This is a genomic window from Vibrio sp. B1ASS3 (assembly GCF_905175355.1).
Lineage (GTDB): Bacteria > Pseudomonadota > Gammaproteobacteria > Enterobacterales > Vibrionaceae > Vibrio > Vibrio owensii.
On sequence record NZ_HG992742.1, the window covers coordinates 1,095,757 to 1,153,427 of the forward strand.

Below are 57,671 nucleotides of genomic sequence, written 5' to 3' on the forward strand. Positions count from 1 at the left end.
TGACAGAAATTGCCAGGGCGGAAATACCTGATGCAAGAGACCGTCTGCAATATGTGATTGATAAAACTGAGTTAGCAGCAAATAAAACGATGGATGCGGTTGAGTGCTGCTTGCCTATCGCCGATAACCTGCATGAGTGCCTTCAACAAGTTCGCCCTCAATGGAACGAACTCATGCACGGACGCATTGAATTAAGCGATTTTAAAGCGCTTTGCCATCGTATCGACGAGCTGTTGGTTCAAGTCGAAGGTGATAGCACTGAATTGCGCGGTCAACTGACCGAAATTCTTATGGCACAAGACTTCCAAGACTTAACGGGTCAAATCATTCGCCGCGTGATCACGCTTGTCAATGAAGTGGAAGATCGCCTGGTTGAGATCTTGACCGTCTTTTCTGGCAATAAACCAGAAGAACCGACTCAAGTTTTGCCAGAACCGTCAGATAAAAAGATTAAACAATCAAGCGAAGCAGAAGGCCCAATTCTTAACCCTGAACAAAGGGAAGATGCGGTCTCGTCGCAGGACGAAGTCGACGACTTGTTGTCCAGTCTTGGATTTTAAAGGTAACGTATGAGCTACGATTTAGACGAAGATATTCTTCAGGACTTTCTAATTGAGGCTGGGGAAATCCTTGAGCTGCTGTCTGAGCAGTTAGTTGAACTGGAAAATAATCCAGAAGACAAAGATCTCCTAAACGCGATTTTCCGTGGTTTCCACACGGTGAAAGGTGGTGCTGGTTTCCTATCATTGGCAGAACTGGTTGATACCTGTCACGGCGCTGAGAACGTGTTCGACGTGTTGCGAAACGGCCAACGTTCAGTGACGCCAAGCCTAATGGACACCATGCTGAAAGCGCTTGATACGGTTAACCATCAATTCCAAGCGGTTCAAGATCGTGAGCCACTAGATGCGGCGGATCCTGCGTTGCTAGAAGAGCTTCACCGCCTATGCAAACCAGAGTCTGAAGACGAAGTGGTCGTTGCTGTTGAAGCGCCAGTCGTAACACCAGAACCTGTGATTCCTGAGCCAGTCATCGAACAACCTGCTGCGCCAGTTGAGCCTGCTCCTGCATCTTCAAGTGTTGGCTCTGTTGACGAAATCACTCAAGACGAATTTGAAAAGCTATTGGACGAGCTGCACGGTAAAGGTACTGCTCCAGGTGCGTCTGCATCAGCGCCAGTAGCTCTAGCTGCGCCTGTTCAAGCAAGTGCGCCTGCGGCAGATAGCGGCGACATTACTGATGATGAATTTGAACGTCTATTGGACGAGCTACACGGTGTAGGCAAAAGCCCATCAGCATCAGATGTTGCTCCAGTAGAACCACCAAAAGCACCAGAGCCGGTTGCACCAGCGGCATCTTCATTCTCAAACGACAGCGACTTAATGACGGATGAAGAGTTTGAGAAGTTACTTGATGAACTACACGGTGCTGGTAAAGGACCGACTCTTGAAGAGTTAGACTTTGCAACTAAACCTGCATCGGCAAACGCGGTACCAGAAGCGCCAAAAGCAGAACCTGTACCAGCGCCTCAACCAGCTCCAGTAGCGGCTGCACCTTCTCCAGCACCAGCTCCGGCTCCAAAGCCAGAAGCAAAACCGGTTGCGGTAAAAGAAGAAGCGAAAGCGCCAGCGGTTAAGAAGCCACAAGCAGAAGCGACGGTACGTGTTGATACTTCGACGCTAGACACCATCATGAACATGGTTGGTGAGCTTGTATTGGTGCGTAACCGTCTACTAAGCCTTGGTTTGAACAGCAACGACGAAGAAATGTCGAAAGCGGTAGCAAACCTAGACGTAGTGACTGCAGACCTTCAAGGTGCAGTGATGAAAACGCGCATGCAGCCAATCAAGAAAGTATTTGGCCGTTTCCCACGCGTTGTTCGCGACTTGGCGCGTAACCTAAATAAAGACATCGTGCTTGAGATGCGCGGTGAAGAGACCGACCTAGATAAAAACCTGGTAGAGGCGCTAGCGGATCCATTGATCCACTTGGTGCGCAACTCGGTTGACCACGGCATCGAAATGCCAGACGACCGCGCGAAAGCAGGTAAATCTCGTACTGGTAAAGTGATCCTGTCTGCATCACAAGAAGGTGATCATATCGAACTGGCTATCGTTGACGATGGCGGCGGTATGGACCCGAACAAACTTCGTGGCATCGCGGTGAAACGCGGCATGATGGACGAAGATGCGGCAGCACGCCTGTCAGATAAAGAGTGTTTCAACCTGATCTTTGCACCAGGCTTCTCAAGCAAAGAGAAGATTTCAGATATCTCTGGTCGTGGTGTAGGTATGGACGTGGTTAAAACCGCGATCAACACCCTAAACGGCTCTATCGATATCGACTCTGAGCTAGGCAAGGGCACTAAGATCACCATCAAAGTTCCACTAACACTGGCGATCCTTCCAACACTGATGGTTGGTGTAGGCGGTCATCCGTTTGCTCTGCCACTGGCGTCGGTGAACGAGATTTTCCACCTAGATCTAAGCCGCACTAACGTGGTCGATGGTCAGTTGACGATCATCGTGCGTGATAAATCTATCCCATTGTTCTACCTACAAAATTGGTTGGCTTCTAAGTCTCCACGTGTACAAGAGCGTACAGGCCACGGTCATGTTGTTATCGTACAGATCGGTAGCCAACGCGTTGGTTTTGTAGTGGATACATTGATCGGCCAAGAAGAAGTGGTGATCAAGCCGCTAGATAACCTATTGCAAGGCACGCCAGGTATGGCAGGTGCGACGATCACCAGTGATGGCCACATCGCATTGATTCTTGATGTGCCAGACCTACTTAAGCAATACGCTGCAGCTTCGCGCATCTAAGCGAAGCTGGAGTCGATAAAAGGAATAAAATGGCGATTAAAGTACTAGTCGTTGATGATTCGAGTTTTTTCCGTCGTCGCGTTAGCGAAATCATCAACTCAGAATCGCGCCTAGAAGTGATTGACGTTGCGGTAAACGGCAGAGAAGCGGTTGAGAAAGCCAAAACGCTCAAGCCTGACGTCATCACTATGGATATTGAAATGCCAGTCATGGATGGTATCACTGCCGTTCGTGAAATCATGGCTGCGTCTCCTACGCCAATCCTGATGTTTTCGTCCCTGACTCACGATGGGGCGAAAGCAACGCTTGACGCACTAGACGCGGGTGCGTTGGATTTCTTACCGAAAAAGTTCGAAGACATTGCCCGCAACCGTGATGAAGCGGTGTCACTGCTTCAACAGCGAGTGATTCAAATAGCGTCTAAGCGCGCGTTTATGCGTCGTCCAATTGCGCGACCAGCGACTGCAGCGACCAGTTCGACAGCACGTCCTTTGGCTTCTCGTACTGCTGCGCCGACTGCATCTGCGCCAAGCCGTCCGATGGCAGCGAAATTCCGCGCATCAGGTAAGAAGTATCAGCTAACAGCGATTGGTACGTCGACTGGCGGCCCTGTTGCGCTACAAAAAATTCTGACTCGTTTGCCAGTTAACTATCCACATCCAATCGTGCTTATCCAGCACATGCCAGCAACATTCACAGCGGCATTTGCAAGTCGTCTTAACACGCTATGCAAAATCCAAGTGAAAGAAGCGCAAGATGGTGATGTGTTGCAAGCGGGTGTGGCTTATCTTGCCCCAGGCGGCAAACAGATGATGGTTGACGGTCGTGCTGGTGCTGCTCGTCTTCGTATTATCGATGGCGGCGATCGCATGAACTACAAACCGTGTGTCGATGTAACCTTCGGTTCTGCTGCAAAAGTCTACGGCGACAAAGTGTTGTCGATGGTACTGACAGGCATGGGCGCTGATGGTCGTGAAGGTGCACGTATGCTGAAATCAGCAGGTTCCACCATTTGGGCTCAAGACGAAGAAAGTTGCGTCGTTTATGGTATGCCACAAGCGGTTGCGAAAGCGGGCATCTCTACTGAAGATTTACCACTTGAACGCATTGCAGAGCGCATGCTGGTGGAAGTGGGCTTAGCGTAGGAAAGATCATGATCGTTTGGAGTGTAGCAAACCAAAAAGGTGGAGTAGGTAAAACCACATCAACCGTGACATTAGCTGGTCTATTGAGCCAAAAAGGTCACCGAGTGTTGATGGTGGATACCGATCCGCACGCGTCGCTGACGACTTATCTTGGTTATGATCCGGATGCCGTAACAACAAGCTTGTTCGATCTTTTTCAGCTGAAGACGTTTTCACGTGAGACGGTAAAGCCGTTGATCTTAGAAACGGATCTTGAAGGTATGGACATCATTCCTGCGCACATGTCGCTTGCTACGCTAGACCGCGTAATGGGCAACCGTAGCGGAATGGGTTTGATCTTGAAGCGTGCCTTACAAGCGGTTGAGCAAGACTACGATTATGTGTTGATTGACTGTCCGCCGATTCTCGGTGTGATGATGGTTAACGCACTAGCAGCTAGTGACCGCATCTTGATTCCGGTTCAAACTGAATTCCTTGCGATGAAAGGTTTGGAGCGCATGATTCGCACTCTGACCATCATGCAAAAGTCTCGTCCGGGTGGCTTCAAAGTGACTATCGTTCCGACTATGTACGATAAGCGCACGAAAGCCTCGTTGCAGACACTGACTCAGCTAAAGAAAGACTACCCGAATCAGGTGTGGACTTCAGCGGTGCCGATTGACACCAAATTCCGTGATGCGAGCTTAAAGCATCTGCCAGCTTCGCATTTTGCTTCTGGTAGTCGTGGCGTGTTTGCTTACAAGCAACTGTTGATTTATTTGGAGAGGTTAGCGTTCGATGAGCAATAACGACGTACTTTCCAGTGAACAAGCACTCGATGATTACTTCAGTGCTTTGCTTGGCGAAGAGGTCGAAGTTATTGAGCAAGAAGAAGAGCTTGACTTGCTCGCTCAAGAACTATCATCTGCAGAGCCAGAGCCAGAGCCAGAGCCAGAGCCAGAGCCAGAGCCAGAGCCAGAGCCAGAGCCAAAATTACAGCTGCAATACGCAGAACCGGAGTCGTATCAATACAGTGATTCGTACTCGCCAGAATTAGAAGCACCTAATCTGCAAGACGTTCAGCGATTGCTTAGCCAACTTGAGTCCACCAACGTGGTGGCAGAGTTGGATATTGATGACATTCTGGAACAAAACACCATTGATATTGCGACTGAAGCAAAAGCAATGGAGACAGAAGTTGAAATCGAAACAGCGGTGGAAACCGTTGAAGAAATTCAAGAGTGGGTGATCGACGAAGAGCCGGCACCGACTGTTGAGGTTGAAAAAACTGAGCCAGTTTGGGAGCGACCAGAAATTGAAATGGTTGAACCCAAAGTTGATGTTGAAGTGGAGATTGAACAGCACACTGAGACAGAAACAGAACTGGAAACCGAAGCGGGTGCAAAGTTATCCAATACTTGGGAGAGCACGCAGCGTAGCGCGGACTTTCAAGTGCTTTACTTTGATGTAAATGGTGTGACTTTTGCGGTGCCGCTTGATGAGTTAGGTGGTATTCACCGCATCACAGAGCTGAACCACTTGATTGGTCGCCCTGCATGGTACTTGGGTTTGCAAACCAGTCGTGAGCAACAATTTGATGTCGTCGACACTGCAAAGTGGGTGATGGCGGATAAGCTTCGCGACGAAAACTACAAAGATAACTACCAATACGTCGTCATGCTTGGTGAAAGCATGTGGGGGTTGGCCAGTAACCAATTGATGGGTACTGAAACGCTCAATATCGACAAAGTCCGTTGGCGTGAACAAGCGGGCAAACGCCCTTGGCTAGCGGGCATGGTGAAAGAAAAAATGTGTGCTTTAATTCATGTCCAAGCACTTATAGACATGCTAAACGCGGGTTTAGATGTAAAATCACTGAATTAGATTTTTGGTCGGGAACGACATTAACGAGGATTAACTATGTCTCAAGCTTTTGAAGTAGAAGTGAAGAAAGATACATCGAACGACGAAGTTCTTCAGTGGGTGACGTTCCAACTAGAAGAAGAAACGTACGGCATTAACGTAATGCAAGTTCGTGAAGTTCTTCGCTACACAGAAATCGCTCCAGTTCCAGGTGCGCCAGATTACGTGCTAGGTATTATCAACCTACGTGGCAACGTTGTAACGGTTATCGATACACGTTCACGTTTTGGCCTAATGGAAGGCGAAGTAACAGACAACACGCGTATCATCGTGATTGAGTCTGAGCGTCAAGTTATCGGTATTCTAGTAGACAGCGTTGCTGAAGTGGTTTACCTACGTTCTTCTGAGATCGATACAACACCTTCTGTAGGTACTGACGAAAGCGCGAAGTTCATCCAAGGCGTAAGCAACCGTGACGGTAAGTTGCTTATCCTTGTTGATTTGAACAAGCTGCTAACTGATGACGAATGGGATGAGATGGCTCACCTATAATTGGCTGATGAATCATGGCTGAAGAAACCTTGCTATCTTTGCCGCTCATATTGGGTGGCCTAGCGTTTGTATTCTTAGTGCTGCTTTTGCTTCAACTGCGCGTGCGTGCGGGTTTGCAAAAGCAGATGGATCAGCAACGTGCACAGTCACGCCATGCTGACAAAGAAACACAAAAACTAAACAAGCAACTGTTGGAAGTGCGTTCAGTGGTGGTAGGCCTAGGTCAAAAAGTGACTGAACAACAAGATGTGATTCAACATCTTAATGAACGCATTCGTGAACTTGAACACGCAGATACAGACGGACGTTTGTACAGCCGCGCTTCGAAAATGGTTCAACTTGGTGCCGACATCAATGAGTTGATTGAAGAGTGTGAATTGCCAAAAGCAGAAGCAGAATTGATGCTTTCGCTGCAGAAAAAACTGGCAGGGAAAGAGAAAATCCCACCGCTAAGCAGTCAACCCTCTGATGACCCGACTTATCCACCCCGTGGAAGACGTCGATAAAGATAAAAAAAGAAGCTTCGGCTTCTTTTTTTATTTTTAAAATAAAAACTTATAATCACTTATGGTTATTTTTATCAAAATGTGACTATAAGTTAACAAAAACTCACGAACTTACATACATCATCGCTTTCTTATCCTGTTTTGTCACAACTAAGCTGTGCTAATATAGCGGCTCGTTCATTTTTTAGTTGAAGCCCTATGTTAGAAGTCTCTAACCTAACTGCGATCCGTGATGACAGGGTCCTGTTTGAAAACCTGCAATTCGAAATCAAGCCTGGTGAATTGGTCCAGATTGAAGGACGCAACGGCACAGGCAAAACCACATTGCTGCGTATCGTGACAGGGTTAGGGGACAGAGAAGAAGGCACCATTAAATGGAAAGGCGAAGAGGTTGAAAAATCTCGTGACGTTTTCCATCAAGACCTTCTGTTCTTAGGGCATCAAACTGGCGTTAAACGCGAACTTACCGCGTTTGAAAACCTGCGCTTTTACCAATCTATCCATAATAATCGCTCCTCCGATGAAGAAATCTTTGCTGCTTTAGCCCAAGTAGGGCTTGCGGGTCGAGAAGATGTGCCTGTAGCACAGCTTTCTGCTGGCCAACAGCGTCGTGTGGCGTTGGCAAGGCTTTGGCTAAGCAACCAAATCCTATGGATTCTGGACGAACCTTTAACTGCAATCGACAAACAAGGCGTGAAAGTGCTAGAGGCACTGTTTGTTAGCCATGCTGACAATGGCGGCATCGTCGTGCTAACCACGCACCAAGATATGTTTGCAGACAGCCCGAAACTTAGAAAAATAAAACTGGGTGATTGATATGATTTCGGCCATGACAACCATTATTCGCCGTGAGCTTCTGATCGCATTTCGTCGTCAAGCGGACATTTTGAACCCATTGTGGTTCTTCATCATTGTGATCACACTTTTCCCTCTTAGCATCGGTCCTGAGCCTAATTTGTTAGCACGTATTGCAGCTGGCATTGTTTGGGTTGCTGCTCTGCTGTCCGCCTTATTATCATTAGAGCGTCTATTCCGTGATGATTTTCAAGACGGCGCACTAGAGCAAATGATGCTAATGCCAATTCCATTGCAACTTGTTGTGATTTCTAAGGTCATAGCTCACTGGTTGTTAACGGGATTGCCTCTGATTTTAATCAGCCCATTGTTGGCAATTCTGCTTTCTCTTGATTTCAACACTTGGCTGTCTGTCGTACTGACTTTAGTGATTGGTACGCCGACGTTGAGTTTTATCGGTGCCATTGGTGTGGCACTGACGGTTGGGTTGCAAAAAGGCGGCGTTCTTTTGAGTTTGCTCATTCTTCCGCTCTACATCCCAATTCTGATTTTCGCTACGTCCGCGATTGATGCTGCAGCACTAGGTATGGCGTATAACGGACAACTGGCGATTTTAGGCGCAATGTTGATGGGGGCTGTCACCCTCACACCGTTTGCTATCAGCGCAGCACTGCGAGTTAGTGTTAACTAACTCAATAAATGCGATTTAAGCGACGTTTGATCAAAGAATTATTATTAAAGCACTGCTACGGTCTCGGCCCTCTGGACAGTGTCCCTGAAGTAAGAGTGAGAACTTAACATGTGGAAATGGCTACATCCTTATGCCAAGCCTGAAGCAGCTTATCACCTGAGTGGTAAGTTCCTACCTTGGTTTTCTGTATTGGCCCTCGTATGCCTAACAGTTGGTACTGTCTGGGGCCTTGCATTTGCGCCTTCTGATTACCAACAAGGTGACAGTTTCCGAATCATCTATATCCATGTACCTTCGGCTATTTGGTCGATGGGTGTTTACATGTCGATGGCCATTGCCGCATTTATCGGCTTGGTTTGGCAAGTGCGCCTGTCTGACATGGCAGCATTGGCTATGGCGCCGATCGGTGCAGTATTCACCTTTATTGCTCTACTAACGGGTGCCGTTTGGGGCAAACCTATGTGGGGTACTTGGTGGGTATGGGATGCACGCCTTACTTCCGAATTAATTCTTCTATTCTTGTACCTTGGTGTTATTGCACTTTACCACGCATTTGATGACCAAAAGACCGCCGCAAAAGCCGCAGGTATTTTGGCTATCGTTGGTGTGGTGAATCTACCAATTATCCACTTCTCAGTTGAGTGGTGGAACACGCTTCACCAAGGCGCGACTATCACCAAATTTGAAAAACCATCGATCTCATCCAACATGCTTTGGCCTTTGTTGCTGAACATTTTTGGTTTTGCGTTCTTCTTTGGCGCGGTAACGATGGTGCGCTTCCGTAACGAAATTATCAGCAAAGAGAGTCATCGCCCTTGGGTGCAAAAACTCGCAGCTGAAAAAACTCAGTGAGGTAATTGATTATGCATTTTGATTCTCTGAGCGAACTATTTGCCATGGGTGGCTACGCAGGTTACGTATGGAGCGCGTTTGGTATTACTTTCTTATCTATGCTCATTCTTTTGATTTCGAGTATCCGCCGTGGGGATGCGTTGTTAAAAGAAGTGAAAGCGAAAATTGATCGTCAAGCGCGTATCGACGCGGCGAAGAATATGGAGAACACGTTATGAACCCGAGACGTAAAAAGAGGCTAGGCATTGTTTTAGCGATCTTTATCGGTATTAGTGCAACCATCGGTTTGATGCTTTACGCACTGAACCAAAACATGGATCTATTCTACACGCCGACGGAATTGGTAAACGGTAAGCCAGACGGCACAAAGCCTGAGGTAGGCCAGCGTCTACGTATCGGTGGTATGGTTGTTGAAGGTTCAGTTCGTCGTGATCCTGAATCTCTAAAAGTAAGCTTTGAACTGCACGATGTCGGTCCTGAAGTGACCATCGTTTATGAAGGTATCCTTCCTGACTTATTTCGTGAAGGTCAAGGTATCGTTGCTCAAGGTGTTCTTGAAGACGCAACAACCGTAAAAGCTTTTGAAGTGTTGGCAAAACACGATGAAGAATACATGCCACCTGAGATTGCAGAAGCAATGAAGAAGACTCATGAGCCTTTGCAGTACACAACTGAACAAAAACAAGGAAGCGGCCAATGATTGCTGAAATCGGTCACTTTGCCCTCATACTCTCGCTAGCAATGGCATTGTTGCTCAGCGTATTGCCGCTATGGGGTGCATCAAACAACAACACCATGCTGATGAACACAGCACGACCGCTTTCGTGGTCGATGTTCATCATGCTGTTTTTCTCTTTCGTTATTCTGTGTTGGGGTTTCTACACCAACGACTTTACGTTGCAATACGTAGCAAGTAACTCAAACAGCCAATTGCCTTGGTACTATCGTCTGACTGCGGTTTGGGGTGCGCACGAAGGTTCATTATTGCTTTGGGTACTTATCCAAGCAGCATGGACAGTGGCGGTTGCTACTTTCAGTCGTGGCATGCCACAAGAATCGGTTGCACGTGTACTTGCGGTAATGGGCATGATCTCAGTGGGCTTCCTGCTGTTTATCATCCTGACGTCAAACCCATTCCTACGCACGTTGCCGTTCTTCCCGGTCGATGGACGTGACTTGAACCCTCTTCTTCAAGACCCGGGTTTGATCGTTCACCCACCTATGCTTTACATGGGTTACGTAGGCTTCTCGGTTGCGTTCTCGTTTGCAATTGCGTCTTTGATGACTGGTCGTCTTGATACTGCTTGGGCTCGTTGGTCTCGTCCTTGGACAACAGCAGCTTGGGTATTCCTAACACTAGGTATCGCGCTAGGCTCTTGGTGGGCTTACTACGAACTTGGCTGGGGTGGCTGGTGGTTCTGGGATCCAGTAGAAAACGCGTCATTCATGCCTTGGCTAGCGGGTACAGCGCTGATGCACTCTCTAGCGGTAACCGAAAAACGCGGTACATTTAAAGCTTGGACTGTTCTACTGGCGATCTCGGCATTCTCACTAAGTTTGTTGGGTACCTTCTTGGTTCGTTCCGGTATCTTGGTATCGGTGCACGCGTTCGCGTCTGATCCATCACGCGGTATGTTTATTCTAGGTTTCCTAGTCTTCGTAATCGGTGGCTCACTCCTGCTATTCGCAGTGAAAGGGGCAGCGGTTCGCGTACGTGGTAATTTCGATTTGGTGTCGCGTGAGAACGCGCTGCTTGCTAACAACGTGCTTCTGATTGCTGCGCTAGTCGTCGTATTGGTTGGTACATTGTTGCCATTGGTTCACAAACAAATTGGTCTTGGTTCAGTATCTATCGGTGCACCATTCTTCGACATGCTGTTCGCATGGCTGATGATGCCGTTCGCTTTCCTATTGGGTATTGGCCCTATGATTCGTTGGAAGCGCGACAATCTATCTAAGCTTATCAAGCCAATGATTGTTTCTGGTGTGCTTGCTTTCACACTAGGTGCAGTGTGCGTATTCCTGTTCGCAGACTTCTTCTCAGCGATGGCTTACATCGGTTGGGTAATGGCAATCTGGATTATTGCAATGCATGGCTTTGAGTTGTACGAGCGTGCTACTCACCGTCACAGCTTTGGCGAAGGTGTTCGTAAACTTCAACGTAGCCACTGGGCAATGATGCTTGGTCACATCGGTCTAGCTGTTACTGTGATTGGTATTGCGATGGTGCAAAACTACAGCATCGAACGTGACGTGCGTTTGGCGCCAGGTGAGCACTTCAAGATTTACGGTTACGATTTCTACTTCTCAGGTTTACGTGACAAAGACGGTCCAAACTACGATGGTTACATCGCGGACTTTGAAATCACCAATGACGGTAAGTACGTGAACACGCTACACGCTGAAAAACGTTTCTACCGCACGGCGAAGTCAATGATGACAGAAGCGGCTATCGACCGTGGTATCACTCGCGACCTATACATCGCAATGGGTGAGCGTCTAGACGATAACCGTTCTTGGGCAGTACGTATTTACTACAAACCATTCGTTCGTTGGATCTGGGCTGGTTCATTGATCATGTCTTTAGGTGGTGCGCTTGCTATTTCTGATAGACGTTACCGCTTCCGCAAAACGGCTAAGAAAGATGAAAAGTCAAAGCTAGCGGAGAAGGAGGCGTAAGAAATGAATAAGAAAGTCCTATTTATCCCGTTGGTGGCGTTCATGGTACTGGCGGGTATCTTCGCAACTCAGTTGGTTCGTAACCAAGAGGGTGACGATCCAACAAAATTGGAATCAGTACTAGTAGGTAAGCCTGTACCTGAGTTCCATCTGGAAGATTTGGCGGAGCCGGGCAAGCAATACGATCAATCGATCTTCAAAGGTGAGCCTTTGCTACTTAACGTTTGGGCGACTTGGTGTCCAACGTGTTATGCAGAGCATAAATATCTAAACGAGCTTGCTGGTAAAGGTGTGAAGATCATCGGTATGAACTACAAAGATGATCGCAACAAAGCAGTGGGTTGGCTAAACGACCTAGGCAACCCATACCTAATCAGCTTGTTTGATGGCAGCGGCATGCTAGGTCTAGACCTTGGCGTATACGGCGCTCCTGAAACATTTATCATCGATGCAAATGGCGTGATTCGTTACCGCCATGTAGGTGACGTAAACCCTCGCAACTGGGCGGAAAAACTAGAGCCGCTTTACACCAAGTTGGTTGAGGAGGCGAAGCAATGAGAAAGTTTATCTTAGCGGCATTGGCTGCAATGACATTCTCTCTTGCTGCCCACGCAGCGATTGAAGTTTATGAGTTTGATAACCTAGAGCAAGAGCAGCAGTTCAAAGAGCTAGGCCATACTCTGCGTTGTCCAAAATGTCAGAACAACACTATCTCAGATTCGAATGCGGAATTGGCTCAAGACCTACGCCACAAGGTGTACGAAATGACCAAAGAAGGTAAGTCGAAGGACGAGATCGTGGATTACATGATTGCTCGTTACGGTAACTTCGTAACTTACAATCCTCCGTTTACCTTTGCGACTGCAATTTTGTGGCTAGGCCCACTAGCAGTGGTATTAGGCGGTTTTGGTTTGATTGTGCTACGTAGCCGTAAATCCAAAGCAAAAGCAGTTCAAGCAAGCAATGAGCAATGGGACGAAGAGAAAGAAGCGCGCCTCAAATCATTACTTGATGAAGAGAACAACGGAGATAAGAAATAATGACACTATTTTGGGTTTCAACCGTTGTTCTTACGCTTGTGGCATGCGCATTGATTGCATTGCCACTGCTAAAGCAAAAAGCCAACAACGATGAAGTGTTACGTGATGAGCTAAACAAGGCGTTCTATAAAGACCGTCTATCTGAGCTTGCTGAAGAAACAGACGAAGGTCTGGTGGAAAGCGAAGACGATCTGATTTCGGATCTAAAGCAGTCGCTACTTGACGATATTCCGGGTGATAAAGCGCAAAAAGAAACAAAGGTTTCTCCTATTGCAGTCTTAATCCCATCAGTCATTCTGACAGTAGTTTTAAGCTACGGTTTGTACTACAAGTTTGGTGCATCTCAAGATGTGATCAAGTGGCAAGAAGTCAACGAGAACCTACCAGAGCTTTCTAAAAAGCTAATGTCTGCGTCATCTGAACCTTTGAGTGAAGATGAAATGGCTGACCTATCTTTAGCACTGCGTACTCGTCTGCATTACCAGCCTGAAGACTCAACGGGGTGGTTGCTACTAGGTCGTATTGCTTTGGCTAACCGTGACGTGACGACTTCTATTGATGCGATGGAAAAAGCGTACAAGCTAGAGCCAAAAGACCCAGATGTTCAACTTGGTTACGCACAAGCACTGATGCTTTCTCAAGACGAGATGGATCAAGCAACGGCTCGTTCTCTGCTTGGTAAACTGATGCAGCAGGATTACGTTGATCTACGTGTATTCTCGCTACTAGCGTTTGATGCATTTGAGCGTCAAGACTTCCCTGCGGCAATCAAATACTGGGGCATCATGCAGCAAATGATTGGTCCAGAAGACAGCCGATACGAAATGCTAGGCCGCAGTATCGAAAGCGCACGCAAGCAAATGGGCGAAGCGGTTTCTCCAGACAAGAGTGTGGCGGTGACGATTAACGTTGCGCCAGAAGCTCAGTTGGATTCAAACGCAGTATTGATCGTTTCAATCCACCGTGCAGACGGTTCTCCGATGCCAGTTGCAGCAGCTCGCTACCCATTAGGTACATTCCCTCGTACAGTGGTACTGGATGATGGTAATGCGATGATGGACGGACAGAAGCTTTCTTCTCTAGAGAAGCTGATGGTTCGTGTTCGTGTCGACTCTGATGGCAATGTGGCGACTCGTGACCAAGATTGGCACGGTGAGAGCGCCGTGGTTGATTTCGGTCAGCCAGTTGAAGTGATGATCGATAAACAGTATCAATAAGCATAATCGTCTCTGATATTTGACACTTAGTGATTGCCATCTCTGTTTTGTGGTATGACTAGCAACTATCGAGTAGAATGAAAAAGGCCAGCGATTGCTGGCCTTTATTTATATACCCAAGTGACTTTTCTTTCGGTGCTTACCGTTGTTATATCAAAAGGTTGCTTAGGTATATTAATAGTCGTTATGGAACGAAGAATGTATAACAAGGGTAAATCCATCTTCTTGTTACTGTTCGCAGTTGGACTGGTTGGCTGTTCAAGTGCGCCCGAGGAGGCAGTAACTGAAGAAAACGAAACGAATCAAACCACTTCTGATGCTTATGATCCATTAGAAGGCTTCAACCGCGCAATGTGGGACATCAACTACGATTACTTAGACCCGTATTTGGTTCGTCCGATCTCTCTTGCGTACGTTGATTACACACCAGTGCCGGTTCGTTCTGGTATTGCTAATTTCTTAGCAAACTTAGATGAGCCAGCAAGTGTGGTAAACAACCTTGTTATGGGTAATGGCACTAAAGCCGTTGATCACTTTAACCGTTTTTGGATTAACTCCACGTTCGGTATTTTCGGTTTATTCGATATTGCAACGGCCGCAGGTATTACTAAATACGACAACAAAGAATTCAGCAGCGTAGTCGGGCACTATGGCGTTGGTAACGGCCCATACTTTATGATTCCTGGTTATGGTCCATATACGCTACGTGAAGTGACAGATACTGTAGATGGTATGTATGTACCCTTGTCTTACCTTAACTTCTGGGCGGGTCTAGGTAAGTGGGCACTTGAGGGCATGGAGAAACGTGCGCTATTGGTTCCACAAGAAGCACAGCTTGAAGCATCCCCAGATCCATATGTGCTAACGCGTGATGTTTACTTACAGCGTCAAGATTTCAAAGCGGAAATCAACAATGTTGATGAAGTGGATGAAGACGAAGAAGCATACTTGGACGAGTACTTAGAAGAAGACTTCTAATCGCTTCAGCAAATAGCAAAATAAAAAGGTTCATCGCGGATAAGCGGGAACTGAAAACAAAAACGGTAGTAAGTGATAGAGTTTTATCGCCAAACAAAACCTACACAAACTACCGTTTTCATGTCGAATCATACTTTCCTATCTTCATTCTGGGAAGGCTTTCATATAGTAAAGTCTCATCAGACGCCATCATTAATAAAGCTCACTCTCAAACCTAACTCTATCGCTAGGTGTCCGTGCGGGCTTAAAGCTCAAGCCATACATGAGTATCAATGGCGTAACGTGAAGGAAGCCACACTGCTAGGAGCTCCCGTTGAACTGTCCGTTCAAACCCGACGCATCAAGTGCAGCCACTGCGGCATTAAAACAGAACAACTATCTTGGTTGGAACCCTATGCTCGTATCACTAACCGCCTACGAAGCTATATAGAACAGTTGTTGCCCCTGCTACCAATCAAACATATAGCCCAAGTGACTGGTGTTCATTGGCACACAATCAAAGAGATAGATAAACGTCGGCTTCAACAGGTAGTACCGCCAGTTAAATGGGGTGAATTAAGGCAACTCGTCATGGACGAGTTCGCCATTTTTAAAGGGCACCGTTACGCGACAGTCATTGCAGATGCGAAAAGTCATCAGGTTATCTGGATAGGGCTAGGTCGTAGCCGCAAGGATATTCGACCGTTCTTTGAACAATTAGGCGAGCACGGAAAAAATATCGAAGCAGTAGCAATGGATATGAATACGGCTTTTGACCTTGAAGTCCAAGAGCATTGCCCAAATGCCCGTGTCGTTTATGACTTGTTCCACGTTGTTGCTAAGTTCGGTCGTGAAGTGATGGATAGAGTCAGAGTCGACCAAGCCAATAAGCTAAAACAGGATAAAAAAGCAAGGCAATGGGTCAAGCGTTCGCGCTGGGTATTATTGAAAAATAAGGATAATTTAAATACACAACAGGAAAGCTACCTCACAGAAATATTGAATATGAATCAGGACTTGATGACAACCTACTTACTGGGTGCGCAATTAAAAGAGCTATGGCGTTGCGGCTCTGAACTTCAGGCTAAAAACCTGTGGCAGGTATGGTTGGGACAAGTGAATGAGAGTGGAATTAAGCCGCTCAAAGAGTTCGCTCGAAAGCTCCGTCCATACCTTCATGGGATCACTGCTTCAGCAAGCTACCCGCTGAATACCTGTACGCTTGAAGGGATAAATAACAAGATAAAGTTAATTAAGCGGATGGGATATGGCTATCGAGATACTGATTACTTCTTCTTAAAGATAAAAGCGGCTTTCCCCGGAAAGCCGCGATGAACCAATAAAAAGGCTTGGTTTTCACCAAGCCTTTCTTTTTATCGTTAACTTTCTTTTATCGATAATTCGCGTTCAGATTAGAACGTGTAGTTCGCTTGAACACCGATTAGCCATACGTTACCAGTTACTTCACCTGTAAACGCGCCACCTAGAAGAGCTGCTTCGTTATCAGACGCATCGCGAGGTTCGCTGATAGATGCATCTTTAGCAAAGATGTAAGTGAAGCCTGCGTCTAGCGTTAGGTTTTTAGACCATTCGTAACCAGCACCAACACTTAGCCATAGACGATCAGTTTCTGGAATAGTCGTTGTACGGTACTTGTCATCAACCGCTGACATGTCGTAAGCAACGCCTGAGCGCAGTGTCCATTTTTGGTCAAGCTTGTAAGTAGTACCTACAGCAAAGCGGTAGTTGTCTTCCCAGTTTTCAGATTTGATTAGATCTGATTTGTCTGGGAAATCTGCCACTAGCTCTTTAAAGCTGCTCCAATCAGTCCAGTTAATGCTCGCGTGAACTGCTAGTTGGTCACTTAATTGGTGGAAGCTTGCTAGTTCCGCTGTTGCTGGCAATGTTAAGTCCATTGAGCCTGCTTTTTTAGCGTTAGGGTTGATTGGGTTGAATGCCCAGCCCGTTGCATGACCTTCTAGTGTTAGATCTACTGCTGATTTGTAAGCAAAGCCAAGGCGGTTGTTGTCATTGATTTGCCAAGCTGCACCAACTTGCCAACCCCAAGCGGTATCGTCACCTTCCATGTATTTTAGCGTTGTTTGAGGCTTTAAGTTCTTAGAAGGAATTGCAGGGAAGTGGTTTGGTACTGATGCACCAATGCTGCCGTCTGCGATGATGTAACGAATACCACCACCAATGCTTAGTGCTTCATTCAGTTTGTATGCCGCGTTCAGGTTTGCTTCCATCGACGTTACGCTCGCTTCGTTACCAAAGTTAGCCGCCGCGAAATCTTTACCTAGATCCGTTTCCATACCGTAGTTAGTACCAAACGCCAGACCAATAGCAAACTTGTCGTTGTACTGATGAGATAGGTAGAAGTTAGGGATAACAGCGTCGTGTGCAAAGTCATGTGAGCTTGCTGGAAGAGTAGCACCACCACCAACATGCATTTGACCGTCAACATCTACATTTGGGTTTACGTAAATAGCGCCAACAGACACTTGTGTGCCTTCTAGGTAAGTTAGCATTGCTGGGTTACGCCATTGTGCACTTGCGTTATCAGCCATTGCTGCTTCACCAGCGTATGCACGACCTAGACCTGTCGCAGAGTATTCTGCAAGTTGGAAACCTGCTGCGTTTGCAACGCCTGAAGTACTAAGTAGGCCGAATGCCACTGCTGTTGATAGGAGAGTCTTGTTGGTTTTCATTGTAATGTTCGCTGAGTTATTTATAACGTGGAGCGAAAGTTTACGACTAGAGTTATTACTTTAAAAATGAAAAGCCAATAAAACAGTGTTTTCAGTCCTATAATCTATTTATATAGAGATATGTAGATGATCTATCTAACTGTAACGGCTGTGTGAAAAAATTTCAGCGAACACCTGTGAGTCATAATTATGGCTTTTGATTACACGTGTGCGCCCAATCTCGGTGAATGGAAAACAATAGATAAGAAAAAAGGCTGGAATTCCAGCCTTTTATATAGAGAGTACTTATATTAGCTTGTCGCGTAATGCTTAGAAGCTGCGGCTGTACTGTAAGCCGAATAGAATCGCGTCCGCACGTGTTGTACCAGATACTTGCGATAGAGTTACATCACCAATGCCAGGGACTGTTGAACCAGTAACTTCGTTTACATCTACGTCTTTACCAACTAGGTAAGTGAAGCCAACATCAATGTTAGATTCTTTGTCGATGTGGTAAGTGGTACCCACAGAGAACCATTGACGATCTGAATCCGGTACAGAGATAGAAGTTGTCTTATCTTGTGCACTTGTATCGTACATGTAGCCAGCGCGTAGCGTCCAATCAGAGTTCATGTAGTACGTACCACCAATAGAGTAGTGCCAACCGTCTTGCCAGTTGTACTCGTTCAGAGTTTGAGTCGTACCATTGATTGTTGCATCCAGTTTATCAAATGCCTTCCAACCGATGTATTGAACGCTGTAGTGTACCGCAAACTTAGTATCTGTAATTTTGTGGTAACCAGAGAACTCAGCAATGTCTGGCAAAGGCATGTGTAGCTTACCGTTGCTGTCTGAATTTGTTAGATATTGAACGTCGCCTTCAGCTTCGATCTCTGGGCTGTAACGGTAAGAAAGACCGAAACGGTTGTTCTCGTCTAGTTCAAAGACAGTACCCACGTTAAAGCCAACGCCAAAACCTGTTGCATCAGCATTTAGCAAAGACGTACCTTGTGGAATTTCACCAGCAGCACAACCCATAGGGGTAGGGAAAGCACACAGTCCTGTACCTGCACTACGTTTCAATTTACCCGCACCGTAAATTAGGTCTAGACCAGCACCAAAGCTCCACTGTTCGTTTAGACGGTAAGAACCTGCCACACCAACGTTTACACTCTTAACATCAGTAAGGCCGCCGTATTCAGACCAAGATAGGCTGTTCGAGAATTCAGTTTTAGTACCGAAGTTAGAGTATGCGTTTACACCCCAAGCAAACTTTTCATTAACAGGAACAATGAGGTGGATGTTAGGTGCTACCGATGTACCGCCTGCATCATCGTAAGATTCAGCAGCTGAGCCGTTGTAGCTCATATTTTTTGCAGTGATATCAGTAGTGATAGTTTCAAAACCTAGCGACAGTTCCATTTTGTCAAATAGAGCCATTGCTGCTGGGTTACGAGCCATTACAGATGCGTTATCTGCAATTACTGCATCACCTGCGAATGCACGACCGATACCAGTCGCTGATTGTGCGTTTAGCTGGAAACCAGCTGCCATTGCTTGACCAGATGCCATTGCAACCGTCACTGCTAGGAGAGTCTTTTTAAACAGACGCGTATTCTGAGTCATTATTTATTCCTTATTAGTTTCGTCTCTTTGGACGATAAGTTGAGCTTTTGCTCAGTGGCGCAGATAGTAGTATTAAGAGTGGACCATACAAATCCGACCATTGGATAAATTTGAATAAAAATTGCAGAAATGATGTCTAAATGTCGGGAAATTGCACCTAAAGTGCATAATTTAGAGTTTTGACTCTAAACCCAATAGGTGGGGTGAATGTTTTGCTTTGAATTTATAAACAAAAAGCCGCTAAATTTCGAAATTTAGCGGCTTTTTACTGTTTAGTATTGTGGTTTCGATGAAGTTCTTACATCGGTTCCATCATAGGAGCGAGTTTCGCTGCGATGGCTTCAACGTCCTCACCGCTGTTACCAACAAGAATCATGCTTGCTTTACCTACGGGCTTCACAACGCCGCTCATACCATCTTTATCAAAGTCGACTTTCTGATCACTCTTCACGTCAGTAACAAACATGGTTACTTTGCCTTCTTTTCCTTGGAAGACCATATGAAGGGCATTGTTCGACTCACCAAAGCCACAATGATTCAGGTAGTAGACGTGGTAAGGGAAGTCGCCATTGATTTGATAATGGAAAGGCATCATCTTGGCGTTTACTTGCCTATTAGAAACATTCTCGTCTAATTGGTTAACGAACTCTTTCTCAGCCACGACGTGCTTCATTGCGGTGTCAGCTAGGCTTGCTTGCGCTGGAGAAACAATGACATTGCCCCAGTTGATTTGACCTACAAGTAGACCAGCAGTAAACGCAACCGATGCAGCCAGTGCCATCGCTTTACGAGCAAAATTCGGTCTTACCACTTTGTCGTCATCTAGCGCGTTTGACGTTTGGCTAAACAGAATTTTGTCGGCAAGGTCTTCAGGCACATCCACATTCATGGCTTGCTTGATTTTAAGGTCGAGATCCAAAACGTCATCAACAAACTTGCTGTTAGCGTCGTTCTCAGCTAAAGCTTGCAGAATCTCTTCATCCTTCTGTTTTGGATCCGACAAAATACGACGACGAAATTCTAAATCATCCATTTTTTTGTCCTCTCTGAGTATCTTGAGAATCCAACATCTCTTTTAATTGATTACGGGCACGGAATAGGCGCGTCATTACTGTGTTCTTGTTTAAATCAAGAATGTCACCGATTTCTTCTCCACTGAAACCGCCTACAACTTGAAGAAATAAAGGTTCACGGTATTCGACGTCGAGCTTCATGATCTGAGCTTGCAGCCATTCCTGTTGATGATGTGGGTCATCGCTGACTTTAGCATCATTGCCGTAGTCATCGATATCAACCAAATCAAATTGTTTACGCTCGAAGCGGCGTGCGTTTTCTCGTCTTAATATGGTAATAAGCCAAGATTTTGCAGCCTTTTCATCTTGAAGACTATCCAGCGACTTCCATGCACGCAGACAGGTCTCTTGAACCAAATCTTCTGCAACCGCCTTATCCTTGCACAACCAGTAAGCGTAGCGATACAAGTCTCTGTGATAGCCCCGAACAAGAGCTTCGTATTTTCTTTGTCTGTCCATATCAGAGTTGACCGGACTGTTGGAATTTTTCTTTCCAAACATTTTAAATATTGCCACAGGAGCCTCCGTCTTGCTCTGTGAGGTCATAGTTCGATTTGACTACATCTGTATGTAGTTTAGCAGCAGCACAATATACTTCTTCTACGATCAAGCACTTATTTGAAGTGATGATAATTTATTCTATATCGTTTTAATGGGGTACTTTCCTACACCTTTTTTGGGGCGATTTGAAGTTATTCGAACTTTGATACGGTGGGAACCCGTAAAATCGCCATAAAATTGATCTATTTCAAAATCTCGCGCAGTGAAGGGGCTATAGTACATCTTGTCATCTAGTTAGTCATTGACGACTAACATGTTGAGCAAGATGACACTTCCTTTTGAAGGCTGACTTTACTTTCTCCTAATCAGGAAACTGATTAATTTTACAATTGGCGTATGTTAATTGTTTTATAGATATTCCGACCACACAGTTTTTTGTGGTTGTTTTTTTGCTTTAATTTTACCTTCCGCACACTTCTCCTCTGTTTTACTCACTATAGTTAATCATTCTTAATCGCCTAAGAATCAATGAACTAGAGCAATAGATCTACTCGCTTCACGTTTATTTAAACGCATGTTTGATAAATTTAACAAACTGATTACAATGCATCAGGTCAGACCTCTTGTATTTAAGGAGAAACAATGGGCAAGCAGGAAGTGAAAACACGCCACGGTGAACGTGTTGCTATTGTCGCAGGGCTACGAACCCCCTTTGCTCGTCAAAGCACTGAGTTCAGCCAGGTGCCAGCGGTCGATTTAGGCAAAATGGTAGTGAGCGAAATGCTTGCTCGCACAGACATCGATCCGAAACTCATCGAACAAGTGGTATTTGGACAAGTAGTTCAAATGCCAGAAGCGCCAAACATTGCACGTGAAATTGTGCTTGGTACAGGAATGCACATCCACACTGACGCTTACAGCGTTACTCGCGCGTGTGCGACCAGCTTCCAAGCTGCAGTCAACGTTGCTGAGAGCATTATGGCGGGCAGCATTGATGTTGGTATCGCGGGTGGTGCGGACTCTTCATCTGTCCTACCTATTGGTGTTTCTAAGAAACTTGCCGCGAACTTGCTTGCGCTAAGCAAAACCAAAACGCTGGGTCAAAAGCTCAACACTCTCAAAAAACTCAGCTTTAAAGATTTAATGCCAGTGCCGCCAGCGGTAGCTGAGTACTCGACGGGTCTTTCAATGGGGCAAACTGCCGAGCAAATGGCGAAGTCGCACGGCATTACTCGTGCAGAGCAAGATGCTTTGGCACACCGTTCTCATTCTCTAGCTTCGCAAGCTTGGAAAGATGGCAAAATTCAAGACGAAGTGATGACTGCTTTCCCAGAACCTTACAAAAAGTGGATCTCTGAAGATAACAACATTCGTCATGACTCGACATTAGAAGGCTACGCGAAACTGCGTCCGGCTTTCGACCGTCAATATGGCAGTGTAACAGCCGCGAACAGTACGCCACTAACCGATGGTGGTGCGGCAGTGATGTTAATGCGTGAAGGCAAAGCGAAAGAGCTTGGTATGGAAATACTTGGCTACATCCGCGGTTATGCATTCTCAGCCATTGGTGTGGAAATGGACATGCTAATGGGACCAACATACGCGACGGCAAAAGTGTTGGAGAACACTGGTCTCGAGCTTTCAGATCTAACGCTTATCGATATGCACGAAGCTTTTGCTGCTCAAGCATTGGCGAACGTTAAGATGTTTGCTTCTGATAAATTTGCCCAAGAAAACCTAGGTCGCTCGAAAGCGATAGGTGAAATCGACATGGATAAGTTCAACGTCCTTGGCGGTTCCATTGCCTACGGTCACCCATTTGCCGCAACTGGCGCACGTATGATGACGCAAACGCTGCGTGAGCTTAAACGTCGTGGCGGTGGTCTTGCGTTGAATACCGCATGTGCCGCAGGTGGCCTTGGTGCAGCAATGATTTTGGAGGTTGAGTAATGAGCGAGCAAAAAGCATTTAGTCTAAAGATTGATGAGCAGAACATTGCTTGGCTAGCCATCGATGTGCCAAACGAGAAAATGAACACGTTGCAAGCGGCGTTTGCAGATGAGATGAAAGAAATTTTCGCTCAACTGAAAGACACCAGCGGCGTGAAAGGGATGATTATTCACTCCCTAAAACCAGACAACTTTGTCGCGGGTGCTGACGTTCGTATGCTTGAAGCGTGCACAACGGCGAGTGAAGCGGAAGCATTGGCTAAGCAAGGTCAAGAGTTATTCCAGCAGCTGTCTGATCAGCCTTATCCAGTTGTTGCTGCGATTCACGGCCCATGTCTAGGTGGCGGTTTAGAGCTTGCTCTAGCGTGTGATTACCGTGTGTGTACCGATTCCGATAAAACGCGTCTTGGTTTGCCAGAAGTGCAACTTGGTTTGTTGCCTGGTTCTGGTGGTACTCAGCGCCTTCCTCGTTTGATTGGTTTGTTGCCTTCGCTAGACCTCATCCTTACTGGCAAACAACTGCGTGCCAAGAAAGCGAAAAAACTTGGCGTTGTTGATGCGTGTGTACCGGAGACGATTCTTCTAGATGTAGCGAAGCAGCTTATCGAAAAAGGGAAGAACAAAGGTAATAAGAAGCAATCGACAAAAGAGAAGTTGATGTCGGGCAGCGGCTTAGGTCGTAAGTTTGTATTCGAGCAAGCCGCGAAAAAAACCAATGAAAAGACCCGCGGTAACTACCCAGCAACGGTTGCGATTCTCGAAGTCATTCAGCACGGTCTTGAAAAAGGCTTTGTTCAAGGTCAAGAGCTTGAAGCGAAGCGCTTTGGCGAATTGGTGATGAGCTCAGAATCAAAAGCACTGCGCTCTATTTTCTTTGCTACTACTGAAATGAAGAAAGAAAACGGTGCGGAAGCCGAGCCAGCAGCTGTCAACAGAGTTGGCGTGTTGGGTGGTGGTCTAATGGGTGCAGGCATCAGCCATGTTTCTGTTGCGAAAGCGAAAGTGCCAGTATGTATTAAAGACGTCAGCAATGATGGCGTGCTTAACGCGTTGAACTACAACTACAAGTTGTTCGAAAAACAGCGCAAGCGTCGCATTATCTCTAAAGCGGGCCTGCAATCGAAGATGCTGCAACTGTCTGGTGGCACTGAGTTCACAAGCTTCAATCATATTGATGTGGTTATTGAAGCGGTGTTTGAAGATCTTGACCTTAAACAGACGTTGGTTGCGGATATTGAAGCGAACGCAAAACCAGAAACCATCTTTGCGACCAACACGTCTTCGCTGCCAATTCACAAAATTGCGGAAAAAGCGGAGCGTCCAGAAAACATCGTAGGTCTGCATTACTTCAGTCCGGTAGAAAAAATGCCCCTAGTGGAAGTGATTCCTCACGAAACTACGTCAGAAGAGACCATTTCTACCGTTGTTGCACTGGCGAAGAAGCAGGGCAAGACACCAATCGTCGTGAAAGATAAAGCGGGCTTCTATGTAAACCGTATTCTTGCACCTTACATGAACGAAGCTGCGCACATCTTGCTGGCAAATGAGCCAATCGAACAACTTGATGGTGCACTGCTTGATTTTGGTTTCCCTGTTGGGCCTATCACATTGTTGGATGAAGTCGGTGTGGATATCGGTGCTAAGATCATGCCGATCTTGGTTAACGAATTGGGCGAACGATTTAAAGGTCCAGACGTATTCGACACACTACTGAATGACGGTCGTAAAGGTCGTAAGAGTGGTAAAGGTTTCTACACCTACAAAGGTAAGAAGAAAGAAGTCGATAAGTCAGTGTACAAGCTATTGAACCTGACGCCAGAATCCAAGCTGAGCGACAATGACATTGCATTGCGTTGTGTACTGCCGATGCTCAACGAAGCCGTTCGCTGTTTGGACGACGGTATTATCCGTTCTCCACGCGATGGTGATATCGGTGCGATCTTTGGCATTGGTTTCCCACCATTCCTAGGTGGTCCATTCCGTTACATGGATCAATTCGGTTTGAAAGAACTGGTTGAGAAAATGAACGAGTTTGCATCGAAATACGGCGATCGTTACGCGCCATGTGATGGCTTACTCACTCGCGCGGGTGAAGGTCGTAACTTCTATGATTAATGGCTAGCGCTAAAAAGAGAAAGGCTTGCGTGATGCAAGCCTTTTTTGTATTTGAGGTTATGAGACATTATTTCTTTTTGTCTTTTTTACCCTTGTCGTGGCCTTTGCCTGGGTTGTCGTCACCATGAACGCTTGCGTTACCTTTGTGGTCTTTGTCATGCTTGCCTGATGAACAGTCATCAGACTTAATTGATACATTGTCACCATCAAGGCGCAAACAGTCGTCACTTAGCTCAAAATCATCACCTTTAATCGTGATATCAGCGTAAGCAGCAGGTGCAAGTGGCATTAGTACAGCAGCAATTAAAAGTAGCTTTTTCATGTATTCCTCGTGTTTGCGAATTTATTGAACAAGGTAATTACAGCATAAACTAAATTACTACTTTTACCATTTTATGCCATTTCTACCATTCTTTCTCTCATCCGAGACCGAAGTCTTTCGGGCGTAGCTGAAACTCTTCTATCGAGCCAATTTCTAAACCAAGATTGATACGCGGTGCGTCCTCATGGGCGATGCCTTGTGAATGCATTACCAAACGATTAGCAGTACGAGGTTTAAGCTCATTGACTACGAAGCGAATCATGTCAGTGCGAGTTAACTCTTTAAGCTCTTCCAACACTTTTTCGCGCTGATTAAAGTCGGTGTCTTTGTTGCCAATTGCTACCCATAGGCGCTGCGCTCGCCCACGTAATGTAGTATCAGGTGTTGCAATTTGGTTCCACAATCCGCGTTTACTGCTATGCCACTGGTATTCGTTGAGCTCTAACAACACCATGTAGAACGCATTTAAAAACTCATCGATTGAGGTAACCAGTTCGGCTGGTGCAGCATTCGGTGACTGTACATAAAGCACAATCCCCGGATGGCGGTTAAGTGGCATGTTCCCTGTACCAACCATGTAGCCTAACTGTTGTTTAGTTCGGATCTCGTGGAAGAAGGTTGCCGACATTAAGTGGTTTGCCAAGGAATAAAGTGCAATGTTACGAGGCGAGATGTCTTCGCATTGGTGATAAATCACTACAGCTGAGTCTTGCTGGTTACAGTTCACTTCGCGTTGGAAACTGCCGTTTTCACCCAGCATGACGAGTGGGCGAAGCGCTTCTTCGTAACGTTGTTCTTTTACACGAAGTGCGTCTTTCAATGTGTTTGCCATGTCATGAGCTTGCTGACGCTGCCAATCGCCATAAACAAACATTTCAACATGCAACTCGGCAAGAATCGATTCAACAAACACTGACAGCTCATCCACTTCAATCTCTTCCAATGCTTCAACCAATGTTGCGAATGGTGGATTGTTCGGTTGGAGTAGGCCTGTTAGTGCATTAAAAAGCTGTGAAATAGGACGATCTTGCGATGAATTTCGCCAATTACGTAACAGTTGCTGCTTAATGGTCTCGAAGCGGGCTGGGCTGAACTCACGTGCAGCAAAGCGATGCAGAATCATTTCTAGCAGTTGAGGTAGCTTTTGGCTAAAGCCTGATAATGTCAGCGTAACACCGCCTTGGTGGGCATACATGTTGTAACCCATACCTGCGATTTCAGCTTGATACGTCTCTTTGGCTAGAGAATCGAGGAACATCTCAACACATAGACGCGTTTTCACGATATTTTTCGGTGATGCTACCGCGTGTGAACTATCGATAGCGACGTAAACGACGCCTTTTGGTACTCGGAATTCATCGTCTTGCAAGTGCCATAAACGGAAGCCTTCTACATCCTCCACCAATTCCGGCAATGAGCCTCCGTTTTCAAACGGTTTTGGATCGAGTTCGTAGCAAATGTATGGGTTCTTTTCTGGGAGAACGAATTGCCAACTTGGGTCGATTTGTTGATAGAAACGGCGCTGCTCTTCGCTGAACGGCGTTACTGAGTAAGGCGTGAAGTACCACTCTGCGGTTTGGTTGTATTCCAAGCCTTTCGCTATCAAGGTGACGCGAACATTTTCAACCGAAAGATATTGGAGTAATGAGCGTTGAAGCGCTTCATCATAGCCTGCCATTTTGTAGTCACCATAAACCGTGTCTTCCGGTTGATAGTGCTGCATATTGATCACCAAATGGCTGACCAAGTCCATTGGGCGCGATGGCTCTTGGAAGCGAAAAGCGGATTCCAACACCGCTTGTTTTTCCAAATAGCGCCACTCATCCATGCCATCTTGTTTGATCATGGAGAGATATTGGAATACCGCTTGAACGATGTCATCGATATGGTCCAAGCCGTTTGGCGTCAGGGTGCAACTTACGGTGAAATCGCGGTAGTTACTACCGCTCGCACCACCACCTGCTGAGAGGGAAGTAATCCAGCCTTTCTCTTTGAGTTGAAGCATCAGACTGCCTTCGCCTTCGTAACCCAACAGGTGAGCAAAGTAGGAGAGAGGCTTCACGCTATAGTGCGCATCCATTCCCGGCATTGGGAACGTGAGAATCAGTTTACGGAACTCTTTGATTGGCTCGACTTGAACCAAGATGCCCGTGCTTTCTTCAGTACCAATAGGCACATCGATCGACTTGCCGCGTAGTTGGTGATTTGGAACGTCGGCAAACATGCTTTCTACCCATGCTTGCTGCTCATCAAGAGATTGCGGACCAAACAAAGTCAGCGTCATCAAATCAGCGGAATACTGTGAGTGGTGAAATTCAACTATCTCGTCGCGGATGGATTTGCCATCGCGATCGCCAAGTGTATCTAAGTTGCCGACAGAAAATTTTGAAAACGGGTGCTCTGGGTTGATGACTTCTTTGTTGACTTGATACAGACGGCGAGAATCGTCGTTCAGTTTGAGCTTGTATTCGGAGTCGACCGCTTGGCGTTCTTTGTCTAACGCTTCTTCGTTAAACAGTGGTGCGGTAAAGAATTGGCTGAAGCGATCAAGTGCAGTTTCAAAAGCAGTTGGTGTGACATCGAAGAAGAAACAGGTGTGCTCGGTGCCCGTCCAAGCGTTGTTGGTGCCACCATGTTGACTAATATAACTTTGAAACTCGCCCACTTTAGGGTATTTTTCCGTACCCAAAAAAAGCATGTGTTCTAGATAGTGTGCCAGACCTTGGCGATCCATAGGATCATCGAAGTGTCCAACGTTTACTGCTAGGGCTGCTGCCGACTGTTGAGCCGTGTCGGAATGAATCAGCAACACGCGCAGGGCATTACTCAATGTAATGTAGCGGTATTGATTTGAATCGTTTGGACTTAGGTGCACGATGCGTCTCCAGATTTCGCATTACAGTAATTATGATCCCCGAGCGGGGAGGCGCAAAGTTTGCGCTTCGACAAATACTGCTTGCCGCATTTTTGTTATTCGTAAGAGTACTGCATAAGCCCATCAGCAAATTGCTATGGGGTTCGAGCTATTTGAAGGAATGCACTGAGTTCATAACTTCATCGTAGAATGTGATGAACTGAGTATATTCTTTTTAATAGATTGTTAAGAAAGTCGCTATCTTTAGCAAGCGAATTGGTATAATGAACCGATAATTATATCAGTATTTTTGTTTCGACATTATTAAAGTTAGCCCGCTATCCGTATAAAGATAGCAGTCAACCTTTTGGTAGCGTTAGCTATCCCTAGGAAATAACATGAAAATATTTATCTTGCGTCACGGTGAAGCAGAGCATTTTGCGAACACCGACGCAGAAAGACAACTGATCCCAAGAGGCAGAACTGAATCGGAAGCAGTTGCCCGAGCATGTAAAGAGCAAGGTTTTGCTCAATTCGACAAAGTACTGGTTAGCCCGTACATTCGAGCGCAGCAAACTTGGCAAGAAATCAGCGCACACTTTTCGGCTAAGAGCATCGAAACGTGTGAAGATATCACGCCTTACGGTCAATCCGACCAAGTGTTTGATTTCGCTAATGCGTTGATTGAAGTTGAGAAGCTTGAATCTCTTTTGTTTGTGTCGCACTTGCCGCTGGTGGGCTACCTTACCTCGGAATTTGTGAAAGACATGACGCCACCAATGTTTCCAACATCTGGCTTGGTGTGCATTGAATTTGATCCGCAAACACAACGCGGTGAAGTGCTTTGGCATATCACGCCATAGAACACTAGCTCTCGGGACAATGGTTCGAGAAAAACAAAAAGGCAGGGTTAACCTGCCTTTGTCGTTCTTGCTCGTCCAAGAAGTACTTCTCGAAGTCGGTGAGTTATTTTTCTGGTATGGACAGCAGCACCAGTAGGGCACCATCGCCGCCAAACTCCAGAGGCGCTTGGTGGAATGCCATTACGTCTGGGTGTTGAGCTAACCAAAGCGGCGCTTTCTGCTTCAGAATGTGCTTACCGATGCCGTGTTGTACACACGCACAGTGGATTTCGTTTTTCACGCAGTACGCGATCATCGCACCGAGTTCTCGCTTGGCTTCTTGTTGTGTCATGCCGTGCATGTCTAGGAAGACGTCAGGCACGTACACGCCACGACGAAGACGTTTCACTTCATAAGTGGAGACATCGTCACGCGCATAACGAGTTGGTCCCTCTTCATTAAGAAGCGGAACAAACTCATCAGAAAAGTAAAACTCAGAATCACTCGCTTCACGGTTTGAGCGTGTGATTTCTTTTTGCTTAGTATTTTTTTTTGGTTGCTGGATTATGGTATCCTGTCGCAACTTTTTTACGCCCTGTACTGCATCCTTAAACAAGGCGAAATCGTCATCGTGTTCGGTGTCTTTTTTGCTCATTAGGTAAACAATTTCATTTTTACAATTTATGGCAGTATTGTAGCGCTTTTCGGAGGCAATTTTGGATAAGATTTTTGTAGAAGAGGCGGTATCGGAGCTCCATACCCTTCAAGATATGATTCGTTGGACGGTAAGCCGCTTTAACGCCGCTAACCTGTTTTACGGTCATGGCACTGATAATGCGTGGGATGAAGCGGTTCAGCTTATCCTGCCAACATTATACTTGCCGATTGATGTGCCTCCGCACGTATTGAACTCTCGCCTTACGACAAGCGAGCGTCTGCGTATCGTTGAGCGCGTAGTAAAACGCATCAACGAGCGTACACCAACTGCATACCTAACGAACAAAGCATGGTTCTGCGGTCTTGAGTTCTTCGTTGATGAGCGTGTTCTTGTGCCACGTTCTCCAATCGGCGAATTGATTCAAGCGGAATTCCAACCTTGGTTGGTGGAAGAGCCTACGCGCATCATGGACCTATGTACGGGTTCTGGTTGTATCGCGATTGCTTGTGCGCACGCTTTCCCTGAAGCAGAAGTTGACGCGATCGACATCTCTACAGACGCTCTACAAGTGGCTGAGCAAAACGTACAAGATCACGGCATGGAGCAACAAGTGTTCCCAATCCGCTCTGACTTATTCCGCGATCTTCCAAAAGAGAAGTACAACCTGATCGTGTCTAACCCACCTTACGTGGACGAAGAAGACATGAACAGCCTGCCTGATGAGTTCACGCACGAGCCTGAGCTAGGTCTAGCTGCTGGTACTGACGGTCTAAAACTGGTTCGTCGTATTCTTGCTAACGCACCAGACTACCTAACAGACGACGGTATTCTTGTGTGTGAAGTCGGTAACTCAATGGTTCACATGATGGAACAGTACCCACAAATTCCATTCACTTGGATTGAGTTCGAGAACGGCGGTCATGGTGTATTCATGCTAACGCGTGACCAATTGGTTGAGTGTGCAGAAGAGTTCAAACTGTACAAAGACTAAGTCTTTCGAAATAAACCATTCGAATAAACAATGAAAACACCGAGCCCAGTGCTCGGTGTTTTTTTATCCGCTTCGCACTGAGCTTGGAAAATTTCGGCTGTTTTGTTTTTTCCGCCAAATCGGGCTTTACATCAAAACGTAATACCGCCACTATGATTCCACGAAGAATTGAAAAGCAGTTGCGCTCATGGAGAGCGTGGCGACAAGAACTTGAGGAAGTAATGGCAGGAAACAGTATCGGACAACATTTCCGAGTAACGACATTCGGAGAAAGTCACGGTATCGCACTAGGATGTATCGTAGACGGATGCCCTCCAGGTTTGGAAATCACTGAGGCAGATCTGCAAACGGATCTCGACCGTCGCCGTCCTGGCACATCACGTTACACTACCCAACGTCGTGAACCGGACGAAGTAAAAATTCTTTCTGGCGTTTTTGAAGGTAAAACCACCGGTACTTCAATTGGTCTGATGATCGAGAACACAGACCAACGTTCTAAAGACTACTCAGACATCAAAGACAAGTTCCGTCCAGGACACGCTGATTACACTTACCACCAAAAATACGGTGTGCGCGATTATCGAGGTGGCGGCCGTTCGTCTGCTCGTGAAACGGCAATGCGTGTGGCGGCTGGTGCAATCGCTAAGAAATACCTAAAAGACGAGTTCGGTGTCGAAATCCGCGCTTACTTGTCGCAAATGGGTAACGTTTCAATCGATAAAGTGGATTGGAATGAAATCGAAAACAACGCGTTCTTCTGCCCAGATGCAGACAAAGTCGAAGCGTTCGACCAACTTATCCGTGACCTGAAAAAAGAAGGCGACTCTATTGGCGCAAAAATTCAGGTTGTGGCAACCAACGTGCCTGTTGGTCTTGGTGAGCCTGTATTTGACCGTCTGGATGCAGACATTGCGCACGCACTAATGAGCATCAATGCGGTGAAAGGTGTGGAAATCGGCGACGGTTTTGACGTGGTAAGCCAAAAAGGCAGTGAGCATCGTGATACGCTTTCGCCAGAAGGCTTCGGTAGCAACCACGCAGGCGGCATTCTTGGCGGTATCTCTACTGGTCAAGAGATTGTTGCAAACATCGCGCTTAAACCAACCTCAAGCATTACGGTTCCAGGTGAGACTATCACTAAAGAAGGTGAACCAACTCAGTTGATCACTAAAGGTCGTCATGACCCATGTGTGGGTATCCGCGCCGTGCCTATCGCAGAAGCGATGCTGGCTATTGTCGTTATGGATCACTTGCTACGTCATCGTGGTCAAAACCATGGCGTACAAACCGAGACTCCAAAGATTTAAGTTTGAAACTTAACTCGATAGAAACACAAAAGGCTGCTCAGTGAGCAGCCTTTTTTCATGTATTTTCAATAGCTTTCGATTTGAATCAGTGAATCGAACCTTCGGTTTCCAAGTGGAATGAAGGCAAGCGCCATTTGAATCGTACTGCCGCCATTCGCAGCATGTAACCAGTAATCAGAGTCACAATCGTCGCGGTTACGTCTGGTACGTTGAACTCAAGTAGCGCTAGGTACAAACCTGATGCGATAAGTGCTACCGATGCGTAAAGCTCTTCATGCAACACAAGCGGTGTTTGACGACAAATCAAATCACGTAGTAGACCACCAAATACGCCTGTTACGAGCGCAGACACCATACAAATGCCAGGGTGTAAGCCCATACCAATCGCTACCTTGGTACCGATGATGCTAAATACGATCAAGCCCAGCGCATCCAAACGAATGAACAGACCTTTGAATTTAATCACCCATTTCGCTAAGCCAGTCGTCAGAACACCTGCTACACAAGTGATTGCCAAAAACTCTGGATTCTTTACCCAACCTAGTGGGTAGTGGCCAAGAAGAATGTCGCGCACCGTACCGCCGCCAATAGCTGTTGCACTGGCTACCAACATAACACCAAACCAATCCATTTTTCTTCGGCCGGCACTCAATGCACCAGTCATGGCTTCAGCCGTGATACCAATGATGTACAACACACTTAGCAGCATAAGGGGACACTCAAATAAAAGGGCTCTGTCATGGTCCTTGAGATTAAGGAAAACAGCAGCAAAACTTACCAACAAGATTTAAACCTTGGGGAGAGGCTTAAACCCAAAAAGAATCTCGCTTCAAGTGGCGTTGAAGTCGCCATCGTTAAGCGTAAAAATAAGGCGTGAGTGTAGTGGGAAATGTGATCTGTGACGAATGAGAAATTGTATGGAGAAAGCGACTTTCAGATTAACTCAGCTAATAACCAAACATGTTGTGTGGCTTTACCTGTGTAAGAAAAACAGCGACAATGCGCACCGCATATCAATTTGACGTACAGAATCGATGATGAACCACGAATATCAAGACCTTATCGCTATTTTCAATGACACATTTCTTGAGCCTTTTAACACTGAGTTAGAGCTAGGCGGCGATGAGCCAATTTACTTACCAGCAGATGAAGAACATCCGCATCATCGGATTATTTTTGCTCGTGGCTTTTATGCGTCAGCGCTACACGAGATTGCCCATTGGTGCGTAGCTGGACCAGAGCGTCGTTTGTTGGAAGATTTTGGTTACTGGTACGAACCAGATGGTCGTACAGCACAGGTTCAAGCTGAGTTCGAAAAAGTTGAAATTCGCCCTCAAGCTTACGAGTGGATTCTAGCGAAAAGTGCTGACTTCCCTTTTAACGTCAGTTGTGACAATCTACACGGCGATTTTGAACCAGATCGTCTTGGTTTTATGCACAAAGTGCACAATGAAGTAATGGGTATTCTAGAAAACGGTCTTCCGCCTCGCGTGAAAATGCTATCGGATGCGTTGCGTGCCTTTTACCAAACCAAGCCGCTGGAACCATCTGACTTTATCGTTAAATAACCTCAGAGAAACGCCATGATTATTGAATTTGAAGAAAAACTACTAGAACTGATTGATGCTCGCATTGAAACAGCATCGGATGATGAACTGTTTGCTGGTGGTTATTTACGTGGTCACATTTCTCTGTCTGCTGCAGCGTGTGAAGAAGAAGGCATTAACGATGTGACTGAGCTTAAATCTCGCATCGAAAACAGTCTTGAAGAAGCACGTTCAGAACTAACGCCAGCCGATCGCGTGATCGTGAGTGATCTATGGCAAGAGCTTCAAGCGCAAGCTTAAGTCTCATTCAGTTATATATGCTTCGATTGGCAGCGCTAAGCTTCTGGTTGAAGCAAAAAGAGTTGAAATAAACTCCTTCGAAATTTTCGAATCTCTCCTTAAAATTTTTGTGGTTGTAGCACACTCGTTCACCTTTTACTCTTGTTAGTACAAAACGTGAACAAAGGACTACAACCATGAAAATTATCGCATTCGGCGCTTCTACTAGCTCTACCTCTATCAATAAAACCCTTGCAACTTACGCTGCTAACCTTGTCGAAGGTGCAGAAGTTCAAGTGTTAGACCTCAATAGTTACGATGTTCCTTTGTTCAGTGAAGACAAAGAGAAAGAAATCGGTCAGGCGGAAGGCGCAAAAGCGTTTCTTGCTGACATCGCAACCGCGGACGCTTTGGTGATTTCTTTTGCCGAGCATAACGGCTCTTACCCAGCAGCGTATAAGAATCTATTTGATTGGGCGACACGCATCGAGCGCAACGTATTCCAAAATAAACCGGCGGTGTACTTAGCGACTTCACCTGGCCCTGGTGGTGCACAAACGGTACTCGCTGCGGCAACAGGGTCTGCGCCTTACTTTGGTGCTGAAGTGAAAGCATCGCAATCTATTCCAAGCTTCTACGATAACTTTGATTTGGAAGCGGGTGAGTTTCGTAATGCGGAAATTGCAGAGCAGGTGAAAGCGGCCGTGGCGGCGTTGAACTAAACACTTGTAACCCCCTCTAACTCCCCCTTGGAAAGGGGGAGGACCAATGCGGGGTTAAGAACTTGTTCCTCCCCTTTTTAAGGGGAGGCTAGGAGGGGTTCTTTGCACAATCGAAAAACGTTACAACTCAGTAATCGTCTTACCTTTACGTAGCTTTCTTACCCACATACGGCTTGGGTGCAGCTCAGTCAGCACATCAACAGGCAGTGGTAACGGGTCGCCACAGATTTGTGATGCCAACACCTCGGCCATTAAAGGCGCAGAGCTCAAACCACGAGAACCTAAACCTAAGAAACAGAATAGGTTAGGGAACTGGTGAATCGCGTCAACGTCTTGCTCTTGTTGATTTTGCAGATCCGCATATTGCGCTTTGATGGTTTCAAAGTCGCCTACGTTACCGACAAATGGAAGGTGGTCACGGCTAACACAGCGAATGCCTTGGCGTGATAAATTCCCAGAGGTATCCACTTCTTTCGTCCAAGCTTGATTCGGCAGGCACTTCACCAATTTCTCTGCATTGTCTTTTTGTGCTTCTTCGTCAAACTCGTAATCTAGGTGGCTGCGGTCGTAGCTTGCACCGATGCATAAGTGCTGATTATTCGGGTTAACAGGTGTCATGTAACCGTCGTAACACAATACTGTTTTCAGCTTAGACAGCGTTTCAGTTGCAGGTGCATGGCTAACTTGACCTTTTACCTGCCCCATTGGTAGATCGGCAGTTTGGCTTAGTGTTTGGAATTCACTGCCGTTAGCAACCACTACAGTTGAATGTTCAAAGCTTTGGCCGTTAGCCTTCAATATCCAAACCTTTCGCGCTTCATCCCAATCTAGCGACTCGACTTGATGCTCGAACTTCGCTTCGAAAAGCTCGGTGTTTTCTAGTTGAGCAATCAAACCACGAGTCAGTTCAGCAGGGCATAACCAACCGCCAAGAGGGTAGTGGACCGATGCCATATCAATCGGCAAGCCTATTTTTTCCGCCGTCTCTTCAGCAGATAGCTTGTGAATCAACTCTGGCGTGAAATTGCCAGCGAGCATCTTCTCTAACTTGTCTGCGGATTTGCCATCCCACATCAGCTGAGTAATGCCACACCAATCGTGATCAAATTGGATATCTTGCGCTGTTTGGTCAACAAACTGACGGGCAAACAAAAAGCCCGGAGCGAACACGCGTGAAACGCCTTTGTGTGGACCATTTAGTAATGGGTACACAGCACCTTGGCGGTTGCCTGATGCGCCTTCTGCAGGTTGAGCGTTTTTGCAGTAAAGCGTGACATTTTGACCACGGCGAACCAGCGTTTTAGCCAGAGCGGCACTAGCAATACCACCACCAATAATCGCGATGGAATCATGATTGGTCGACGCAGTGCGGTTGAACCAAGGTAGGTGGTTTGAATGCGCTTCACGTTGCTCCATCGAACCTGCGATCATTTCACGCTTGGTGCCGAAGCCTTTGACTTTTTTCATTGCAAAGCCCGCTTCGTTTAAGCCGCGACGCACAAAGCCCGCTGCTGTAAAGGTTGCGACAGTACAATCCTGTTTCGCCAATTTTGCCATGCCGTTGAATAGGTTTTGGTTCCACATCTCTGGGTTTTTGCTTGGTGCAAAACCGTCTAAGAACCAAGCATCAATCAAGCCTTGTTCAGCATAAGGAACAAGCGGCATGCAGTCTTTGATATCACCAAACCATAGGTCGAGCGTGATAGCGCCGTCTTCTAAAACAATGCGATGACACTCAGGCACAGCCGCTGGGTAGTGCTGTTGCAGCTTTTTCGCAAATTCTGCCAACTCTGGCCAAGATTGATGCGCTTTTTCTAGATCAGCTTTGCTCAGTGGGTACTTCTCAAAGCTAACGAAATGCAATTCTTTTAGCGTTGCCTCTGGATATTCGCGACGAAATTCGGTAAACCATTGCCACACGGCTAAGAAGTTCAACCCTGTGCCAAATCCGGTTTCACCAATAACAAAACGTCTTTGGTCAAATTCCTGCCATCTTTCTGGTAGATGATTTTGTTTGAGGAACACGTAACGCGTCTCTTCGAGACCGTTTACGTTGGAGAAATAAACATCATCAAATTGGTCAGAAACCGGTGTACCAGCTTCGTTCCAACCAAGTTCTGCGTTTTTAATCGAAGTCATAATGGTGCAAATATGTGATTTGGCGCGGTTAGAATTCGGCGATTGTACGAATTTCTGGGAAAGCTGACCACTTTTGTTGACTATCTTAGTTATTATCTAGCGGATTTTTGAATTATAGGAATGTCATAATGAAACGAGTCGTAATCACCGGTATGGGTATTGTTTCAAGTATCGGTAACAACGTCGAAGAAGTTCTAGCGTCTCTTAAAGCGGGCAAATCTGGCATCACTGCGTCTGAGCAGTTTAAAGAAAACGGTCTGCGTTCGCAGGTGTGGGGTGATCTGAAAATCAACCCTGCAGAGTTTATTGACCGTAAGCAGATGCGCTTTATGGGTGATGCGGCTGCTTATGCATACCTATCAATGCAGCAGGCAATTGAAGACGCTGGTCTATCTGAAGAACAAGTTTCAAACGATCGTACAGGTATCGTTGCTGGTTCTGGTGGTGCTTCTGCATTAAACCAAACAGTAGCAACTGACACGATGCGTGCGAAAGGCGTAAAACGCGTAGGTCCTTACATGGTGCCACGTACTATGTCTTCAACAGTATCTGCGTGTCTTGCAACACCATTTAAAATTCGTGGTGTGAACTACTCAATGAGCTCAGCTTGTGCAACGTCTGCACACTGTATCGGTCACGCGATGGAGCTTATCCAACTTGGTAAACAAGACATCGTATTTGCAGGTGGTGGTGAAGAGCTAGATTGGTCTCAAACTATGATGTTTGATGCAATGGGCGCACTATCTACTAAGTACAACGAAACGCCAGAAAAAGCTTCTCGTACTTACGATGCAGACCGTGACGGTTTCGTTATCTCTGGTGGCGGCGGCATGCTAGTTATCGAAGAACTAGAGCACGCACTAGCACGTGGCGCGAAAATCTACGGTGAAATCGTAGGTTACGGCGCGACTTCTGATGGCTACGACATGGTAGCACCATCAGGTGAAGGCGCAGTTCGTTGTATGAAGATGGCAATGCAAGATGTTGACGCTATCGACTACATCAACACACACGGTACTTCTACTCCTGTAGGTGACGTGAAAGAGCTAGGCGCTATTCAAGAGCTATTCGGCGACAACAGCCCTGCGATTTCTGCAACAAAAGCAATGACAGGTCACGCACTAGGTGCAGCTGGCGTTCACGAAGCGATTTACTCAACGCTAATGCTAGACAACAATTTCATTGCGCCAAGTGTGAATATCTCTAACTTGGATGAAGCAGCACAAGGTCTAGACATCGTAACGGAAGCTCGCGACGCTGAGCTAACGACTGTTATGTCAAACAGCTTTGGTTTTGGTGGTACAAACGCAACATTGGTAATCAAAAAGTACCAAGCGTAAGCGACCCAAAGCTAACTGAATTTGTTGGTCGGAATATCACTGTGATTTCCCATACGGCGTAAACGGACCAACAAACCAGTTTCCAGAGCTTGATCAGTCAAACTGATCGAACAGACGCAGACTCTATCCCAAGGAGAGCGGGATAGGATCCTTTTGTTCTGGAACTTTGCCCGGCTAATTTAGCCGGGCTTTTTCTTTTCTGAAACCTGTTTTTGCTCGCTCTAGTTGTTGAGATTTTTCAAGAAAAGGGCACAATCGCTTTAGCTTCGCATCTTGCGAATAAACGAACTCATACAAATGGATGTTAAACGCTGGCGCTATGAAAATTATTGTTGATGAAAATATGCCGTACGCTGAAGAGCTATTCAGCCAACTCGGTGAAGTGATTCTAAAACCCGGTCGTACACTGACAGCCGATGATTTAGTGGATGTAGATGCGCTAATGATTCGCTCAGTTACCAAAGTAAACGCAGAACTGATCAGCAAAGCAAACAAGTTGAAGTTCGTTGGTACGGCGACGGCGGGCATGGATCATGTTGACCAAGCACTTTTAAAAGAGAAAGGCATTTTCTTCACCGCTGCACCAGGATGTAACAAAGTTGGTGTTGCTGAGTATGCGTTCAGCGTCATGATGGTGCTAGCACAACAGCAAGGCTTCTCTGTTTTCGATAAAACCGTTGGCATCATCGGTGCGGGCCAAGTGGGCAGTTACCTTGAGAAATGTTTGAAAGGCATGGATATCAAGGTGCTCATCAATGACCCATTTAAGCAAGAAGAGGGCGATTCTCGCAGTTTCACTCCGTTAGCAGAGCTCATCGAACGTTCTGACATCATCACGCTTCACACACCTATCACTAAAGATGGCCCACACCCAACCCATCATTTGATTGATGAGAAGGTGTTAAATGGTCTTCGTAGCGATCAAATTCTTATCAATGCGGCACGCGGTCCAGTTGTCGACAACCAAGCACTGAAGCAACGTTTACTGAAAAACGACGGCTTTACAGCGGCACTCGACGTATTTGAATTTGAACCAGAGGTTGATATGGAGCTTCTGCCTCTGCTAGCATTCGCAACCCCTCACGTTGCAGGCTATGGTCTGGAAGGGAAAGCTCGCGGTACGACGATGATTTTCAACAGCTACTGTGAGTTCTTAAATAACGAATTACGTGCGCATGCCAGCGATTTACTGCCGACCGCGCCTGTCCCGACTATGGTATTGGACAGAGCATGGGATGAAGCAACGCTGCACAACATCACGCAGTTAATCTATGATGTGCGTAAAGATGACGCTCTTTTCCGCCGCGAAATCAGTAAGCCAGGCTCTTTTGACCTGATGCGTAAAAACTACTGGGATCGCCGCGAGTACAGCGCTGTCACGCTAGTGGGTAACGAAACAAGCAATCTTGCACCATTAGCAGAACTAGGTTTTCAGGTTGAGGTAAGTCAATGAGCCAGCAATACAATGTTGCCGTATTAGGTGCGACCGGTGCGGTCGGTGAAACAATTTTGGAAGTGCTTCAAGAGCGCAAATTCCCAGTAGGCGAAATCTTCCTGTTGGCAAGTGAACGCAGTGAAGGCAAGACTTACCGTTTCAATGGTAAAACAATTCGCGTACAAAACGTGGAAGAGTTTGATTGGTCACAAGCGCACATCGCTCTGTTCTCTGCTGGTGGTGAACTGTCAGCAAAATGGGCTCCAATCGCAGCAGATGAAGGCGTGATTGTTATCGACAACACATCACACTTCCGTTACGAGTACGATATTCCTCTTGTTGTGCCTGAAGTAAACCCAGAAGCGATTGCAGAGTTCCGTAACCGTAACATCATTGCGAACCCGAACTGTTCAACCATTCAAATGCTGGTGGCACTAAAGCCTATTCACGATGCAGTGGGTATTGAGCGTATTAACGTATCAACGTACCAATCGGTTTCTGGTGCAGGTAAGGCGGGTATTGATGAGCTAGCAGGTCAAACAGCGAAGTTGCTAAACGGTCTGCCAGCAGACAAGAAGCAATTCTCTCAACAGATCGCATTTAACTGTATTCCACAAATCGATCAGATGATGGAAAACGGCTACACCAAAGAAGAAATGAAAATGGTGTGGGAAACGCAAAAGATCTTTAACGACCCATCAATCACCGTAAACCCAACTTGTGTGCGCGTGCCAGTATTCTACGGCCACGCAGAAGCACTTCACGTTGAAACGCGCTCACCAATCGATGCACAAGAAGTCGTTAACTTGCTTGAGCAAACTGACGGTATCGAAGTATTCCACGGCGAAGACTTTCCAACACAAGTTCGCGATGCGGGCGGTAAAGACCACGTAATGGTAGGTCGTATCCGTAACGATATCAGCCATCACAGCGGCGTAAACCTATGGGTTGTTGCAGATAATGTTCGTAAAGGCGCAGCAACTAACGCGGTTCAAATCGCAGAAGTTCTGATCCGCGACTACTACTAAGTCGACCTCGCTAAGAACCTTTAAGCCTCGCACTATGCGAGGCTTTTTTGTTCGAACGGCGTAAAATTGTGTGAGATTAGTACGAATATGGTGAGAGCCACACATTTTTTACCCTCAACGCTATAGTTTTGCGTGCTTTATCCGATATATTTAACCGATCACCATTTCAAATTGTTACTAGCACCTAACTGAGCCTTCTATGCGTCAAAATTATAAGCGTTTGTTAGCAGCCCTTGTGCTGATGAGCGCGACTCAGACATCATCAGTGGTTCAAGCCGAAGGTATTCGTCTTGTAGGACCCTCTGGTGAAGTGCAAGCATCTCCGAGCTACGCTGAGGAGATTGAACGAGCGTTACCTGCTCCACCTGAAAATGACCAACCGTCGCGTTTCTTCGGTCCGACTGGTCAAAACGAGACTCTCTGGTCGATTGCTTCTGAATTACGACCTTCTCGAAATGTTTCCGTACAACAAACGCTACTCGCCATTTATCGCATAAACCCTCAAGCGTTTGATAAGCAAAATATCCACGAGCTTATTCCAGGAAGTCGCTTGCGTGTGCCTTCTCTAGAGCAAGTGCAAAGTGCGACAACGGCACAAGCGATTGCGATCATGAAAGCGCATGAAGCTCGCCTTACTCAGCCAAAACCAACGCCTGCTCAGCCTGCGAAACCGAAAGTTGAGCCGCCGAAGCCTGTGGTTGAAGCGCCAAAGCCAGAGCCTAAACCAGAGCCAGTTAAGCCTGAAACGCCGAAACCGGAGCCAATTAAAGCGGTAGAACCAACCACTCCAGTACCTGCAGTGAGCACATCACCTGAGGGTGAAAAGCAAGTCAGTGCGTTAAAAGACAAGCTGCAAGGTTCGCAAAGTGAGTTGGAATCTTTAGAAGAGAAGAACCATCGCCTGCGTTTAATGCTTTCTGAAGTACAGAGTGAAGTCGAAACGCTAAAAACCTCGCTCAACGATGAAGAACGCATTCGCTCGGAAGTAGAAAAACTGCTGGCAGAAGAGCGCCAACGTGTCGCTGAACAACAACGCATGCAACCAAGCACCATGGACAAAATTTTGTCGAATGGTTGGCTTGTTGGTCTTGCTGCGTTAATTCCTGGTGCTCTGATTGCGTTGCTAGTCGTCATGCTGCTTGGTCGACGCTCTAAAGCGAAAGAGGAAGAAGCGGCTGCACAAGAACAGCAAAACGTTGATCCTCTTGCGGCGCCAATCGGTTTAGCTGCTGCTGATGAATTAGATGAAGAGCTAAGCCTAGATGATGACCTGTTCGGCGATGACGACGAAACAGAAAACCTATTCGAACAAGAAGAACAACAGCCTGAAGAAGAGGACGTTTTCGGTAACCTCGATGACGATGACCTCGACTTCAATCTAGAAGGCGACGATGGCGAAGACCCATTCGCGGGTATTGGCGATGATGGCGAGCTGGATGTTGGTTTCGATGAGTTTGACTCTTCTAGTAATGGCATCAAAGTCAATGGCGAAGAAAAAGCCCTTGGTCTTGAAGAGATGGAGCGCGCACTCGATGAGGTGACGCCTGAGCTTGAAGTGCTCGATGACGATGATGATGCAGGCTTCGATCTTTCTGACGAAGACGGCTCTGATGCAATGTCTGACGACGCCTTTGCTGAGTTGCTCGCTGCAGATGATCCTGCGGAAGAGTTACAAAGTAATGCGCTTGATCAAGCGATGCTCGATGATCTATTTGCTGACCTTGATGGTGACGATCTCAACTTAGACGTTGAAGATGATAAGCCAACGGTATCAGAAACCGCATTCTCTGCAGGTGAAGCGACAGATGACGACATCGACAAGTTGCTTGCACAGTACGAACAGCCAACGCCAAAAGACACTGATGATGATTTGTTTGATGAGCTAGAAACGTTATCTGGTTTATCTGAAAGCGATTCAAGTGAAGAAGAAGCATCAGCGTTACTTGATGAGTTGATCGGTGAAGACGATGGCGAACCGCTTAACGAACTTGATCCACTTGAAGAGTTGGAAGACATCGCAGGTTTAAGCGAAGAGCCTACCATCGATGAAGACAGCACAGATTTACTTGATGAGCTCATTGGTTTTGATGATGAAGACTCCTCCGATGATGACTTTGACCCGCTTGATGAGCTAGAAAAGCTGTCGGGCTTCGATGGTGACGATTCTCTAGAAGACATTGATGAAAACAGTGTTGATCTGCTGGACGAACTGCTTAGCGACGAGAGCGTAGAAGAGCAGGACGAAACAAGCAGTGAAATCGATCCATTTGATGAACTGATTCGTGAAGATGACGAGTTAGAGCAAGCAGAAAACAAGCTTAGTGACGACGATCTCCTTGCTTCGTTAGGCTTTGATGATCTAGAGCCAGAAGCTGAAGAGAGTGCTCAAAAACCTCAGCCAATGACAGATGTTGAGCCTGCTGCCGATCTGGAAGAGGAAAAAGCAGCGCTTGGTCTCGATTCTGGTTTGGATATTGATGCTCTGCTGAGTGAGAACCAACCTGAAGTTGATAACCAAACTCAGGCAGAACTTCCAAGTGAGCCGATTGAACAAGAGCAACCAGAATCAATTGATGATTTTGATAGCCAAGATTTCTTAGGCGACCTTGAGGACGTTTCCCCAGAGCATGATCCGTTAATGACGGAGCTTGATGAGCTATTCGAAAGTAACAACGAAGCGTTGCTACCAAGTGAGCAAGAGCGTTCAGACTTTGCAGCAGAACTTGATGCTTTAATTGGTGAAGAGCCAGTAGCAAGTGAGAATGCGGAGCAGCAATCAGAAGCTCCGGCTGAACCATTGGTTGAAGATAACGAACTAGCAGAAAAGACAGTTGAAGAGCATTCAGCTGAAGTTTCTGAAGCGTTAGATCCTCAAGCAGAAAGCTTAACGGAAGCGTCTCAGCCACAAGAAGAAACGATGGTAGAACCGGAAACTGAGCCGGCTCCAGCGTTCACGCCAACACCAAATACGGTTGAAAACGAATTTGGAATTCCTCAAGAGGAAGATTGGCTGGTTGATGAGATAGAACCTGAAAACAAAATTGAACAAGAACCCGTAGCGGCAAGCTCGACTGAATCGGCTATTGATGAAGAGGAGTTCAGCTTCGACGAGTTAGAACTTCCAGAGTTCAACGAAGAGGATGCACTGGCGTCAATGGCCAAAGAGCCTGCGCTAGCGGAATCTGAAATCGCTGAGCCTCAAGCGCCAGTTGCGGAAGCAGAAGAAGAGTTAAACTTCGATGAGTTAGAGCTTCCTGAGTTCAACGAAGAGGATGCACTGGCTTCAATGGCCGATGAGCCAGCGTTAGCGGAATCTGAAATCTCTGAGCCTGAAGCACCAGTTGCGCAAGAAGAAGAGTTCAACTTTGATGAGCTAGAGCTTCCGGAGTTCAACGAAGAAGACGCATTGGCTTCGATGGCCGAAGAGCCTGCGTTAGCGGAACCTGAAATCGCTGAGTCTGAAACGCCAGTTGCGGAAGCAGAAGAAGAGTTCAACTTCGATGAGTTAGAGCTTCCGGAGTTCAACGAAGAAGACGCATTGGCTTCAATGGCAGAAGAGCCTGCGCTAGCGGAATCTGAAATCGCTGAGCCTGAAGCACCAGTTGCGCAAGCAGAAGAAGAATTCAACTTCGATGAGTTAGAACTTCCAGAGTTCAACGAAGAAGATGCATTGGCTTCGATGGCCGATGAGCCTGCGCTAGCGGAATCTCAAATCGCTGAGCCTCAAGCGCCGGTTGCGGAAGCAGAAGAAGAGTTCAACTTCGATGAGTTAGAACTTCCAGAGTTCAACGAAGAAGACGCATTGGCTTCGATTGCTGAAGAGCCAGCGCTAGCGGAATCTGAAATCGCTGAGCCTCAAGCGCCAGTCGCGGAAGCAGAAGAAGAGTTCAACTTTGATGACTTCGAACTACCAGAGTTCAATGAAGAAGATGCTTTGGCATCAGTGACAGAAGAGGTAGCAAGTTCTGATTCTGACACTGTTGAACCTGAGGTTGTTAAAGAGCACTCAGAAGTCTCTCAAGCTGTACAACAAGCAGAGAATGACCATGACGCTCTGTTTGAAGTCTTCGCGCAACCAGACGCTTTCAGTGCCGATTTAGAGCCTGAGCCGAGCAATGACCTAGAGTCGGAATTAAATGACTTTGAAGAGTCTGCGATGGCGAACTTGTTGTCTGAAAACGCTGAATCTGAAGTATTTGATGGCAAGTTAGACAGCGACACCATTGCAAGTGCAGGTATGGACTTTGAAACCATGCTGGATGTTGGTGACGATTGGGATGGCTTTAAGCTGTCGCCAGAAAACACCTCATCAACGGCAGAGGTTCCAGAAGACCAGCGTGAAGTGTGGAGTTCATCAGAAGCACTTGCACAGCCTGAGATCGCGCAAGAAAACTGGGGTGAGCAAGACGACCTAACCGATTTTGATCCGAAGAAAAATCAATTCATGACCATTGATGAGTTGATGGCTCAGGTAGACAAAGACGGTGGTGAGTTTGAAGAGCAGGAGCTCAAACTCGATGTGGGTTTGAATGAGTTCCCGGATGTGATTGGCGATATTGGTGATGTTGACGTAGATACCAATGCTGAAGCCGCAGGTAAGCTAGACCTAGCAAAAATCTACCTTGAAATGAACGATCCTCAAGGCGCGATTAAACTGTTAGAGGAAGCGATCGTCTACGGTGAGGACGATATTCGCCGAGAGGCTAAAACTCTCATCGACACGATTAACGGTCGATAAGTAAAAAGGGGTAGCAAACGCTGCCCTTTTTTGTATCTGGAAGGACTTACGTATATACTTCCCGCCCCATTTTAGAGTTCGAAGGTTAAAATGAGAATCGCATTAGGTATCGAATACAACGGTACAAACTACTTTGGTTGGCAACGCCAAAGAGACGTGAAAAGTGTCCAAGAAGAGCTAGAGAAAGCATTGTCTGTGGTCGCGAACCATCCTGTCGAAGTACAGTGTGCAGGTCGTACCGATGCTGGCGTACATGGCACTGGTCAGGTCGTTCACTTTGACACCAACGTGAGTCGTAAAATGGTGGCTTGGACCATGGGCGCAAACGCAAACATGCCAAGTGATATTGCTGTCCGTTGGGCAGTGGAAGTGAACGATGATTTCCATGCTCGATTCTCAGCAACCGCACGTCGTTACCGCTACATCATCTTCAACCACGCATTGCGTCCTGGTATTTTAAATTCTGGCGTTAGCCACTATCACGGTGAGCTAGACGAGAAGAAAATGCATGAAGCAGGTCAGTACCTTTTAGGCGAGAACGACTTTAGTTCATTCCGCGCGGCGCATTGCCAGTCGTTGAGCCCATTCCGTAACTTGATGCACCTTAATGTGACTCGTCATGGTGACTACATCGTGATTGATATTAAAGCGAATGCTTTTGTTCATCATATGGTGCGTAACATTACTGGTAGCCTGATCAAAGTAGGTCGTGGCGAAGAAAAACCAGAATGGATTAAGTGGCTACTTGAAGCAAAAGACCGCAAATTAGCAGGTGCAACGGCGAAAGCTGAAGGTCTGTATTTAGTGGACGTGGACTACCCTGAAGAGTTTGGATTACCACAAGTTCCGATCGGTCCGCTGTTTTTGCCAGATAATTTGAACTAAATTTGCGATTTTGTTTCAAAATATCGGTACTTTAGACTGGATACGTGCAGAAACTGTGCGTTATTAATGATATCAAAAATAGGTACAACCAGTTTTTTATCTACAGTCGCGGCAAGATATGTTTTAATCCATCCGCAATATTCCCGAATTTATATCTTTCGCAATGAAGCGGAAGAGTTGAGAGAAAAGGTCTTCCATGAGTTGGCTTGAAAAGATTTTAGAGAAAAGCAACCTAGTAAGTTCACGTAAAGCCTCTATTCCTGAAGGTGTGTGGACCAAATGTACTTCTTGTGAGCAGGTTCTGTACCATGCTGAGCTTGAGCGCAACCTAGAAGTTTGTCCTAAGTGTAATCACCACATGCGCATGAAAGCGCGTCGTCGTCTAGAAACTTTCCTAGATGAAGGTGAACGCGTAGAGCTTGGCACTGAGCTTGAGCCACAAGATAAACTGAAGTTTAAAGATTCTAAACGCTACAAAGAGCGTATCTCTGCAGCGCAAAAGAGTAGCGGCGAGAAAGATGCACTGATCGTAATGCAAGGTGAATTGCTGGGCATGCCACTAGTGGCGTGTGCGTTCGAATTCTCTTTCATGGGCGGTTCAATGGGTTCTGTTGTTGGTGCACGCTTTGTTAAAGCGGTAGAAGCAGCAATTGAAAACAACTGTGCGCTTGTTTGTTTCTCTGCAAGTGGCGGTGCGCGTATGCAAGAGGCACTGATGTCTCTAATGCAAATGGCGAAAACCAGTGCAGCACTTGAACGTCTTTCTGACAAAGGCCTACCATTCATCTCTGTACTGACTGACCCAACAATGGGTGGTGTATCAGCGAGTTTGGCAATGCTAGGTGACATCAACATTGGTGAACCTAAAGCACTTATCGGCTTTGCAGGTCGTCGTGTAATCGAACAGACAGTACGTGAAGACCTTCCTGAAGGCTTCCAACGTAGTGAGTTCCTTCTTGAGCACGGTGCGATTGACATGATCGTTGACCGTCGTGAAATGCGTCAGCGTGTGGGTGGTCTAGTGGCTAAGCTAACTAACCACAAGTCTCCTATGGTGGTTTCGGTTAACGAATCTCCAAATGAAGAACCATATTCTGTACCAGAAGCGGACGAAAAAGGGTAAAGTATCAGCTAACATAAAAACCAAAGAAATTAATGGTTAAAGTTAGATGACCCAAAACTCGATTCCTCAAGCCACATCCTCTCTAACGATGTGGCTTGATTATTTAACAAATCTCCACACTTCAGCTATCGACCTTGGCTTAGACCGTGTTCAAGCGGTAGCGCAAAAAGCCAACCTCACTAAACCTGCTCCTACTGTGATTACTGTTGCCGGCACCAATGGCAAGGGATCGACGTGTGCATTGATGGAAGCCATTCTGTTAGATGCAGGCTACTCAGTGGGTGTATACAGCTCTCCACACCTAATTCGTTACAACGAACGTGTGCGCATCAATGGCGTGGATGCAGAGGACAGCAAACACTGTGAGGCGTTTGATTACGTTGAGCAGCAACGCGGCGATATTAGTCTAAGCTTGTTTGAATTCGGTACGTTAGCCGCACTTCGTATTTTCCAAGTTGAGAAAGTCGACGTAGTTCTGCTAGAAGTTGGCCTCGGCGGTCGTTTAGATGCGACAAACGTTGTGGATCATGATGTCTCTGTTATTACCAGCTTGGCCATTGACCATGTTGATTGGCTTGGTGATGACATCAATGTTATTGGCTTTGAGAAAGCAGGCATCTACCGTACTGGTAAACCTGCGATTTGTGGCCAACCAACGCCGCCAGCAACCGTTGCTGCGCACGCTGATGACATTCAAGCTGAGTTCTTCCAAGTTGGCATCCAGTTTGATTACCAATTGACTGAGAAAGGCTGGAAGTGGACCAGTGGTGCATTTGCATTAGAAGACCTACCAGTTCCATTGCTACCGCTACCTAATGCGGCAACAGCTTTAATGGCACTTGGCGCTTCAGAATTGCAAATCACTGACATTAATATCGTTAATGGCTTGAATAATGCTCGTCTAGCTGGCCGAATGCAGGTTCTGCAAACGGGCCCAGAAATCGTTCTTGATGTCGCGCACAACCCTCACTCAGCTGAATACTTAGTTGAGAAGGTGAAACGCCAATACGCGGATAAGAATATCCACGTTGTGGTCGCGATGCTGCACGATAAAGACATCAAGGCAACAATCGAAGCATTAACTCCAATTGCAACACAATGGTACCCAGCATCGCTAACTGGCCCACGCGCGGCGACAGCAGATGAACTGTGCCAATACTTACCTCAAGGTCAAGTTCAGTTCCAAACCCCAGTCGAAGCGTTTGAGAGTGCGCAGAAACACGCCGCTCAAGCCGATGTTATTTTGGTGGTTGGTTCATTCCATACAGTGGGCGAAGTGTTGGAGCATTGGCAATCAAATAATGAGTAATCAAAGGTAATTTGATGGCAAGTAAATTCCAAAGTCGTTTAGTCGGCACCATCATTCTAGTGGCGGTGGGGGTCATCGTACTTCCAGACGTGCTAGATGGTAAGAAACTGCACTACAAAGAAGAGTTTGCCAGTATTCCTATCAAACCTGAACTTGATAGCGATGTGGAGAACTTCGAAATATTAGAGCCTGTAGAAGATGATGTCTCTTTGCCTGAATCTCCGGTTACGGCAACGGTAGATGAATCTGAAGAGCCTCAAGTTGCCGTTTCGGAGCCAGAACCAGAGCCAGTTACCCAACCAGAAGAAACAAAACAACCTGAACAGGTGGAAGTTGCGGTTCGTCCAGTTGAAGAAAAAAATCAATATGAAGATTCTGCTTGGATCATTCAGTTGATGGCACTGAAAAATCATGAGAATGCTGTTGCATTAGTAGAGGATTTACAGAAGCGTGGTTACCAAGCTCATGTAAAAAAAGAGACAGCTTTTACTCGAGTGATTGTTGGTCCTGATGTATCAAAAAGTAAACTTGAACGACAGGTCAAGGAATTACAAAAAATTACAGGCTCAAAAGGTCAATTGCTTAAATTTAAGCCATTAAATCCATAAGAAAACGTTTGCGTCAGCATTTTTTCTGTTAAAATGCGCGCCAACTTAAGATGAAGAAAACATGAATTGGTTAGATTTTGTCATTTTAGGTGTGATCGGATTTTCAGCTCTGATCAGTTTAGTTCGCGGCTTTGCTAAAGAAGCTTTGTCTTTGGTGATTTGGTTTGGAGCATTTTTTATCTCCAGCAACTACTACGCCAAATTGGCGGTGTACTTCACCAACATCGAAGATGAAATGTTTCGAAACGGAGCCGCAATTGCGGCGTTATTCGTCGCAACCTTAGTGGTTGGTGCAGTGGTGAATTACGTCATTGGTCAACTGGTACAAAAAACAGGGCTATCAGGTACCGATCGAATTCTCGGTATGGTGTTTGGTGGCTTACGTGGAGTGCTGATTGTTTCTGCGGTGCTGTTTTTTATGGATGCGTTTACTGCATTCCCAAGCTCGGATTGGTGGAAAGAGTCACAGTTGGTCCCTGAGTTCAAACTTGTGATTGAGCCATTCTTCGAGCACTTACAAGCAACATCAAGTTTTCTGTCTGGCACTATCTAGTAGTGCCAGCTACTGTCGCAAATCGAGGATTAGGACATGTGTGGTATTGTTGGAATCGTGGGCACAACGCCTGTAAACCAGTCTATTTATGACGCGTTAACGGTGTTACAGCATCGTGGCCAAGATGCCGCTGGTATTTGTACCATAGAAAGCAATCGTTTTCGTCTGCGTAAGGCGAACGGTTTAGTGAAGGATGTGTTCGAAGCAAGACACATGCAACGCTTACAAGGTGAGGTTGGTATCGGTCACGTTCGTTACCCAACCGCTGGCAGTTCAAGTGCCTCTGAAGCTCAACCTTTCTACGTAAACTCTCCTTTCGGTATTACACTTGCCCACAATGGTAACCTGACTAACGCTCATGAAGTTCGTCAGAAGCTGTTTGAAAAAGATCGCCGCCATATCAACACCACTTCAGACTCAGAAGTACTTCTAAACGTACTTGCACATGAGATCGATACGGTAAAAGGTAACGTAACGGCGGATGACGTTTTCCGCGCTGTAACGAATGTACACCGCACAATCCGCGGCGCTTATGCTGTCGCAGCGATGATCATCGGTCATGGCATGATTGCTTTCCGTGACCCACACGGTATTCGCCCTTTATGTTTAGGTAAGCGTGAAGTCGAAGGCAGAACAGAGTACATGGTGGCTTCAGAATCTGTAGCACTGGATGCGGTTGGTTTTGACTTTGTTCGTGATGTCGCACCAGGTGAGGCGATTTACGCAACGTTTGAAGGCGAGTTGTTTACCAAGCAATGTGGCGACAATCCAAAACTGAACCCATGTATCTTTGAATTCGTTTACTTTGCTCGTCCAGACTCATTCATTGATAAGATCTCGGTTTACAGCGCTCGTGTTGAAATGGGTAAAAAGCTGGGTGACCGTATCCGCGAAGATTACGCAGATCTTGATATCGACGTGGTTATCCCAATTCCTGAAACATCATGTGATATTGCGCTGCAAATTGCACAAGCGATTGATAAACCATACCGCCAAGGTTTCGTGAAAAACCGTTACGTCGGCCGTACCTTTATCATGCCGGGTCAACAGCAACGTAAGAAATCAGTTCGTCGTAAACTGAATGCTATTCGTTCTGAGTTCAAAGATAAGAACGTACTGCTTGTCGATGATTCTATTGTTCGTGGCACAACTTCAGAGCAGATCATTGAGATGGCTCGTGATTCCGGTGCGAACAAAGTGTTTATGGTTTCAGCTGCTCCTGAAGTGCGCTTCCCGAACGTTTACGGTATCGATATGCCAAGCGCAACAGAGCTGATTGCACACGGTCGTGATAACGAAACCATCTGTAAGCAAATTGGCGCAGATGCACTGATTTATCAGCGTTTGGATGACTTAGTTGAAGCGGTTGGTCTTGGTAATCAAGACATCACGCAATTCGATACCTCTGTATTTAACGGTGAATACGTGACCGGTGATATCGATCAGCAATATCTAGATTTCCTTGATGGCTTGCGCAACGACGATGCGAAAACGCAACTCGAGATTCAGCAAGATTTAGCAAACCTAGAACTGCACAACGAAGGTGCTTAAATCGCGCTGCTAAAGACATAAAAAAACCAGAGCTTCGGCTCTGGTTTTTTGTATCTGTGCTCAACATTAATGAATGTTGTAGGCGATCACGAAGTCGATGAATAGTCGAACTTTTTCTGGTAGGTGATCTTTGTGGTTGTAAAGCATGTAAATGTCACGCGGGTTTGCGCTCCAATCTGGCAATATGCGCACGAGATCGCCACTTTCGATGTACTCTTTGATCATTACATCAGGCATCAATGTAATGCCAAGACCTTCCGAACAAGAGCTACGAACCACGTTCAGTGCGTTTGCTTGAAAACGACCACGCTCTACGTTCACCACAGACTCGCCCTTGCTGTTAATCAGCGTCCACTTGATAAGTGGTGAACCTTTTAGCAAAGAGTGGTTAGAAAGCTCTTCAGCGTGATTTGGAGCAGGGTTTGCGCTCAGGTAATCAGGACTCGCGACCAGAATGTCTTTCACTTCACCGATTTTACGTGCAATCAGGCTGGAATCACGTTGCGGACCAACACGGAAGATCACGTCCCACTCTGTAGGATCAAGTTGATCGGCGTTGCTTTCCGTTGTCAGTTCGATGTTGATATCTGGGTACTGTTTCATGAACGAATTGAACATCGGCATCATCATGCGCTTCGTCAAGTTGTACGGCGCAGAGATCTTGATCTTGCCCGATGCACCACGGCAATCATCCGTAATTTCCTCTGCTGTCGAGGTTAGGCGTTGCAGCAAAGGTGAGCATTCATGGTAAAAACGTTCTCCGGCTTCAGTCAGAGAAAGTTTACGCGCATGACGGTTCAGCAATCGAAGATTGACAGAGTCTTCAAGCGCTTGAATGCGTCGGGTGATGGTTGCCACCGGAATCATGGTTTTTCGCGAAGTTGCGGTATAGCTCCCATTTTCGACAACCAATCGAAATAGGTTTAGATCATCTAATTTCATATTTCCAGACACATTAAACTACCGTTTATGGCTAATTTATAATTAACTTTGTGATCAAAGTTTGCTTTAAGTCAACATGTTGCGTCATTTGAACACAGCAGGAGGCTCTTAGTAAATACTGATAAACAATGGAATATTTGTATAAACGTCAATTTCAGGCTACGGTTTATAACAAGGTGAAAGGGCCTGACGTCTTGCTGCACAACGTTTCGTAAGATGTGAATACAACAACAATAATAACTTAGAATTTGTTTTTTGACTGAGCTTTGTGAGGTGTAAAGGTATGTTTAAGACTCACAGTCAAACGGCAATGGTCTCGGCGCAGGAAGTGGTCAATCACAAGCTCATCATGTTGGTGGACGATGACCCTATATTTCGTAGAGTAACTAGTGCCTATTTGGAAAGTCAGGGTTTCAAGGTAGTAGAAGCTGAAAATGGCCTAGAGGCGCTTCAGCAGCTGAGGGAGTGCCAGCCTGATCTTGTCTTATGTGACTTATCAATGCCCGTCCTAGACGGAATCGAGTTTGTAGAAGAGGTAAGCCTAGAGTATCCATCTATGCCATTGATCGTGGTATCGGGCACCGACGAGATGTCTGATGTAGCGAAAGCGCTGCGTTTTGGCATTAAAGACTTCTTACCAAAACCAATTGGAAATTATAAACATTTGTCTCAAGCGATCGATAACACGCTTGAGGAAGCAGACTGCCATTATTCTGACCATAGGGATTTCTCCAGCCAGTGGTTTAGAGTTGATGACGGCGGAGAAATGCCTGATGAGCAAGAGCTCCATTGGCACTTAGAGTATTTACAGCAAAACCCGAATGCTGCACGTGATTTGCTCCATGCACTGCTTCCGGAGAAAGATGCATCGCAAGGCGACTGGAAGTGCTCTTACCGATTATTGCAATCTACGGATGTTATGCCGTTGGTGTTTGATTATCGGTGGTTGATGAACGGTCAGTTTGCGTTTTACCTCGTAGATTCAGCATCACTGGAAGAGGATGGGGTAGCGACAACCTTACTCGTGCGTGCTCTGTTTGATGACTACTTACGCAACCTGAAAAGCTTTAGTGCCGATCTGAAAGATATGGTCGAGATTATTGAGAAGGGCATTCAATGCTCGGATTGCGCTGGAGCAGTAAATGCCGTGTTTGGTGTTGCGGATTTGGCGTCATCGACTGTTTCAATTTTACCAGCGGGTCTTGATAGCCAATGGTCTGATGGTCATACGAATCAACATATAGCGGCGGGGAACCGTCTTGGTGATGGCAGTATGAAAAACTTCATCACTCGTGAGCTCCCGATTACGACGAGTGGTCAACTGTCTATTGGCTGTTTAGGAACATCAAGCTTTAGCTTAAACATCGTTCGTTTGAACCGCTTGATGTAAACATAAATCATCTAAATGAAAGCAGCATATCGATGCTGCTTTTTTTGTTTTCAGCCCTAAACCACCTACTTCAGTAGGTGGTTATCATCCGTTTCGGCTTTGCCTGTAAAACTACTCATGCTAAATGCGTCTTTGATTTTTCCAGAAGTCAAAGAGGACAAATAACATGAGTAGATACAATCAAGCTTCCCACGTATTTTGGCGATGTCAATACCATATAGTGTGGACTCCAAAGTATCGATTTAGGATCTTGAAGAACAATATAGGTAAAGAAGTTTATCGATGTATTTATGTTTACTGTAATCAACTTGGATGTGAAGTAGTAGAGTTAAACATACAAGTTGACCACGTGCATTTAGTAGTAAAGATTCCACCAAAGCTATCGATATCCAAGTTGATGGGGGTATTGAAAGGCAAAATAGCCTTAAAGCTATTTAGTAAGTTCCCTCATCTTAGGAAGAACAGGCTTTGGGGTAATCACTTTTGGCAAAGAGGCTATTTTGTCGATAGTGTTGGAATCAATGAAGAAATCATACGCCGATATGTAAGACATCAAGAGAAGCAAGAGCGAGTAGAGCAGCACCAGTTGGCGTTGGATTAAACAAAGGCCCCCTTTTAGGGGGCTCACACAAAGCCACCTTCTTTAGAAGGTGGTAATTTACTTTTTCATTCCGTATCTCCCTCGTTGTTTCCCTTTATAACCTTACTTTTTGTTGGTGTTTAGCGTTTGATGTTTAAGGTATAGTCAGCGCTTAAAACAATAATGACCCATTTGTGCAACGATATTTTAACGACGCATGGTTGGGAGAAGCAAAGTCAACAAGTGAGAAGAAGCATCATGGCAGACAAAGATTTTAAAGAGCCTTATAATATTTTTTACTTTCTAGGTTTCATTGCAGTCCTTTTGATCCCAACTCTACCTGCAACGCTAACCTGGCTTCGCGTAATGAACGGTTACGCAGGTTTTTAATCGAGCGATTGTTTACTGGAGTCCACCATTCGTATTAAGCGTTACTTTTTCAATATTGCTGGTGGACTCTGCATGATACTTGGCATCGCCGGTATCGTTCTTCCTTTATTACCCACCACTCCCTTTATCTTATTGGCAAGCGCGTGTTTTATGCGTGGAAGCCCTGCGTTTCATCGTTGGTTACACGAACACAAAACGTTTGGTCCAATGCTCGATAATTGGCATAAGCACAGAGCCGTTACCCGTAAAGTAAAACAACGTGGAGCGGTATTTATTGTGCTGAGCTTTACCGTATCCATTCTTGTCGCCCCTATCATTTGGGTAAAAATTGCGCTTTTAGTGATGCTAATCGTTTTACTGAGTTGGTTTATGCGTCTACCTGTGACTGAGTTGGTTGCTGACCGAGAAGAAAATCACTAAGATTGTAGAGAATAGTGTGCCCGCTCTTCGAGTGGGCGTTTGTATTTTCAGCGCCTGTGACTTTTTAAGAAAATGAGCTCATAGGGATGAAAACCTATTGTTTGTTGCCCTCATATATACTGCGATAAGAACAGAGGGCGATGAGCCAATCTAAGTAAATCGGTATTATGACTACAGAAACAATTTCACTGATCAAATCTAGCATCAAAAGCATCCAAGACTACCCAAAGCCAGGCATTCTTTTCCGCGACGTGACTAGCCTTCTTGAAGACGCAAAAGCGTACCAAGCAACGATTAACCTTTTGGTTGAGCGTTACAAAGACATGGGCTTCACGAAAGTTGTCGGTACAGAAGCGCGTGGTTTCCTTTTTGGCGCACCTCTAGCACTAGAACTGGGTGTAGGTTTTGTTCCTGTGCGTAAGCCAGGCAAACTTCCTCGTCCAACAGTCGCTCAATCTTACGAGCTTGAGTACGGCGTTGATACGCTAGAAATTCATACTGATGCAATCGTAGAAGGCGATAAAGTATTGGTTGTTGATGATCTGCTAGCAACTGGCGGCACAATTGAAGCAACAACAAAACTGATCCGCCAACTAGGTGGTGAATTAGAGCACGCTGCATTCGTTATCAACCTACCAGAAATCGGTGGTGATAAGCGCCTAGAAGGTCTAGGTCTGAACGTATACAGCATTTGCGAGTTTGAAGGACACTAATACATTCAATGAGTTATTTAGCTTTAGCGCGAAAATGGCGTCCTAATAAGTTTGATCAAGTAGTCGGGCAGAGCCATGTCTTAACTGCTTTGGAGAACGCGTTAGCGCAAAATCGCTTACACCATGCGTACCTATTTAGCGGCACGCGAGGCGTTGGTAAAACGTCGATTGGCCGACTGTTTGCTAAGGGCCTGAACTGTGAAACTGGTATTACTGCTAACCCTTGTGGTGAGTGTGATACTTGTCGTGAGATTGATGAAGGTCGCTTTGTTGACCTACTGGAGATCGACGCAGCTTCTCGTACTAAAGTTGAAGACACTCGTGAACTGTTAGACAACGTTCAATACAAGCCCGCTCGCGGACGTTTTAAAGTGTACCTCATCGATGAGGTACACATGCTTTCGCGTCACTCTTTCAATGCGCTGTTAAAAACGCTGGAAGAGCCGCCTGAGTATGTGAAGTTCTTGTTGGCTACGACGGATCCACAAAAACTGCCGGTGACGATTCTGTCACGCTGTTTGCAGTTCCATCTTAAGCCAATCAGTGTTGATGATATTCATCAGCAACTTGACCATATTCTGGAAAAAGAACAAGTCTCTGCAGAAGCAAGAGCACTTGGCATGATCTCGCACGCTGCAGATGGCAGTATGCGTGATGCACTGAGCTTAACTGACCAAGCTATCGCTCTAGGCAACGGTACGATTCAAACCGATATCGTGAGTCACATGCTTGGAACGATTGATACAGACCAAGCGATTCACTTGCTGGAATCGATCAGCAGTAAGCAGCCGCAACAGGCGATGGACAAAATCCAGCAACTTGCATCAAACGGTGTCGAGTGGGATGGATTGCTACAACAATTGGCGTCGCAGCTTCACCGTGTCGCGATGTACCAAGCTCTGCCATCGACCTTGGATCAGGCGCAACCTGATGCCGAAAAAATCGAATTATTGAGTAAAGCTCTCACACCACAAGATGTTCAGCTTTACTACCAAATTGCTTTAAAAGGTCGTGAAGATCTGACGTTGTCACCAAATGGTCGCGTTGGCATGGAAATGATCGTATTGCGCATGATGGCATTCCGTCCGTCAGCAAATAATAGCGCGAACGTGATTTCTACTTCATCACAGCCTCAAGTCGCACCGACATCAAGCGTGAGCCCATCATCGCAAGCGGCTCCGCAGTCATCGCCACAACGACCATCGCAGCAACAAGCTCCAGTGGCTCAGGCGCCTGCACAGCACATGCAAAGCCGACCAACGCCGTCAGCGCGACATCAAGCGCCTGCTCAGTCGATGAGTCAGCCGGCGATACAATCTCCGGCTTCGATGAATGAAGCGCCGCAGTACCAACCTGAGTATCAGGGTGGCTACGATATGGCACCACAATACGATATGGCTCCGCCGATGAGTGAGAACCCTGCGCCAACGCAGCAAGCTCCTCAACAAGCTCAGCCACAAGAAAGTGCTCCGGCACCTGCTCGTGGTAATTTGAGCGGCCTACGTCACCAATTACGTTCACAGCGTCAGGGGCAGCAACAAGCATCAACGCAAAGTGGTGGCCCAAAAAAGTCTAACGCGACATCTGCACAGAAAGAATCGGTTATTGACCGTCTAGCGCAATTGCATGGCAATTCCGCGCAGGTGTCGCCTAAGTCTGCTCCTCAAGCTGAAAAACAAGCTCCAGAGGATGAAGCGTATCGTTGGCGACCAACCAAACCGGTTGAAAAGAAAGCCAATACGCAATTGACACCTACGCAGCTCAAGCAAGCGCTAGAGCACGAAAAGACGCCAGAAATGGCGCAAAAATTGGTTGATGAATCTCTAGATAAAAGCGAGTGGGCAAACCTGATTAGCAAGATGGATACGCCTAAGTTGGTTGAACAACTTGCATTAAACTCGCATTTCAACAAAGAAGGCTCGACAGTTTCGCTACAATTAAGAGGCAGTC

Annotated in this window: 52 protein-coding genes (2 of these 52 only partly in view); 42 read left to right on the forward strand and 10 right to left on the reverse strand. The window is 46.3% G+C overall.

Annotated elements, in window-relative coordinates; all coding sequences use genetic code 11:
* The 18 genes from KJB05_RS05090 to KJB05_RS05175 form a co-directional block, all read left to right on the forward strand.
* Positions 1–560, forward strand: the 3' portion of a protein-coding gene (locus KJB05_RS05090; RefSeq protein ID WP_208446088.1) for a protein phosphatase CheZ. It extends 181 nt beyond the left edge of the window; 560 of the gene's 741 nt are visible here — the last part of the coding sequence; its start codon lies off the left edge, out of view; the stop codon is at positions 558–560.
* A 9-nt stretch (positions 561–569) separates the two neighbouring features.
* Positions 570–2,825, forward strand: a complete 2,256-nt coding sequence (locus KJB05_RS05095) for a chemotaxis protein CheA (protein WP_208446087.1) — start codon at positions 570–572, stop codon at positions 2,823–2,825.
* A 29-nt stretch (positions 2,826–2,854) separates the two neighbouring features.
* Positions 2,855–3,970 carry a chemotaxis response regulator protein-glutamate methylesterase gene (locus tag KJB05_RS05100; RefSeq protein ID WP_039985927.1) on the forward strand — a complete coding sequence of 372 codons (1,116 nt, stop codon included), beginning with the start codon at positions 2,855–2,857 and terminating at the stop codon, positions 3,968–3,970.
* A gap of 8 nt (positions 3,971–3,978) precedes the next feature.
* Positions 3,979–4,758 (forward strand): ParA family protein, encoded by a 780-nt coding sequence (locus tag KJB05_RS05105; RefSeq protein WP_208446086.1) that lies wholly within the window; start codon positions 3,979–3,981, stop codon positions 4,756–4,758.
* The gene (locus KJB05_RS05110) at positions 4,748–5,833 is read left to right on the forward strand and encodes a chemotaxis protein CheW (RefSeq protein ID WP_208446085.1); all 1,086 of its coding nucleotides are present in this window, start codon (positions 4,748–4,750) and stop codon (positions 5,831–5,833) included. Before KJB05_RS05105 ends, KJB05_RS05110 begins: the two co-directional genes overlap by 11 nt.
* Positions 5,834–5,869: 36 nt before the next feature.
* Complete coding sequence (locus KJB05_RS05115) at positions 5,870–6,364, forward strand: chemotaxis protein CheW (RefSeq protein ID WP_005438733.1); 495 nt, start codon at positions 5,870–5,872, stop codon at positions 6,362–6,364.
* Between the two features lie 14 nt (positions 6,365–6,378).
* Positions 6,379–6,870 (forward strand): DUF2802 domain-containing protein, encoded by a 492-nt coding sequence (locus KJB05_RS05120; RefSeq protein ID WP_005438735.1) that lies wholly within the window; start codon positions 6,379–6,381, stop codon positions 6,868–6,870.
* A 198-nt stretch (positions 6,871–7,068) separates the two neighbouring features.
* Positions 7,069–7,686, forward strand: a complete 618-nt coding sequence (ccmA, locus tag KJB05_RS05125; protein WP_020197085.1) for a cytochrome c biogenesis heme-transporting ATPase CcmA — start codon at positions 7,069–7,071, stop codon at positions 7,684–7,686.
* 1 nt (position 7,687) lies between these two features.
* Positions 7,688–8,356: a heme exporter protein CcmB gene (ccmB, locus tag KJB05_RS05130; protein ID WP_005438746.1), complete on the forward strand. Its 669-nt coding sequence runs from the start codon at positions 7,688–7,690 to the stop codon at positions 8,354–8,356.
* 108 nt (positions 8,357–8,464) lie between these two features.
* Complete coding sequence (locus tag KJB05_RS05135) at positions 8,465–9,208, forward strand: heme ABC transporter permease (RefSeq protein WP_009707361.1); 744 nt, start codon at positions 8,465–8,467, stop codon at positions 9,206–9,208.
* A gap of 11 nt (positions 9,209–9,219) precedes the next feature.
* Positions 9,220–9,426, forward strand: a complete 207-nt coding sequence (ccmD, locus tag KJB05_RS05140) for a heme exporter protein CcmD (RefSeq protein WP_005433154.1) — start codon at positions 9,220–9,222, stop codon at positions 9,424–9,426.
* Positions 9,423–9,908, forward strand: a complete 486-nt coding sequence (ccmE, locus tag KJB05_RS05145) for a cytochrome c maturation protein CcmE (protein ID WP_005438749.1) — start codon at positions 9,423–9,425, stop codon at positions 9,906–9,908. Before ccmD ends, ccmE begins: the two co-directional genes overlap by 4 nt.
* Positions 9,905–11,887: a heme lyase CcmF/NrfE family subunit gene (locus KJB05_RS05150; RefSeq protein ID WP_039842472.1), complete on the forward strand. Its 1,983-nt coding sequence runs from the start codon at positions 9,905–9,907 to the stop codon at positions 11,885–11,887. The genes ccmE and KJB05_RS05150 overlap by 4 nt, the downstream gene beginning before the upstream one ends.
* Before the next feature lie 3 nt (positions 11,888–11,890).
* A complete protein-coding gene (locus KJB05_RS05155) occupies positions 11,891–12,445 on the forward strand; it encodes a DsbE family thiol:disulfide interchange protein (protein WP_005433114.1) in 555 nt (184 codons plus the stop codon).
* Positions 12,442–12,927 carry a cytochrome c-type biogenesis protein gene (locus tag KJB05_RS05160; RefSeq protein WP_005433110.1) on the forward strand — a complete coding sequence of 162 codons (486 nt, stop codon included), beginning with the start codon at positions 12,442–12,444 and terminating at the stop codon, positions 12,925–12,927. Before KJB05_RS05155 ends, KJB05_RS05160 begins: the two co-directional genes overlap by 4 nt.
* A complete protein-coding gene (gene ccmI / locus KJB05_RS05165) occupies positions 12,927–14,144 on the forward strand; it encodes a c-type cytochrome biogenesis protein CcmI (RefSeq protein ID WP_208446084.1) in 1,218 nt (405 codons plus the stop codon). The genes KJB05_RS05160 and ccmI overlap by 1 nt, the downstream gene beginning before the upstream one ends.
* Before the next feature lie 198 nt (positions 14,145–14,342).
* On the forward strand, positions 14,343–15,122 hold the full coding sequence (locus KJB05_RS05170; RefSeq protein WP_009707358.1) for a VacJ family lipoprotein: 780 nt from the start codon (positions 14,343–14,345) through the stop codon (positions 15,120–15,122).
* A 120-nt stretch (positions 15,123–15,242) separates the two neighbouring features.
* Positions 15,243–16,436: an ISL3 family transposase gene (locus KJB05_RS05175; RefSeq protein ID WP_213053070.1), complete on the forward strand. Its 1,194-nt coding sequence runs from the start codon at positions 15,243–15,245 to the stop codon at positions 16,434–16,436.
* 77 nt (positions 16,437–16,513) lie between these two features.
* Here KJB05_RS05175 and KJB05_RS05180 read toward each other — a convergent pair whose 3' ends face one another.
* The 4 genes from KJB05_RS05180 to KJB05_RS05195 form a co-directional block, all read right to left on the reverse strand.
* Positions 16,514–17,812, reverse strand: a complete 1,299-nt coding sequence (locus KJB05_RS05180; RefSeq protein ID WP_009707357.1) for an outer membrane protein transport protein — start codon at positions 17,810–17,812, stop codon at positions 16,514–16,516.
* Positions 17,813–18,121: 309 nt separating this feature from the next.
* Positions 18,122–19,417, reverse strand: a complete 1,296-nt coding sequence (locus tag KJB05_RS05185; RefSeq protein WP_005438760.1) for an outer membrane protein transport protein — start codon at positions 19,415–19,417, stop codon at positions 18,122–18,124.
* Positions 19,418–19,715: 298 nt separating this feature from the next.
* On the reverse strand, positions 19,716–20,450 hold the full coding sequence (locus KJB05_RS05190) for a DUF3379 domain-containing protein (RefSeq protein ID WP_020197091.1): 735 nt from the start codon (positions 20,448–20,450) through the stop codon (positions 19,716–19,718).
* Complete coding sequence (locus KJB05_RS05195) at positions 20,443–21,036, reverse strand: sigma-70 family RNA polymerase sigma factor (protein WP_078608327.1); 594 nt, start codon at positions 21,034–21,036, stop codon at positions 20,443–20,445. The genes KJB05_RS05190 and KJB05_RS05195 overlap by 8 nt, the downstream gene beginning before the upstream one ends.
* A 597-nt stretch (positions 21,037–21,633) precedes the next feature.
* Here KJB05_RS05195 and fadI point away from each other — a divergent pair.
* On the forward strand, positions 21,634–22,941 hold the full coding sequence (fadI, locus tag KJB05_RS05200) for an acetyl-CoA C-acyltransferase FadI (protein ID WP_208445898.1): 1,308 nt from the start codon (positions 21,634–21,636) through the stop codon (positions 22,939–22,941).
* Positions 22,941–25,055 carry a fatty acid oxidation complex subunit alpha FadJ gene (gene fadJ / locus KJB05_RS05205; RefSeq protein WP_208445899.1) on the forward strand — a complete coding sequence of 705 codons (2,115 nt, stop codon included), beginning with the start codon at positions 22,941–22,943 and terminating at the stop codon, positions 25,053–25,055. Before fadI ends, fadJ begins: the two co-directional genes overlap by 1 nt.
* 67 nt (positions 25,056–25,122) lie before the next feature.
* On the opposite strand, the gene KJB05_RS05210 is transcribed toward fadJ, so the two are convergent.
* Complete coding sequence (locus KJB05_RS05210) at positions 25,123–25,377, reverse strand: hypothetical protein (protein WP_009707352.1); 255 nt, start codon at positions 25,375–25,377, stop codon at positions 25,123–25,125.
* Between the two features lie 97 nt (positions 25,378–25,474).
* Positions 25,475–28,252 (reverse strand): insulinase family protein, encoded by a 2,778-nt coding sequence (locus KJB05_RS05215; protein ID WP_208445900.1) that lies wholly within the window; start codon positions 28,250–28,252, stop codon positions 25,475–25,477.
* 377 nt (positions 28,253–28,629) lie between these two features.
* On the opposite strand from KJB05_RS05215, the gene sixA reads away from it, so the two are divergent.
* A complete protein-coding gene (sixA, locus tag KJB05_RS05220) occupies positions 28,630–29,094 on the forward strand; it encodes a phosphohistidine phosphatase SixA (protein WP_208445901.1) in 465 nt (154 codons plus the stop codon).
* 103 nt (positions 29,095–29,197) lie between these two features.
* Here the strand turns inward: sixA and smrB are convergent, their stop codons facing one another.
* A complete protein-coding gene (gene smrB / locus KJB05_RS05225) occupies positions 29,198–29,728 on the reverse strand; it encodes an endonuclease SmrB (protein WP_009698558.1) in 531 nt (176 codons plus the stop codon).
* A gap of 61 nt (positions 29,729–29,789) precedes the next feature.
* On the opposite strand from smrB, the gene prmB reads away from it, so the two are divergent.
* Entirely contained in the window at positions 29,790–30,722 is a 933-nt protein-coding gene (gene prmB, locus KJB05_RS05230; RefSeq protein WP_005433096.1) for a 50S ribosomal protein L3 N(5)-glutamine methyltransferase, read from the forward strand.
* Positions 30,723–30,943: 221 nt separating this feature from the next.
* The gene (gene aroC, locus KJB05_RS05235) at positions 30,944–32,029 is read left to right on the forward strand and encodes a chorismate synthase (protein WP_033005857.1); all 1,086 of its coding nucleotides are present in this window, start codon (positions 30,944–30,946) and stop codon (positions 32,027–32,029) included.
* 85 nt (positions 32,030–32,114) lie between these two features.
* Here the strand turns inward: aroC and KJB05_RS05240 are convergent, their stop codons facing one another.
* On the reverse strand, positions 32,115–32,738 hold the full coding sequence (locus KJB05_RS05240; RefSeq protein ID WP_009707348.1) for a trimeric intracellular cation channel family protein: 624 nt from the start codon (positions 32,736–32,738) through the stop codon (positions 32,115–32,117).
* A gap of 328 nt (positions 32,739–33,066) precedes the next feature.
* On the opposite strand from KJB05_RS05240, the gene KJB05_RS05245 reads away from it, so the two are divergent.
* From KJB05_RS05245 to KJB05_RS05255, 3 genes are all read left to right on the forward strand, one after another.
* A complete protein-coding gene (locus tag KJB05_RS05245; RefSeq protein ID WP_208445902.1) occupies positions 33,067–33,597 on the forward strand; it encodes an elongation factor P hydroxylase in 531 nt (176 codons plus the stop codon).
* Between the two features lie 15 nt (positions 33,598–33,612).
* The gene (locus KJB05_RS05250; protein WP_005433127.1) at positions 33,613–33,876 is read left to right on the forward strand and encodes a YfcL family protein; all 264 of its coding nucleotides are present in this window, start codon (positions 33,613–33,615) and stop codon (positions 33,874–33,876) included.
* A gap of 176 nt (positions 33,877–34,052) precedes the next feature.
* A complete protein-coding gene (locus KJB05_RS05255) occupies positions 34,053–34,577 on the forward strand; it encodes an NADPH-dependent FMN reductase (RefSeq protein ID WP_208445903.1) in 525 nt (174 codons plus the stop codon).
* A 120-nt stretch (positions 34,578–34,697) separates the two neighbouring features.
* Here KJB05_RS05255 and mnmC read toward each other — a convergent pair whose 3' ends face one another.
* The gene (mnmC, locus tag KJB05_RS05260; RefSeq protein ID WP_208445904.1) at positions 34,698–36,716 is read right to left on the reverse strand and encodes a bifunctional tRNA (5-methylaminomethyl-2-thiouridine)(34)-methyltransferase MnmD/FAD-dependent 5-carboxymethylaminomethyl-2-thiouridine(34) oxidoreductase MnmC; all 2,019 of its coding nucleotides are present in this window, start codon (positions 36,714–36,716) and stop codon (positions 34,698–34,700) included.
* Positions 36,717–36,844: 128 nt separating this feature from the next.
* Here mnmC and fabB point away from each other — a divergent pair, with 128 nt between their 5' ends.
* The 10 genes from fabB (at position 36,845) to purF (ending at position 51,286) form a co-directional block, all read left to right on the forward strand.
* Positions 36,845–38,056, forward strand: a complete 1,212-nt coding sequence (fabB, locus tag KJB05_RS05265; protein WP_005433116.1) for a beta-ketoacyl-ACP synthase I — start codon at positions 36,845–36,847, stop codon at positions 38,054–38,056.
* Positions 38,057–38,375: 319 nt separating this feature from the next.
* Positions 38,376–39,509 (forward strand): 4-phosphoerythronate dehydrogenase, encoded by a 1,134-nt coding sequence (locus KJB05_RS05270; protein WP_208445905.1) that lies wholly within the window; start codon positions 38,376–38,378, stop codon positions 39,507–39,509.
* The gene (locus KJB05_RS05275; protein ID WP_005433088.1) at positions 39,506–40,519 is read left to right on the forward strand and encodes an aspartate-semialdehyde dehydrogenase; all 1,014 of its coding nucleotides are present in this window, start codon (positions 39,506–39,508) and stop codon (positions 40,517–40,519) included. Before KJB05_RS05270 ends, KJB05_RS05275 begins: the two co-directional genes overlap by 4 nt.
* 199 nt (positions 40,520–40,718) lie before the next feature.
* Positions 40,719–45,257 carry a FimV/HubP family polar landmark protein gene (locus KJB05_RS05280; protein WP_213053104.1) on the forward strand — a complete coding sequence of 1,513 codons (4,539 nt, stop codon included), beginning with the start codon at positions 40,719–40,721 and terminating at the stop codon, positions 45,255–45,257.
* Between the two features lie 90 nt (positions 45,258–45,347).
* Positions 45,348–46,142, forward strand: coding sequence for a tRNA pseudouridine(38-40) synthase TruA (truA, locus tag KJB05_RS05285; protein ID WP_005439796.1), 795 nt, complete (start codon positions 45,348–45,350; stop codon positions 46,140–46,142).
* Positions 46,143–46,338: 196 nt separating this feature from the next.
* Positions 46,339–47,265, forward strand: coding sequence for an acetyl-CoA carboxylase, carboxyltransferase subunit beta (accD, locus tag KJB05_RS05290; RefSeq protein WP_005439795.1), 927 nt, complete (start codon positions 46,339–46,341; stop codon positions 47,263–47,265).
* 46 nt (positions 47,266–47,311) lie between these two features.
* Positions 47,312–48,574 (forward strand): bifunctional tetrahydrofolate synthase/dihydrofolate synthase, encoded by a 1,263-nt coding sequence (folC, locus tag KJB05_RS05295; RefSeq protein ID WP_208445907.1) that lies wholly within the window; start codon positions 47,312–47,314, stop codon positions 48,572–48,574.
* A gap of 14 nt (positions 48,575–48,588) precedes the next feature.
* A complete protein-coding gene (locus KJB05_RS05300; protein WP_009707340.1) occupies positions 48,589–49,182 on the forward strand; it encodes an SPOR domain-containing protein in 594 nt (197 codons plus the stop codon).
* A 61-nt stretch (positions 49,183–49,243) separates the two neighbouring features.
* Positions 49,244–49,735 (forward strand): CvpA family protein, encoded by a 492-nt coding sequence (locus tag KJB05_RS05305; RefSeq protein ID WP_009707339.1) that lies wholly within the window; start codon positions 49,244–49,246, stop codon positions 49,733–49,735.
* Between the two features lie 36 nt (positions 49,736–49,771).
* On the forward strand, positions 49,772–51,286 hold the full coding sequence (purF, locus tag KJB05_RS05310) for an amidophosphoribosyltransferase (protein ID WP_005439792.1): 1,515 nt from the start codon (positions 49,772–49,774) through the stop codon (positions 51,284–51,286).
* A 66-nt stretch (positions 51,287–51,352) separates the two neighbouring features.
* Here purF and KJB05_RS05315 read toward each other — a convergent pair whose 3' ends face one another.
* Positions 51,353–52,228: a LysR family transcriptional regulator gene (locus KJB05_RS05315; RefSeq protein WP_005439791.1), complete on the reverse strand. Its 876-nt coding sequence runs from the start codon at positions 52,226–52,228 to the stop codon at positions 51,353–51,355.
* Positions 52,229–52,511: 283 nt separating this feature from the next.
* Here KJB05_RS05315 and KJB05_RS05320 point away from each other — a divergent pair, with 283 nt between their 5' ends.
* From KJB05_RS05320 to dnaX, 6 genes are all read left to right on the forward strand, one after another.
* Positions 52,512–53,618 (forward strand): response regulator, encoded by a 1,107-nt coding sequence (locus KJB05_RS05320; RefSeq protein ID WP_038896106.1) that lies wholly within the window; start codon positions 52,512–52,514, stop codon positions 53,616–53,618.
* A gap of 166 nt (positions 53,619–53,784) precedes the next feature.
* Positions 53,785–54,219, forward strand: coding sequence for an IS200/IS605 family transposase (gene tnpA, locus KJB05_RS05325; protein ID WP_033007908.1), 435 nt, complete (start codon positions 53,785–53,787; stop codon positions 54,217–54,219).
* A 237-nt stretch (positions 54,220–54,456) separates the two neighbouring features.
* Positions 54,457–54,588, forward strand: coding sequence for a hypothetical protein (locus KJB05_RS28855; RefSeq protein ID WP_005380608.1), 132 nt, complete (start codon positions 54,457–54,459; stop codon positions 54,586–54,588).
* Between the two features lie 15 nt (positions 54,589–54,603).
* The gene (locus KJB05_RS05330) at positions 54,604–55,008 is read left to right on the forward strand and encodes a YbaN family protein (RefSeq protein ID WP_033006063.1); all 405 of its coding nucleotides are present in this window, start codon (positions 54,604–54,606) and stop codon (positions 55,006–55,008) included.
* Positions 55,009–55,175: 167 nt separating this feature from the next.
* Positions 55,176–55,721: an adenine phosphoribosyltransferase gene (gene apt / locus KJB05_RS05335; protein WP_005452085.1), complete on the forward strand. Its 546-nt coding sequence runs from the start codon at positions 55,176–55,178 to the stop codon at positions 55,719–55,721.
* Between the two features lie 8 nt (positions 55,722–55,729).
* Positions 55,730–57,671, forward strand: partial view of a DNA polymerase III subunit gamma/tau gene (gene dnaX / locus KJB05_RS05340; protein ID WP_208444957.1) — the 5' portion only. It continues 248 nt past the right edge of the window; only the first 1,942 of its 2,190 coding nucleotides appear in the window; it begins with the start codon at positions 55,730–55,732; the stop codon falls past the right edge of the window.

Excerpts from the sequence above, each read along its gene's own strand:
- KJB05_RS05095 (WP_208446087.1), top strand. The coding sequence starts at position 570 with ATGAGCTACGATTTAGACGAAGATATTCTTCAGGACTTTCTAATTGAG.
- KJB05_RS05100 (WP_039985927.1), top strand. The coding sequence starts at position 2,855 with ATGGCGATTAAAGTACTAGTCGTTGATGATTCGAGTTTTTTCCGTCGT.
- KJB05_RS05105 (WP_208446086.1), top strand. The coding sequence starts at position 3,979 with ATGATCGTTTGGAGTGTAGCAAACCAAAAAGGTGGAGTAGGTAAAACC.
- KJB05_RS05110 (WP_208446085.1), top strand. The coding sequence starts at position 4,748 with ATGAGCAATAACGACGTACTTTCCAGTGAACAAGCACTCGATGATTAC.
- KJB05_RS05115 (WP_005438733.1), top strand. The coding sequence starts at position 5,870 with ATGTCTCAAGCTTTTGAAGTAGAAGTGAAGAAAGATACATCGAACGAC.
- KJB05_RS05120 (WP_005438735.1), top strand. The coding sequence starts at position 6,379 with ATGGCTGAAGAAACCTTGCTATCTTTGCCGCTCATATTGGGTGGCCTA.
- ccmA (WP_020197085.1), top strand. The coding sequence starts at position 7,069 with ATGTTAGAAGTCTCTAACCTAACTGCGATCCGTGATGACAGGGTCCTG.
- ccmB (WP_005438746.1), top strand. The coding sequence starts at position 7,688 with ATGATTTCGGCCATGACAACCATTATTCGCCGTGAGCTTCTGATCGCA.
- KJB05_RS05135 (WP_009707361.1), top strand. The coding sequence starts at position 8,465 with ATGTGGAAATGGCTACATCCTTATGCCAAGCCTGAAGCAGCTTATCAC.
- ccmD (WP_005433154.1), top strand. The coding sequence starts at position 9,220 with ATGCATTTTGATTCTCTGAGCGAACTATTTGCCATGGGTGGCTACGCA.
- ccmE (WP_005438749.1), top strand. The coding sequence starts at position 9,423 with ATGAACCCGAGACGTAAAAAGAGGCTAGGCATTGTTTTAGCGATCTTT.
- KJB05_RS05150 (WP_039842472.1), top strand. The coding sequence starts at position 9,905 with ATGATTGCTGAAATCGGTCACTTTGCCCTCATACTCTCGCTAGCAATG.
- KJB05_RS05155 (WP_005433114.1), top strand. The coding sequence starts at position 11,891 with ATGAATAAGAAAGTCCTATTTATCCCGTTGGTGGCGTTCATGGTACTG.
- KJB05_RS05160 (WP_005433110.1), top strand. The coding sequence starts at position 12,442 with ATGAGAAAGTTTATCTTAGCGGCATTGGCTGCAATGACATTCTCTCTT.
- ccmI (WP_208446084.1), top strand. The coding sequence starts at position 12,927 with ATGACACTATTTTGGGTTTCAACCGTTGTTCTTACGCTTGTGGCATGC.
- KJB05_RS05170 (WP_009707358.1), top strand. The coding sequence starts at position 14,343 with ATGTATAACAAGGGTAAATCCATCTTCTTGTTACTGTTCGCAGTTGGA.
- KJB05_RS05175 (WP_213053070.1), top strand. The coding sequence starts at position 15,243 with ATGTCGAATCATACTTTCCTATCTTCATTCTGGGAAGGCTTTCATATA.
- KJB05_RS05180 (WP_009707357.1), bottom strand. The coding sequence starts at position 17,812 with ATGAAAACCAACAAGACTCTCCTATCAACAGCAGTGGCATTCGGCCTA.
- KJB05_RS05185 (WP_005438760.1), bottom strand. The coding sequence starts at position 19,417 with ATGACTCAGAATACGCGTCTGTTTAAAAAGACTCTCCTAGCAGTGACG.
- KJB05_RS05190 (WP_020197091.1), bottom strand. The coding sequence starts at position 20,450 with ATGGATGATTTAGAATTTCGTCGTCGTATTTTGTCGGATCCAAAACAG.
- KJB05_RS05195 (WP_078608327.1), bottom strand. The coding sequence starts at position 21,036 with ATGACCTCACAGAGCAAGACGGAGGCTCCTGTGGCAATATTTAAAATG.
- fadI (WP_208445898.1), top strand. The coding sequence starts at position 21,634 with ATGGGCAAGCAGGAAGTGAAAACACGCCACGGTGAACGTGTTGCTATT.
- fadJ (WP_208445899.1), top strand. The coding sequence starts at position 22,941 with ATGAGCGAGCAAAAAGCATTTAGTCTAAAGATTGATGAGCAGAACATT.
- KJB05_RS05210 (WP_009707352.1), bottom strand. The coding sequence starts at position 25,377 with ATGAAAAAGCTACTTTTAATTGCTGCTGTACTAATGCCACTTGCACCT.
- sixA (WP_208445901.1), top strand. The coding sequence starts at position 28,630 with ATGAAAATATTTATCTTGCGTCACGGTGAAGCAGAGCATTTTGCGAAC.
- smrB (WP_009698558.1), bottom strand. The coding sequence starts at position 29,728 with ATGAGCAAAAAAGACACCGAACACGATGACGATTTCGCCTTGTTTAAG.
- aroC (WP_033005857.1), top strand. The coding sequence starts at position 30,944 with ATGGCAGGAAACAGTATCGGACAACATTTCCGAGTAACGACATTCGGA.
- KJB05_RS05240 (WP_009707348.1), bottom strand. The coding sequence starts at position 32,738 with ATGCTGCTAAGTGTGTTGTACATCATTGGTATCACGGCTGAAGCCATG.
- KJB05_RS05245 (WP_208445902.1), top strand. The coding sequence starts at position 33,067 with ATGAACCACGAATATCAAGACCTTATCGCTATTTTCAATGACACATTT.
- KJB05_RS05250 (WP_005433127.1), top strand. The coding sequence starts at position 33,613 with ATGATTATTGAATTTGAAGAAAAACTACTAGAACTGATTGATGCTCGC.
- KJB05_RS05255 (WP_208445903.1), top strand. The coding sequence starts at position 34,053 with ATGAAAATTATCGCATTCGGCGCTTCTACTAGCTCTACCTCTATCAAT.
- mnmC (WP_208445904.1), bottom strand. The coding sequence starts at position 36,716 with ATGACTTCGATTAAAAACGCAGAACTTGGTTGGAACGAAGCTGGTACA.
- fabB (WP_005433116.1), top strand. The coding sequence starts at position 36,845 with ATGAAACGAGTCGTAATCACCGGTATGGGTATTGTTTCAAGTATCGGT.
- KJB05_RS05270 (WP_208445905.1), top strand. The coding sequence starts at position 38,376 with ATGAAAATTATTGTTGATGAAAATATGCCGTACGCTGAAGAGCTATTC.
- KJB05_RS05275 (WP_005433088.1), top strand. The coding sequence starts at position 39,506 with ATGAGCCAGCAATACAATGTTGCCGTATTAGGTGCGACCGGTGCGGTC.
- KJB05_RS05280 (WP_213053104.1), top strand. The coding sequence starts at position 40,719 with ATGCGTCAAAATTATAAGCGTTTGTTAGCAGCCCTTGTGCTGATGAGC.
- truA (WP_005439796.1), top strand. The coding sequence starts at position 45,348 with ATGAGAATCGCATTAGGTATCGAATACAACGGTACAAACTACTTTGGT.
- accD (WP_005439795.1), top strand. The coding sequence starts at position 46,339 with ATGAGTTGGCTTGAAAAGATTTTAGAGAAAAGCAACCTAGTAAGTTCA.
- folC (WP_208445907.1), top strand. The coding sequence starts at position 47,312 with ATGACCCAAAACTCGATTCCTCAAGCCACATCCTCTCTAACGATGTGG.
- KJB05_RS05300 (WP_009707340.1), top strand. The coding sequence starts at position 48,589 with ATGGCAAGTAAATTCCAAAGTCGTTTAGTCGGCACCATCATTCTAGTG.
- KJB05_RS05305 (WP_009707339.1), top strand. The coding sequence starts at position 49,244 with ATGAATTGGTTAGATTTTGTCATTTTAGGTGTGATCGGATTTTCAGCT.
- purF (WP_005439792.1), top strand. The coding sequence starts at position 49,772 with ATGTGTGGTATTGTTGGAATCGTGGGCACAACGCCTGTAAACCAGTCT.
- KJB05_RS05315 (WP_005439791.1), bottom strand. The coding sequence starts at position 52,228 with ATGAAATTAGATGATCTAAACCTATTTCGATTGGTTGTCGAAAATGGG.
- KJB05_RS05320 (WP_038896106.1), top strand. The coding sequence starts at position 52,512 with ATGTTTAAGACTCACAGTCAAACGGCAATGGTCTCGGCGCAGGAAGTG.
- tnpA (WP_033007908.1), top strand. The coding sequence starts at position 53,785 with ATGAGTAGATACAATCAAGCTTCCCACGTATTTTGGCGATGTCAATAC.
- KJB05_RS28855 (WP_005380608.1), top strand. The coding sequence starts at position 54,457 with ATGGCAGACAAAGATTTTAAAGAGCCTTATAATATTTTTTACTTTCTA.
- apt (WP_005452085.1), top strand. The coding sequence starts at position 55,176 with ATGACTACAGAAACAATTTCACTGATCAAATCTAGCATCAAAAGCATC.